General features: G+C 54.7%; 49 protein-coding genes and 1 riboswitch (2 of these 50 cut by a window edge). Of the genes, 10 read left to right on the plus strand and 39 right to left on the minus strand.

Translation table 11 applies throughout. From position 1 onward, the window contains the following. Together BMZ81_RS01220 and BMZ81_RS01225 are read right to left on the minus strand one after the other, a co-directional pair. On the minus strand, positions 1 to 1,277 hold the beginning of the coding sequence (locus tag BMZ81_RS01220) for a cation-translocating P-type ATPase (protein WP_091127779.1). The gene continues 1,306 nt to the left of window position 1, outside the view; 1,277 of the gene's 2,583 nt are visible here — the first part of the coding sequence; the start codon lies at positions 1,275 to 1,277; its stop codon lies off the left edge, out of view. Positions 1,278 to 1,487: 210 nt separating this feature from the next. Further along, positions 1,488 to 2,849, minus strand: coding sequence for an APC family permease (locus tag BMZ81_RS01225; RefSeq protein WP_091127780.1), 1,362 nt, complete (start codon positions 2,847 to 2,849; stop codon positions 1,488 to 1,490). A gap of 143 nt (positions 2,850 to 2,992) precedes the next feature. Here BMZ81_RS01225 and BMZ81_RS01230 point away from each other — a divergent pair, with 143 nt between their 5' ends. Together BMZ81_RS01230 and BMZ81_RS01235 are read left to right on the plus strand one after the other, a co-directional pair. Beyond that, positions 2,993 to 3,808 (plus strand): carbon-nitrogen hydrolase family protein, encoded by an 816-nt coding sequence (locus BMZ81_RS01230; RefSeq protein WP_091127781.1) that lies wholly within the window; start codon positions 2,993 to 2,995, stop codon positions 3,806 to 3,808. Next, on the plus strand, positions 3,805 to 4,113 hold the full coding sequence (locus BMZ81_RS01235; protein WP_091127782.1) for an MGMT family protein: 309 nt from the start codon (positions 3,805 to 3,807) through the stop codon (positions 4,111 to 4,113). The genes BMZ81_RS01230 and BMZ81_RS01235 overlap by 4 nt, the downstream gene beginning before the upstream one ends. 160 nt (positions 4,114 to 4,273) lie before the next feature. Here the strand turns inward: BMZ81_RS01235 and alr are convergent, their stop codons facing one another. From alr to BMZ81_RS01255, 4 genes are all read right to left on the minus strand, one after another. Beyond that, positions 4,274 to 5,401, minus strand: coding sequence for an alanine racemase (gene alr / locus BMZ81_RS01240; RefSeq protein WP_091127783.1), 1,128 nt, complete (start codon positions 5,399 to 5,401; stop codon positions 4,274 to 4,276). Between the two features lie 30 nt (positions 5,402 to 5,431). Next, positions 5,432 to 6,859 (minus strand): alanine/glycine:cation symporter family protein, encoded by a 1,428-nt coding sequence (locus BMZ81_RS01245; RefSeq protein ID WP_091127784.1) that lies wholly within the window; start codon positions 6,857 to 6,859, stop codon positions 5,432 to 5,434. Positions 6,860 to 7,038: 179 nt separating this feature from the next. Continuing rightward, positions 7,039 to 8,244 carry a M20 metallopeptidase family protein gene (locus BMZ81_RS01250; RefSeq protein ID WP_177187149.1) on the minus strand — a complete coding sequence of 402 codons (1,206 nt, stop codon included), beginning with the start codon at positions 8,242 to 8,244 and terminating at the stop codon, positions 7,039 to 7,041. A 144-nt stretch (positions 8,245 to 8,388) separates the two neighbouring features. Beyond that, entirely contained in the window at positions 8,389 to 9,645 is a 1,257-nt protein-coding gene (locus BMZ81_RS01255; protein ID WP_177187150.1) for a Glu/Leu/Phe/Val family dehydrogenase, read from the minus strand. Positions 9,646 to 9,887: 242 nt separating this feature from the next. On the opposite strand from BMZ81_RS01255, the gene BMZ81_RS01260 reads away from it, so the two are divergent. Next, positions 9,888 to 11,450, plus strand: coding sequence for a PucR family transcriptional regulator (locus BMZ81_RS01260; RefSeq protein ID WP_091127787.1), 1,563 nt, complete (start codon positions 9,888 to 9,890; stop codon positions 11,448 to 11,450). 100 nt (positions 11,451 to 11,550) lie between these two features. On the opposite strand, the gene BMZ81_RS01265 is transcribed toward BMZ81_RS01260, so the two are convergent. The 8 genes from BMZ81_RS01265 to BMZ81_RS01300 all read right to left on the minus strand — a co-directional run bounded on the left by BMZ81_RS01265 (position 11,551) and on the right by BMZ81_RS01300 (position 20,529). Further along, the gene (locus BMZ81_RS01265; protein WP_091127788.1) at positions 11,551 to 12,747 is read right to left on the minus strand and encodes a pyridoxal phosphate-dependent aminotransferase; all 1,197 of its coding nucleotides are present in this window, start codon (positions 12,745 to 12,747) and stop codon (positions 11,551 to 11,553) included. A gap of 452 nt (positions 12,748 to 13,199) precedes the next feature. Beyond that, positions 13,200 to 15,773, minus strand: coding sequence for an FtsK/SpoIIIE family DNA translocase (locus tag BMZ81_RS01270; RefSeq protein WP_091127789.1), 2,574 nt, complete (start codon positions 15,771 to 15,773; stop codon positions 13,200 to 13,202). Positions 15,774 to 15,875: 102 nt separating this feature from the next. Continuing rightward, positions 15,876 to 16,721, minus strand: a complete 846-nt coding sequence (locus BMZ81_RS01275) for an undecaprenyl-diphosphate phosphatase (RefSeq protein ID WP_242942531.1) — start codon at positions 16,719 to 16,721, stop codon at positions 15,876 to 15,878. A gap of 187 nt (positions 16,722 to 16,908) precedes the next feature. Further along, positions 16,909 to 17,589 carry a ribonuclease III gene (gene rnc, locus BMZ81_RS01280; RefSeq protein ID WP_091127791.1) on the minus strand — a complete coding sequence of 227 codons (681 nt, stop codon included), beginning with the start codon at positions 17,587 to 17,589 and terminating at the stop codon, positions 16,909 to 16,911. 52 nt (positions 17,590 to 17,641) lie between these two features. Further along, positions 17,642 to 17,890, minus strand: a complete 249-nt coding sequence (gene acpP, locus BMZ81_RS01285) for an acyl carrier protein (RefSeq protein WP_091127792.1) — start codon at positions 17,888 to 17,890, stop codon at positions 17,642 to 17,644. Between the two features lie 82 nt (positions 17,891 to 17,972). Next, complete coding sequence (gene plsX, locus BMZ81_RS01290) at positions 17,973 to 19,007, minus strand: phosphate acyltransferase PlsX (RefSeq protein WP_091127793.1); 1,035 nt, start codon at positions 19,005 to 19,007, stop codon at positions 17,973 to 17,975. Further along, a complete protein-coding gene (gene trmFO / locus BMZ81_RS01295) occupies positions 19,004 to 20,311 on the minus strand; it encodes a methylenetetrahydrofolate--tRNA-(uracil(54)-C(5))-methyltransferase (FADH(2)-oxidizing) TrmFO (protein ID WP_091127794.1) in 1,308 nt (435 codons plus the stop codon). Before trmFO ends, plsX begins: the two co-directional genes overlap by 4 nt. A 5-nt stretch (positions 20,312 to 20,316) precedes the next feature. After that, complete coding sequence (locus BMZ81_RS01300) at positions 20,317 to 20,529, minus strand: helix-turn-helix domain-containing protein (protein WP_091127795.1); 213 nt, start codon at positions 20,527 to 20,529, stop codon at positions 20,317 to 20,319. Positions 20,530 to 20,603: 74 nt separating this feature from the next. Here BMZ81_RS01300 and BMZ81_RS01305 point away from each other — a divergent pair, with 74 nt between their 5' ends. Continuing rightward, a complete protein-coding gene (locus BMZ81_RS01305) occupies positions 20,604 to 20,852 on the plus strand; it encodes a DUF6809 family protein (RefSeq protein ID WP_091127796.1) in 249 nt (82 codons plus the stop codon). Here the strand turns inward: BMZ81_RS01305 and topA are convergent. From topA to BMZ81_RS01360, 11 genes are all read right to left on the minus strand, one after another. Continuing rightward, positions 20,849 to 23,182 (minus strand): type I DNA topoisomerase, encoded by a 2,334-nt coding sequence (topA, locus tag BMZ81_RS01310; protein WP_091127797.1) that lies wholly within the window; start codon positions 23,180 to 23,182, stop codon positions 20,849 to 20,851. The genes BMZ81_RS01305 and topA overlap by 4 nt on opposite strands. 44 nt (positions 23,183 to 23,226) lie before the next feature. Continuing rightward, positions 23,227 to 24,405, minus strand: a complete 1,179-nt coding sequence (gene dprA / locus BMZ81_RS01315) for a DNA-processing protein DprA (protein WP_091127798.1) — start codon at positions 24,403 to 24,405, stop codon at positions 23,227 to 23,229. A gap of 17 nt (positions 24,406 to 24,422) precedes the next feature. Next, positions 24,423 to 25,184: a TrmH family RNA methyltransferase gene (locus BMZ81_RS01320; RefSeq protein ID WP_091127799.1), complete on the minus strand. Its 762-nt coding sequence runs from the start codon at positions 25,182 to 25,184 to the stop codon at positions 24,423 to 24,425. A gap of 91 nt (positions 25,185 to 25,275) precedes the next feature. After that, the gene (gene lysS / locus BMZ81_RS01325; protein ID WP_091127800.1) at positions 25,276 to 27,219 is read right to left on the minus strand and encodes a lysine--tRNA ligase; all 1,944 of its coding nucleotides are present in this window, start codon (positions 27,217 to 27,219) and stop codon (positions 25,276 to 25,278) included. Between the two features lie 12 nt (positions 27,220 to 27,231). Then, the gene (greA, locus tag BMZ81_RS01330; protein WP_091127801.1) at positions 27,232 to 27,705 is read right to left on the minus strand and encodes a transcription elongation factor GreA; all 474 of its coding nucleotides are present in this window, start codon (positions 27,703 to 27,705) and stop codon (positions 27,232 to 27,234) included. A gap of 257 nt (positions 27,706 to 27,962) precedes the next feature. Continuing rightward, positions 27,963 to 28,733 (minus strand): hypothetical protein, encoded by a 771-nt coding sequence (locus BMZ81_RS01335; protein WP_091127802.1) that lies wholly within the window; start codon positions 28,731 to 28,733, stop codon positions 27,963 to 27,965. A gap of 59 nt (positions 28,734 to 28,792) precedes the next feature. After that, on the minus strand, positions 28,793 to 30,025 hold the full coding sequence (locus tag BMZ81_RS01340; protein WP_242942532.1) for a murein hydrolase activator EnvC family protein: 1,233 nt from the start codon (positions 30,023 to 30,025) through the stop codon (positions 28,793 to 28,795). A gap of 55 nt (positions 30,026 to 30,080) precedes the next feature. Continuing rightward, the gene (gene ftsX / locus BMZ81_RS01345; protein ID WP_091127803.1) at positions 30,081 to 30,968 is read right to left on the minus strand and encodes a permease-like cell division protein FtsX; all 888 of its coding nucleotides are present in this window, start codon (positions 30,966 to 30,968) and stop codon (positions 30,081 to 30,083) included. Continuing rightward, positions 30,961 to 31,653, minus strand: coding sequence for a cell division ATP-binding protein FtsE (gene ftsE / locus BMZ81_RS01350; RefSeq protein ID WP_091127804.1), 693 nt, complete (start codon positions 31,651 to 31,653; stop codon positions 30,961 to 30,963). Before ftsE ends, ftsX begins: the two co-directional genes overlap by 8 nt. Positions 31,654 to 31,886: 233 nt before the next feature. Then, a complete protein-coding gene (locus tag BMZ81_RS01355; RefSeq protein WP_091127805.1) occupies positions 31,887 to 32,978 on the minus strand; it encodes a PucR family transcriptional regulator in 1,092 nt (363 codons plus the stop codon). A gap of 157 nt (positions 32,979 to 33,135) precedes the next feature. Continuing rightward, entirely contained in the window at positions 33,136 to 33,858 is a 723-nt protein-coding gene (locus BMZ81_RS01360; protein WP_091127806.1) for a pseudouridine synthase, read from the minus strand. Positions 33,859 to 33,917: 59 nt separating this feature from the next. On the opposite strand from BMZ81_RS01360, the gene BMZ81_RS01365 reads away from it, so the two are divergent. Further along, entirely contained in the window at positions 33,918 to 34,415 is a 498-nt protein-coding gene (locus BMZ81_RS01365) for a DUF4830 domain-containing protein (protein ID WP_091127808.1), read from the plus strand. A gap of 49 nt (positions 34,416 to 34,464) precedes the next feature. Here BMZ81_RS01365 and tuf read toward each other — a convergent pair whose 3' ends face one another. The 5 genes from tuf to BMZ81_RS01390 form a co-directional block, all read right to left on the minus strand. Next, entirely contained in the window at positions 34,465 to 35,670 is a 1,206-nt protein-coding gene (tuf, locus tag BMZ81_RS01370; RefSeq protein ID WP_091127809.1) for an elongation factor Tu, read from the minus strand. 102 nt (positions 35,671 to 35,772) lie between these two features. Next, the gene (gene fusA / locus BMZ81_RS01375) at positions 35,773 to 37,878 is read right to left on the minus strand and encodes an elongation factor G (RefSeq protein ID WP_091127811.1); all 2,106 of its coding nucleotides are present in this window, start codon (positions 37,876 to 37,878) and stop codon (positions 35,773 to 35,775) included. 15 nt (positions 37,879 to 37,893) lie between these two features. Continuing rightward, the gene (gene rpsG, locus BMZ81_RS01380) at positions 37,894 to 38,364 is read right to left on the minus strand and encodes a 30S ribosomal protein S7 (protein ID WP_177187151.1); all 471 of its coding nucleotides are present in this window, start codon (positions 38,362 to 38,364) and stop codon (positions 37,894 to 37,896) included. 141 nt (positions 38,365 to 38,505) lie between these two features. Then, entirely contained in the window at positions 38,506 to 38,922 is a 417-nt protein-coding gene (rpsL, locus tag BMZ81_RS01385; RefSeq protein WP_091127814.1) for a 30S ribosomal protein S12, read from the minus strand. A 147-nt stretch (positions 38,923 to 39,069) separates the two neighbouring features. Then, a complete protein-coding gene (locus BMZ81_RS01390; RefSeq protein ID WP_242942534.1) occupies positions 39,070 to 39,312 on the minus strand; it encodes a ribosomal L7Ae/L30e/S12e/Gadd45 family protein in 243 nt (80 codons plus the stop codon). Between the two features lie 243 nt (positions 39,313 to 39,555). Here BMZ81_RS01390 and BMZ81_RS01395 point away from each other — a divergent pair, with 243 nt between their 5' ends. Then, on the plus strand, positions 39,556 to 39,960 hold the full coding sequence (locus BMZ81_RS01395) for a DUF3298 domain-containing protein (protein ID WP_091127817.1): 405 nt from the start codon (positions 39,556 to 39,558) through the stop codon (positions 39,958 to 39,960). Between the two features lie 125 nt (positions 39,961 to 40,085). On the opposite strand, the gene rpoC is transcribed toward BMZ81_RS01395, so the two are convergent. The 8 genes from rpoC to BMZ81_RS01435 all read right to left on the minus strand — a co-directional run bounded on the left by rpoC (position 40,086) and on the right by BMZ81_RS01435 (position 51,440). Next, positions 40,086 to 43,874: a DNA-directed RNA polymerase subunit beta' gene (gene rpoC, locus BMZ81_RS01400; RefSeq protein WP_091127819.1), complete on the minus strand. Its 3,789-nt coding sequence runs from the start codon at positions 43,872 to 43,874 to the stop codon at positions 40,086 to 40,088. 62 nt (positions 43,875 to 43,936) lie between these two features. Beyond that, positions 43,937 to 47,638, minus strand: coding sequence for a DNA-directed RNA polymerase subunit beta (gene rpoB / locus BMZ81_RS01405; RefSeq protein WP_091127820.1), 3,702 nt, complete (start codon positions 47,636 to 47,638; stop codon positions 43,937 to 43,939). 368 nt (positions 47,639 to 48,006) lie between these two features. Continuing rightward, positions 48,007 to 48,192 carry a hypothetical protein gene (locus tag BMZ81_RS01410; RefSeq protein ID WP_091127822.1) on the minus strand — a complete coding sequence of 62 codons (186 nt, stop codon included), beginning with the start codon at positions 48,190 to 48,192 and terminating at the stop codon, positions 48,007 to 48,009. A 105-nt stretch (positions 48,193 to 48,297) separates the two neighbouring features. Continuing rightward, the gene (locus tag BMZ81_RS01415; RefSeq protein ID WP_091127823.1) at positions 48,298 to 48,543 is read right to left on the minus strand and encodes a permease of phosphate ABC transporter; all 246 of its coding nucleotides are present in this window, start codon (positions 48,541 to 48,543) and stop codon (positions 48,298 to 48,300) included. Positions 48,544 to 48,709: 166 nt separating this feature from the next. After that, positions 48,710 to 49,012 carry a thiamine-binding protein gene (locus BMZ81_RS01420; protein ID WP_091127825.1) on the minus strand — a complete coding sequence of 101 codons (303 nt, stop codon included), beginning with the start codon at positions 49,010 to 49,012 and terminating at the stop codon, positions 48,710 to 48,712. A 72-nt stretch (positions 49,013 to 49,084) separates the two neighbouring features. Continuing rightward, a riboswitch (TPP riboswitch) is annotated at positions 49,085 to 49,194 on the minus strand. Between the two features lie 58 nt (positions 49,195 to 49,252). Then, positions 49,253 to 49,594 carry a hypothetical protein gene (locus BMZ81_RS01425; protein WP_143072720.1) on the minus strand — a complete coding sequence of 114 codons (342 nt, stop codon included), beginning with the start codon at positions 49,592 to 49,594 and terminating at the stop codon, positions 49,253 to 49,255. Positions 49,595 to 49,854: 260 nt separating this feature from the next. Continuing rightward, a complete protein-coding gene (gene rlmD, locus BMZ81_RS01430; protein ID WP_091127828.1) occupies positions 49,855 to 51,210 on the minus strand; it encodes a 23S rRNA (uracil(1939)-C(5))-methyltransferase RlmD in 1,356 nt (451 codons plus the stop codon). Positions 51,211 to 51,230: 20 nt separating this feature from the next. Then, positions 51,231 to 51,440 (minus strand): helix-turn-helix domain-containing protein, encoded by a 210-nt coding sequence (locus BMZ81_RS01435; protein WP_091127829.1) that lies wholly within the window; start codon positions 51,438 to 51,440, stop codon positions 51,231 to 51,233. A gap of 82 nt (positions 51,441 to 51,522) precedes the next feature. Here BMZ81_RS01435 and BMZ81_RS01440 point away from each other — a divergent pair, with 82 nt between their 5' ends. Continuing rightward, positions 51,523 to 51,771: a hypothetical protein gene (locus BMZ81_RS01440; RefSeq protein ID WP_091127831.1), complete on the plus strand. Its 249-nt coding sequence runs from the start codon at positions 51,523 to 51,525 to the stop codon at positions 51,769 to 51,771. 1 nt (position 51,772) lies between these two features. On the opposite strand, the gene BMZ81_RS01445 is transcribed toward BMZ81_RS01440, so the two are convergent. Beyond that, complete coding sequence (locus tag BMZ81_RS01445) at positions 51,773 to 53,377, minus strand: MBL fold metallo-hydrolase RNA specificity domain-containing protein (protein WP_091127833.1); 1,605 nt, start codon at positions 53,375 to 53,377, stop codon at positions 51,773 to 51,775. A gap of 453 nt (positions 53,378 to 53,830) precedes the next feature. On the opposite strand from BMZ81_RS01445, the gene secA reads away from it, so the two are divergent. The 3 genes from secA to BMZ81_RS01460 form a co-directional block, all read left to right on the plus strand. After that, positions 53,831 to 56,578 (plus strand): preprotein translocase subunit SecA, encoded by a 2,748-nt coding sequence (gene secA / locus BMZ81_RS01450; protein WP_091127835.1) that lies wholly within the window; start codon positions 53,831 to 53,833, stop codon positions 56,576 to 56,578. Between the two features lie 77 nt (positions 56,579 to 56,655). Continuing rightward, complete coding sequence (gene pgeF / locus BMZ81_RS01455; protein ID WP_091127837.1) at positions 56,656 to 57,468, plus strand: peptidoglycan editing factor PgeF; 813 nt, start codon at positions 56,656 to 56,658, stop codon at positions 57,466 to 57,468. A gap of 11 nt (positions 57,469 to 57,479) precedes the next feature. Beyond that, positions 57,480 to 57,671: the 5' portion of an ABC transporter substrate-binding protein gene (locus BMZ81_RS01460; RefSeq protein WP_091127838.1), read on the plus strand. The gene runs 1,353 nt beyond the window's last position; only the first 192 of its 1,545 coding nucleotides appear in the window; the start codon lies at positions 57,480 to 57,482; its stop codon lies off the right edge, out of view.

The raw sequence follows: 57,671 nt of genomic DNA on the forward strand, positions 1-57,671 counted from the left end.
CTCATCAGCTTCCGGTCAGAGTCAAATGGGATTTCCGTCAGCCGGGGATATTTCTCCCGGGTAACCTCTTCGTCAAAGCCGTGGTCCTCTCCCAGGCGAACCAGCGCGGTTTCCGTGGGGTCGCCCACCTCGCCGCTTTCATTCACAGTGGCGTCGCTGCACAATAGGGCCGTCCGCAGCAGCGGTTCCTGAATGGGATCATGGAAATCCGCTTCCTCCGCCGAAAGAATCTTTCCCGCCACATACAGCTTCTTTACCGTCATTCTGTTCTGGGTCAGGGTGCCGGTCTTGTCGGAACAAATAACGGACACACTGCCAAGTCCTTCCACCGCCTGAAGCTTTCGAATAATGGCGTGTTCCTTCGCCATCTTCTGGGTGCCGAAGGACAACACAATCGTTACAATGGAGGAAAGGGCCTCTGGAATGGCTGCCACTGCAAGGGCTACGGCAAACAAGAACGCGTTCATCACATTCTCTCCGCGCCAGAACACGCTGACGGCAAACAAAGCCGCACAGATCACCAAGATGCCGATGGAAAGCTTCCTGCCGAACTGATCCAAGCTCACCTGCAGAGGCGTCTTTTTTTCCTCTGTACTCTTCAGCAGGGCGGCTATCTTCCCCATTTCAGTATCCATGCCAGTGGCTGTCACCAAAAACTTGGCCCGGCCATAGGTAACAAAGCTGCCGGAAAAGACCATATTCTTCCGATCACCCAGGGGCACCTCTCCATCGATCTCATCCTCGTCCTTTTCCACTGGCAGGCTCTCGCCCGTGAGCGCACTCTCCGCGCATTTCAAACTGGCACACTCCAGCAGGCGGCCATCAGCACAGACAGAATCGCCGGCCTCCAGCACCACCACATCTCCCACCGTAACCTCACGGCCTGGGATCTGTGCCACTTTTCCGTCCCGCAGGACCTTGGCCGTCGGCGCGGACATCTTTTTCAGGCTGTCAAGAGATGCCGTCGCCTTGACTGTCTGAACTGTTCCCAAAATGGCATTCATGGTGATGACCGCCAAAATAACGGCCATACTCTCCACATCCCCCAGTGTTGCAGAAACAGCAGCTGCCAAAATCAGGATAATGACCAAAAAATCCGCAAACTGCTCCAGGAAAATCCGGAGCGTACTCTTCTGTTTTCCGGCCTGCAGCTCATTGGGGCCGTTCTGTTCAAGGCGGCGCTTCGCCTCCTGCGAAGAAAGCCCCTCATCTGTGCAGTTCAGGTCACGAAACAGTTCCATACGGCTTTTTTTCCAGATCGGTTTCTCTTTGTTCATAGCCTTCCTCTTTTCCGGCAGGACGCAAAAAGACGAGACCTTTGCGTCAATGCCTCTGCATTGATACAAAAGTCTCGCCGTTTCAATCCAGAGCGGAGCCAAAGCCCGTATTGACGCCCATGGATACACATCCAAAATGTGCCAGCTACTCCCTTTTTGTATGGAGGGCACTATACGCTATTTTTCTCCAAATGTCAAGTGGGTATTCCGTTAAGATTTCATTTCTGCTGCCTTTCGGTAAAAGCAGCGTCCCACTGCCATAATGGCCGCATATACAATCAGGTAGTAAAACACAGTGGTACCATATCCGGCAAAGGCCGCATATACCATGAACACACAGCCGCAAACTGCCAAGGACGGCATGACAAACCGCTTGAAAACATTTAGTCTCTCCGCTCTGCGCATCATCTGAACAAAGAGCGGAATATACATGGCATACAGGGTAACCACCGGCAGTTCCGATGAGTCAAAGCAGAATCTGCCAAACCAGCCTGGCACTGATAAATTGGCTCCATAAAAATATACCAGCCAGAGAGAAGATGTGAGCAAGCCGGCAGCAGCAGAATTCCCGGGCATGCCCGACGCCGGATCCACTTGTGCAAAAAGTTCCGGCCGCGGTCCTTCTCCATTGGCAGCCAGTACATACAGCCCACGGCAGCAGGCCAGCATCAGCCCGTTCAGCGTCCCCAGGCAGGAGATAACGACCAATGCGAGCAGTCCCGTTCCCGCCGCCTGGCCAAACAGCCGCTGAAACGCCATTTTAACCGCAGTTTCCCCGCTGCTCATGAGCTCCTCGGTGGTGGCCACACCGTTTAATCCGATATAGTACAGAATATAGGTCACTACCACAACAAGAGAGCCGGTTACCAATGCCCGGGGAAGGTTTTTCCGGGTATCCTTCAGTTCTGCATGGATGCTGGTGGCCAGAACCCACCCCTCATAAGCAAAGGCCACCGCCACAGCGGCGGGCATCAGGCCTCCTCCAGCGGCGGCGCCGGGCTGCTTGGCGGCTGCGAAGTCCCGCGCCATTTGACCGTTCAGCAATCCCACCACACTTCCTGCCAGCGCCATCAGCAGCAGCGGGATCAGCTTTACCACCGTTGTGGAAACCTGTATCTTCCCGGCAAGCCTGGGCGACAAGGTGTTCACAACATAGGCCCCGCACAGGCAGGCGCCTGCCAGTACCATACAGGCGCCGCCGGACGTCTCCCACCCCAGTAGAATGCAAATATATCTGGCAGAGATCCAGGCAAGCGCAGAGACAAGGGAGGGAATATAAATAGCCGCCGCAAACCACCCCATATCATAGGCGTACCGCTTTCCCACGACAGCCCCGGCATATTCCATCAGGCCGCCCTGCCCATAGTAGGCAGTCATAGTAGCAAACACATAGGCGCAAATCACCATGATAAGCCCTACCATTCCCCATGCCAGAATGCCAAGGGGCATATTCCCCTCTGTGGCCTTCAGCACCTTCTCCGCCTTGAAAAAAACACCGGAGCCAATCACAATCCCCACCACCATGCATACAGCGGTGGGCAGGCCATATTTCTTCTCCAAATGTGTATTCAAAAGGATCCTTCCTTTCTTTTCTTTCAGGGTTCCCTGCTTTGCCATTGGTTATCATATGTTTTTGGATTGTGCGTCTGCCGCTGTCATGCTATAATTATTTCATTACAAATTTCGTTTGTTATGAACATAAGGAGGTTTTTTCCATGCGTATTGCACTGATTCAAATGCCGGTGGTGCCGGAGAAGGCGTTGAATGTGGAAACCGCCTGTCAAAAAATTCGTCAGGCCAAGGCTGCAGGCGCGGACTTTGCTGTGTTGCCGGAGATTTTCTGTTGTCCGTATGACAATACCTGTTTTCATGCCGGCAGCGAGCCGGATGGCGGCCCCGCCCAGACTGCACTGGCTGCCCTTGCAAAGGAGCTTGGGATTTATATCGTAGGCGGTTCCGTCCCGGAGTTCTGTGATGGAAAGCTGTACAATACCAGCTATGTCTTCGGCCGTGACGGTTCTCTGCTGGCTAAGCACCGGAAAATCCATCTCTTCGACATTGATGTGCCTGGCGGCCAACATTTTATGGAATCTGATACGTTTGCCCCGGGTAATTCCATCACCACTTTTGAAACAGAGTTCGGCACCATGGGCCTGTGCGTTTGCTTTGACATGCGCTTTGAAGAGCTGGCCCGCTGCATGGCCTTGCGCGGTGCCTGCACAATCTTTGTCCCGGCAGCCTTTAATATGACCACCGGCCCGGCTCATTGGGAACTTCTCTTCCGCCAGCGGGCTGTGGATAACCAGTGCTTCACCGTGGGCGTTGCTCCTGCCCGAAATGAATCCGCCTCCTACGTTTCCTATGGCAACTCCATTGCCGTGGATCCCTGGGGGACTGTTTTGTGCCGGGCCGGTGCAGAGGAAACCACCCTCTATGCGGATTTGGATCTGGCGCGGATAGACGCCGTCCGGGCCCAGTTGCCAATCTTCAAGGGCCGCCGCATGGACCTGTACGAAATCAGGGAAAAATGAGCAGCACTTTTTCACGGATTTATGAGGTGGTCCGTCAAATTCCGGCGGGCCGTGTCGCAACCTATGGGCAAATTGCCAGGCTGGCAGGAATGCCCCGCTGTGCCCGGATCGTGGGGTATGCGATGTCTTCCTGCTCGGATCCATCTGTTCCATGCCATCGGGTGGTAGACCGCTTCGGCGGCACAAAGGCGGCATTTGACACATATGCCCCCGGCACTCAGCAGGCGCTGCTGGAAACTGAAGGCATACTCTTTCGGCCCAACGGCAGCGCAGACCTTTCTCGTTGCCTCTGGGAGGCTGATTAACTGGGTCTTTCTCTTTCCTATGCAATTCGCGGCATAATTCCTGTACTGATATTGTCCGTGTGTTCATCCTGACACCTTCTAAAAACCATCCCCCACCTATTTTTTAACAGGTGGGGGATGGTTTTATCTGAACTTTTTGCTGGCTTATTCTTTACAATATTTAATTTTTAAATTGCATCGGCATCCTTTTACCTAAGCCACACAAAATTTCAATAGAGATCGTTCCTGCCAGTTCCCCCACCTCTTCCGCTGAGATACCTGCATTATCTTGGTGCCCCACTAAAACCACTTCGTCGCCTATTTCCGGATTTGGGATATCTGTGATATCAATTACAAACTGATCCATGCAGATATTCCCCACCATCGGGCAGCGCTGTCCGTGCAGCAAAACGCTTCCTCGGTTGGCAAGGTTTCGAAACACACCATCCACATATCCAAGCGGTACGACTCCTAAGACAGACGACCGCCTTGTTTCAAAACTACCCGTGTAACTGACCTTTGTTCCTTTCGGAACCGGCTTTACATGTGCCAGTTTGGCTTTGATTTCCATGGCAGGGTACAGTGGATAATCCGGCAGATCTGCCAGTTCAGGCCCTGCATACAAGCCGTAAATTGCGGTTCCTGGACGTACCATATCCAACTGCATATGAGGAAATAGGATCGTAGCTCCACTGTTGGCAATATGGCGGATTGGGATTTCGATTCCTTCGCTTTTCAGCTTGTCCAGTAACCTCATAAATTTTGCAAACTGCATGTCGCAATAGGTTGTGTCACTCGTCTGTGGTGCAGTTGCCAAATGAGAAAAAATACCTTGCACTTCCAAATTTCGCATTCGCACAATATCAGTAATGTTTTTTACGGTGTCGCCGGCATCTGCCACAAATCCCAGCCGCCCCATACCGGTATCAATTTTCAGGTGAATAACAGCCTTTTCCCCACGTTTCTCAGCACAGTCATTCAGTGCCCTTGCTTGATGCATCGTAAAAATAGATGGCATTAATTTATAGTCCAATACCAGTGGATAGTCTTCTTCAAAGGTATGCCCCAGCAGAAGGATTGGCTGTTGGAAACCCGCCTGGCGCAATTCAATGCCCTCCTGCACAAGTGCCACGGCAAATTGACTAACACCCTCTTGTTCTAAGATGCGGGTCACGGGAATTACCCCGTGACCATAAGCATCAGCCTTTACTACACCCATAAATTTTGTGGTGGGCTCAATTCGGCTCATTAAATATTGTACATTTTTACGTATCGCTTCCAAATGGATTTCTGCCCACGCTGCGCGCATAATAATTCCCTCTTTTCACCTTCAGATGGTTTACCTCTTTGCCGTCTGCTCTCCCAGCTTCTCCTCTTTATCCTTAAGGAAAAACTTTCCTGGTGTCTCAAAGAACTCTTTTGTAGTTTGTACAATCTCTTTGTGAAGCAGAATAATGGCAATTAGATTTGGGAAAAGGATTACAGCCAGTGACAGATCCAAAAAGTTCCATAAGTAAGTTGCGGTGCCAACGGATCCCAGGGGAATTAGAAGGATGCAGATAATACGATAGGCAATAGCCGCCTTGTTGCTGTTGAACAGGAATTCTGCCTGCTTTTCACCGTACCAGATTAAAACAATCAGCGTGGAGAACACGAAGAGAATCAGGGATAACGTAATCAGGTAACCCCCCATTTTGCCAAACGCAGAACTGAATGCAAAGGTTGCCAGCCCAGCGCCTTCCATAAATGCTGCTGCCGGATCTTCCCACGCCCCTGTGCTCAGCACAACGAAAGCCGTACAGGTGCAGATCACAATGGTATCCAAAAAGATCTCCGTAATTCCCCACAAGCCCTGGCGTGCCGGATGGTCGGTAGTTGCGCTAGCATGGGCAATCGGAGCCGTGCCAAGTCCAGCCTCATTTGAATACACACCGCGGGCAAATCCCCAGCGGACAGCCATGGCCACCGTGGATCCGGCAAAGCCGCCGATTGCAGCACTTGGTGTAAATGCACTTTTGAAAATTAATGCAAGCATAGCAGGAACCTGCGCAATATTGAGAATCACAATAATCAGTGCTGCCACAACATAAATTCCAGCCATAACAGGTACCATTTTCTCCGTAAACTTGCCCAGAGACTTAATTCCGCCGATCAAAACAAGAGCAGTTAAGATCATAATAACGATGCCGGTAGCAATCGGTGGAATTCCTAAGGAAGTTTGGGCCGACCCGGCCAGCGCATTGGCTTGTGTCATGGAGCTAATGGCAACTTCAATCATCAGGCCGATGGCAAAGATGACCGCCAGCCACTTCATATGTAGTCCTTCTGTCATATAGCGGGCCGGTCCGCCTTCCCACTCGCCAGTCTCAGACTTTCTGCGGTACTTTACTGCCAGCAAAATTTCAGAGTACTTAAGCGCCATGGCCAGCAGCGCAATTACCCACATCCAAAACACTGCTCCCGGGCCGCCCATCATAATCGCCATTGGCACACCAGTAATATTTCCCGCACCAACCGTACATGCCACAGCGGAAGTCAGCGCCTGAAAAGCTGTCAGCGTGCCCTCGCCTTTTTGAGCAGCGCTCTTTTTTCCAAATGCGCCGAAAAGTGTAGACTTCAGGATGTACCCAAAATGCCTGAACTGAAAGAACCCAAGTCTTACAGACATAAATACACTGGTTACTAAGAGTACTATAATAATTGGAACGCCCCATAACCAACCAGAAAACGCAACGAGTTTATCGCCGATTGCTATCAAATTTCCCATTTTCATTCCTCCATAAAATCACAGATTTTTCTCTGACCCTACCATCAGCATTACATGCTATTTAAAAAGCAGACCTTACAGGCCTATATGGGAAAATCTGGGGAGTTGTTCTGAAAATCAGCCATTATATATTGCTTTCGGATACATTGGGAAGCCTGATTATCCCTATTTATGAAGGTTCATTGCAGATATTCCGCCACAATTTCTGCCTGCATCTGCGCTGCAACGGCAAGGGAGGCTTCATCGATATTAAAGTGTGGATTATGGTGCTCAAATGTACTTTTAGCCGATTCACTAGCCGTTCCGACAAAGTAATAGACTCCTGGAATCCTGCGGGAAAATTCTGCAAAGTCATCACCCAGCATAACGCTGACACCATGCGTTAGGATGTTCTCTTTGCCAACCACCCGTTCAGCTGCGTTCATAGCCAGTTTCGTCGCCGCTTCATCGTTATCCAGCAATGTATTTCCGCATTTGAACTCTATATCGCAAGTGCAGCGATACGCTGCACAGACTGCTTCACAGCACTCTTGAAAGCGGCTCCTGACTGCTTCATCTTCGGTATGCAGGCAGCGGATAGATCCTTCCAGTTCCACTTCATCTGGTACAATGATTTCCTTTGTCCCACCATGAATCTTGCAGACAGAAATTACCGTCGGCTTTGTGGAATCAAACTCCAGCGTGTGCAGGGTCCGGATGGCATCTAAAACATGGCCTGCTGCATCGATCGGATTGATTGCAGTATGAGGAGCACCACCATGGCCGCCTCGGCCGCGAATCGTTAGTTTAAAATAGTAGCTGGATGCCATAATAGGACCCGGCACAAGGCCGATTTTCCCAGTTGGAATAGGAGACCACAGATGGAAGCCGCATACAATATCCGGTTTTGGATTTTCTAATGCTCCGGCCTCGATCATCAGTTCCGCACCGGCATCCTCTTCATTCGTCTGGAAGAGAAAGATAACCGTTCCCTTCAATTCTTCACGGTGTCGGGTCAAAAGCTTTGCTGTGATTAGATGCAGCGCGGTATGGCCGTCATGGCCACACGCATGCATTACCCCAGGCTTTTCCGATGCAAAGGGCAATTCAGTCTCCTCCTGTATGGGAAGTGCATCAATATCACAACGCAGCATAATTGTTTTTCCTACCTGACTCCCCTGCAATATGCCAATGACACCAGTATCCGTGCAGCGCCGCACTTCAAGCCCAAGTTCTTTTAAATAATCCTCAATAATTTTTGATGTACGCACCTCGTGCAGACCAAGTTCTGGATGTCGATGGAAATCCCTGCGAAGTGAGATCATTTCCGCTTCCATTTCGGCGATTTCCCGCCTTATATCCACAACTATCACCCTTTCCCCTTTCGCTCTGGCCTTGAGCCTCATAAGATAGAGAAGCCTCCCTGGTCTTTTTATATTCAGAATCATACTGCAGGAGTTTCAAGCGGGGCTTCCCATCCATTTCCTCCCGGTTCTCCAGCGGAGTACGCTGCAGGTTCAAAGCATTTTATGGTTCCAAATCATTTTGTTTCAGCCTAAGGTTTTATCCTCCCAAGCTCTGCCGCGGATGAGCATTGCCTTCTCAATCTTCTGCAGAGCGTTGATCCAGGCTGCGTCGCGATAGCTGACGCCCAGTTGTGTTGCCGTATCATAAGTCTCACGGAAAGACTTTACAATATGCTCCTCCAGTTTGGAGCGAACGGTTTCCTTATCCCAGTATTGATCTGTGAGGCCCTGGGTCCGTTCAAAGCTGCAGACAATCGCGCTGCCGCAGTTGGTAAGTACGTCGGGCATAATGGTTACGCCCTTGGCATAAAGAATCTGTTCTGCCGCAGGAGTCGTGGGGCCGTTGGCGCATTCCATAATGAGTTTTGCTCGAACTCTCTCTGCGTTGCCCTCGTGGAGAACACTCTGAACAGCTGCGGGAATCAAAATATCGCAGTCTGCCTCCAGAACCTCGCTGGTACTGATTTCTGTGCAGCCGGGGAATCCCTTTACGCTGCGGGTCTTGTCCACATGCGCTCCCAGGGCAACGACATCGATACCGTCCGGATTGGCAATGCCGCCGTAAATATCGCTGATTGCAACAATTTTATAGCCGTCTTTGTACAGCAGTTCCGTTGCCACGCGGCCAACGTTGCCATAACCCTGCACAGCAACGCGCGCCCCCTTCTCCATCCCCATGGCCTTGGTGATTTCCCGGGTGACAAAATAGCAGCCGGTGCCGGTGGCCTCGCGGGACAGTTCCGTGCCATTGGCCTCCACAGGTTTATCATTGATGGCAGCGGGAGAATGGAACCCCTGGATTTCCTCCAGTTCGTCCAGCATCCAGGCCTGCGTCCGGCCATGGGTTCCAATGTCCGCTCCGGGAACATCCACCCAAGCGCCCTTCATGGGCAGCTTACGGATAAATCCACGGATCAGCGCCTCATACTCCCGCCGACTCATTTTGCTGGGATCGGCCTTAATGCCGCCTTTACCGCCGCCGGCCGGAATTCCGCCAACAGCATGTTTGATGGTCATCCAGAATCCCAGAGCTTTTGCGGTGTCCATGTCCATATCAGGGACGACGCGAACACCATTTTTAATCTGCCCCAATGCATCGCAGTAATGAACGCGATACGCAGTAAAAATTTCCAGTCTCCCGTCATCCATTCTGACAGGAATCGTAAACTCAAACTGACGCTGGGGCTGTTCCAGCAGACGAACCACTTCGGAATTGATGTGTCCCAATGCTGCGGCCTCATGCAAGGTCTTCAAGGAGGTTTCAAACGGATTTCCACTCATAATATATAACTTCCCTTCTCCTTAATTTGGTTGAAAAATGACGTCTTTTGTTAATCAGTTTATCAAGTTTTAAATGTCTTCTTTGCCCTCAATCAATAAGTTAGCGTTTTGAGGCAAAAAAAACATCATACAAGGTGTAAAAAAACTCGAAGGTTATTTTTATACAAATTCTTCGTCATTTTTCAATTGACTTTTATCCAAAAGCCATAATAGAATTATGCAGGATAGGAGAAGTACGGCATATGTATACAGTAAAGAATTTTTTAGACCAAAAAATTGTTCCCTGGCATCGAATCTTATCTGGCCGTAATGTAATTGAATCCAGCTTCATCGAACATGCTTCTGCTCTGGAACTGCCAATTGAAAATTTTGCACGTAAAAACGAACTGGTACTTTCCGCTCTTATAGGCTGTGAAAACGAAGCCACTTTTCTGACGCTCATTCGCGATGTTTATGAAGCGGGTGCAAGCGGCATTTTAATTGCACGCCCGGAGGATACGGTAACCCTGCCTCAAAAAGTCCTGGACTATCTGGACGGCCATCCCTTTCCCGTTATTCTGATTCCCTGGCAGATTCGATTCGCCGATATTATTACCGCTGTCTCCAAGCAGATTCAAAAAGATTCCGATGTACAGATCATGCAGTATGAAACCATTCAGAAGCGCCTGTTGGAAACGTACCTTTCCAATCAGGATATGAACTGCGCTGCACAACTGCTGGCTGATAGCTTTATGAGTCAAATTCTCATTTTTGATACCAGCGGCAGGTGCAAAGGCTTCAGTAAAAATTTTGCTGCAGAAGAAGTTTCCGAATTGGATCAGCTTTTTTTTGAAAAGGAATACATTATCGACATCAAAGCCCATGAGCGCTTATACGGCAGCCTGTATCTAAAACCGCTTACCTCAAAAAAGCTGTATGACGAGTCCCTGTTTTTTCACTACTTGATCTGGCCTCTGGTCCTCTGGTTTGACAAGGAGTGGGTCATCCAGGCAGCCAATCAAAGCATCAAGGATGACTTTATTTGGAGACTTACGAAAGGTCCTCTTGAGTCTTTTGAAACGATGTGCGAAGAGGGGCAGCGTCTTGGCTTTTATTTGCGTGGTTCCTACACTTGTATCGTTGGGGATATTTATCTGTACAGCAGTTCCGACGTCCGGGCAAATGAGCATTGGATTGCTCCAAATATCAATTTGCTAAAAGAAGAAATTTTGCGGACAGCACATACCATTCACCGGCGTGTTATGGTTACCTGGCAGAAAAATTTGCTGATTATCTATCTGCAAAGTACAAATGGCTATTTCCAGCAGGGAATCGACTTGTTTCTTGACAAGCTGGAGAAAAAGGCAGGGGAAGTATTTCCCCAGATCCGGTTTACCTGGGGAATCAGCGGTCCAGGCAGTGACCCCACCGATTTTCGCAAGTGCTTTCAGGACGCCAAGTTTGCCCAGGAACTATGCGTCAATACATCTGCCAAAAACACGCGTTTTACCTTCAAAAACACCGTTGTTTATAATATTATTTCATTTTTGGCAACGGACTCTGCCATTCACGAAAACGTCAAAAATATCATTGCTCCGCTTTTGGAGTACGATACTGCAACCGGGTCCTCCCTTTTGGAAACGCTGCAGTGTTATCTGGATTGCAAAAATCTCTCCGAAGCTGCCCGGCTTCTGCATCTGCACCGGCAGTCGCTTCTGTACCGCATCAACAAAATTGAAGAACTCACCGGCCTCTCTCTGAAAAATGCAGATAACTTCTTCCTGCTTGAAATTTGTGTTCGTTTGTATGCAAACCGCCATAAATGAAATTTTGGAAATATCCACCAAAAAAGAAGGGAACGGTATCATACCGTTCCCTTCTTTTTTCTTTTCTGTCCTCAGCCTCGGATACCCGTTCTCTTGTGCATTACTGTTTCCTGGCGTGATAGGCTTGGATGCCCAAGGCCAACAGATCCATTGCCCGCTCCAGATCCTCTTGCTTCAAAACATAGGCAATCCGAATCTCGCTGCGGCCCTTGCCGGGCGTGCCGTAAAACTGCTCTCCAGGGGCGAACATCACCGTATCACCGTGATCTTCAAAATCCGTCAGCAGCCATTTCTGGAAGGCATCTGCATCATCCACCGGCAGTTTAACCATGAGATAAAAGGCTCCCTCGGGGCATTTGCAAACCACGCCCGGAATCTCTCTGAGTTTGCGCATCACGGTGTCACGCCGGCGGTGATACTCCTCTTTTTGGGCCGCAAAGTAAGCCGGGCCAGCCTCATACAGTGCAGCAGCACCCAACTGATCCAGGGTGGAACTGCAAAGGCGCCCCTGGCAAACCTTCAGCGCCTGGCCGATTAACTCCTTATTTCTCGAGATCAACGCACCGATCCTGGCGCCGCATGCGGAAAAGCGCTTGGAAATGGAATCAATGATCACCACATTCTCCACAACATCCGGGAACTCTGCCAGGCTGACAATTCTCTGGTCGCTGTATACAAACTCCCGGTATACCTCATCCGCAATAATGAAGAGGTTGTGATCCCGCGCCACATCCGCAATCATACGGGTAGCCTCCGGGCTTAAAATAGTGCCCGTGGGATTCCCTGGATTGGTAATCAGGATGGCACGGGTTTTGGGAGTAATTTCCGCTTCAATGCGTGCCCGGTCCCCATAAAAAAAACCCTCCTCGGCAGAAGTGGGAATTGGATGGACCACACCGCCGGCCAATCTGGTAAATGTATTGTAATTGGGATAGAACGGCTCCGGAATCAGAACTTCGTCTCCCTCATCCAAAATGCACTGCAATACAATCTGCAGCGCCTCGCTGCCGCCGTTCGTGGCCAGGATATCCCCGCTCTCCAGTTCAATTCCAAGGCCATGGTAATACTGCCGCACAGACTCCAGATACTCCGGAATGCCGGGAGAGGGTGCATAGGCCAGAACCGAACTCTGGAAATTCTGAATGGCATCAAAAAATTCGCGCGGCGTCTCGATATCCGGCTGTCCAATGTTCAGGTGATAAATTTTACGTCCCTTCGCCTCCGCCTCCACTGCATAGGGATGGAACTTGCGGATAGGTGAGAGATTACATTGCTCTATTTTTTGAGAAAATTTCATGGCAGTTGCCTCCTTGGGCTGCATAATCATCATATTTTACGAAGATACACCGCAGCGGCTTCGGCCGAGGAACCGCCAACGGCACAGAGACAGCGACAACAAATTCTGTTTGATGTGGAATTCCCTGCATGATACCGCATTTTCCATCACCGGATGGGGATAAAAAAACGCCCCTGACTCACGTCAGGGGCGAAAAAACCTTCCACGGTACCACCCTGATCTGTCCCATCCAGGGACATCTCATGCCATCCGATAACGTGGATGAACCGTTCCGCTCATCGCGGACTGCTCAAAAGTGGCTGCTTTGTGGCATTGGTCAAGGGCTTACACCAACTCCCTCTCGCTGTAAGACCGGTTTCACAAAACTGGCTTTGTCATCGCTTTTGCGTATCTTTCATTATACGTGTTTCTTCAGATTTGTCAAGACGTGGTTTTTTCCAAGTTACGTCTTGTTACGTTTCATCCACAGGAAACGGCACTTCGTCATCCTCCTGGTTATCTTCCGGGGCACCGCCTCCCATCTGCATCTCCTGCCACTGGGCGCGGGTAATCAACAGCTGCCTGGGTTTGGATCCTTCGAATGGCCCAACAATTCCCCGATCCTCCATTTGATCCACGAGGCGGGCTGCCCGGGAGTAGCCTAGCTTCAGCCGCCGCTGCAGCATGGAGACGGAGGCCTGTCCGGTTTCCAATACGACCTCCACTGCAGCGGGCAGCAGTTCATCCCCTTCATCACTGGAGGGATCCGCCGCAGCGCTCCCCTTGGTGCCGCTGCCTTTCTCTTTCTCCTGCATGGACTCCTCAATCTTGGCAATGACCTCGTCAGAGTATTGGGCTTCGCCGGACTGCTTGACAAAGTCCACGACCTGTTCAATTTCCTCCGGTGAAATAAAGCAGCCCTGGACCCGCATCGGCTTTCCAATGCCAAGCGGAGCATACAGCATATCTCCCTTACCGACCAGTTTTTCCGCGCCGGTAGTATCCAGAATAATGCGGGATTCCAGAGAGGACGCCACCGCAAATGCAATCCGGCTTGGAATATTGGCCTTCATAAGGCCAGTAATCACATCGGCAGAGGGCCGCTGGGTGGCGATGACCAAATGCACACCGGCGGCACGCCCCATCTGCGCTACGCGGCAGATGGACTCTTCCACCTCTTTTGCCGCTACCAGCATCAAATCAGCCAACTCGTCGATAACCACCACGATGGAAGGTAATGTCTCCCGCTCCTCATCAGCGCGGGCCAGCCTGTTATACTCCTCCAGCTTCTTCACACCGCACTCAGAAAAGGTCTTATACCGCTTCATCATCTCGAACACAGCCCACTGGAGTGCTCCTGCGGCCTTCTTCGGATCCGTAACCACCGGAATCAGCAAATGGGGGATTCCGTTATAGGGTGCCAATTCCACCATTTTGGGATCCACCATGATAAACCGGACCTCATCCGGTGTAGACTTGTACAGCAAACTGATGATGAGAGAGTTGGTACACACAGATTTGCCGGATCCGGTGGTACCGGCAATCAGCACATGGGGCAGCTTTTCAATATTGCCCACAATACAGCTGCCTCCGATGTCCTTGCCCAAGGCAAAGGCCACTTTTGATTTGTGCTCCACGAAATCCCGAGACTCAATCACATCCCGGATCAGCACGGATGTCACCTGCTTGTTCGGCACCTCAATGCCCACCACGGAGATCTTGTCCGGGATGGGTGCAATCCGGACACCGCTGGCGCCCAGGGCCAACGCAATGTCATCTGCCAGATTTGTGATCTTGGATAGTTTTACGCCCTGATCCAGGATAAACTCATAGCGGGTAACGGACGGCCCATGCACCACTTCTCCAGGCGTGGCATCCACGCCGAAACTGGTAAGGGTCTCGGCCAGGCGGCGGGAATTATTGCGCAGTTCTGCGCCTGTCTCCGTGTAATTCTCCCCCTGATTCTGCCGCAGCAGCGTAATGGGCGGAAATTGGTAGCTTTCTCCACTCGCTGCCATTTTCTGCGCAATCTCCTCTGTGACAGCGGCTGTCTGAGCCGCCACCTCATTGGCAACGGTTTTTGGGGACGGTGCCTCCATTACCGGAGCAGCGGGATCCGTCTCCACAGAGAGCGGCTGAATCGCCGGTATCGCAGGCTTCTTGACTGCAGGTGCCGCCTCCTCGGTAAGCGGCCTTGGCTTCTCCGCCGGCACTTCTTCCGGCATTCCTGTAAGGACCTCACCCGGGGTCTTCTGCTGGGCAGACTTGTGCCGGAAAAAGCTGGTAAAGCGCCCAGGCTCCTTTACAGCCGGAATCTGTGCTGGCTGTTCATCATCCAGGGGAATGTCAATCATCGGTTTCGGCTTAGATGCATCTGCAGCGCGCTTCGGCATCTCCAGCGGCACCATCCGAATCGCCGGTTCTGTTCTTTCCGGCTCCTCTTCATAGACGGGACGGTTCTTATGCTTTTCAATCAGGGCGCCCACCGTCAGTCGGAGGGCTACCATTACCAGAATCACTAAAAGAGCGGTGAAGAGAATAATAGACACTATTTTGGACAAAACAGCCACCGAACCGCCAGCTAGGAACCCCGATACCGCTCCGCCGGCCTTCATCGCCACGCCGTCCTTCCACAGAGCCTTCAGTACACCAAAGCCAGGATTATACTCTTTGGTGACCAGCACCATATGCAACAATGCACCAAACAGCACCGGAATCAGCAGCGCGCAGGTTGTCCGCAGCTGCACTGGCCTGCCGTGGTGAAACAGCAGAATCACGGCCGCCAGCAGCAAGGCCGGCCCCGCCAGCCAATAGCCGTAGCCAAACAGGCCTTTCAGCAGTATGGCAAGCCAGTCGAGTAAAATCGCACTGACACCGCAGTAACTGACAATGACGCAAAGGGACAGTACCAGAAGCACCACGCCGCCAACCTCCCTGCGGATAGGCCGCTTCTGCGGAGCCGCGATCTTTTTTCCGCGGGAGGAACCATTTCTGGTTGTTCCCTTTTTAGTGGTTGTTCCCGTTTTCTTCTGTGTGGTAGATGCCACGATCCATGTACCTCCTTCGAGGGATAAGGGCACTTATCTGCCCTGGAATATCATCCTTTGAGACAAACGCTGTATATTTTCATGTTTCGATTGGTGCTGCTTTTATTTCTGAATCCATGTTAAGATCAGCGTCACAAGGCCTGCCGCCCAGCAATAATATGCAAACCAGCCAAATCGGCCCTTGTCCGCGATCATGCGCAGCAACCGGATGCATAAATATCCAGAAACTGCGGCGGCCACCACGCCCACCAAATAGACCGGCAGCTGCGCCAAATCAATACCGTCGCTCTTTGCCGCATCAGCAATGCTGAGGATATTGGCTCCCAGCACAGCGGGAATGGACATCAGGAAGGAAAAGCGGACGGCAAACTTCCGTTCAAAGCCGCAGAACATGCCGGAGCAGATGGTCATGCCAGATCTGGAAATTCCGGGACAGGTTGCAATGGCCTGGCCGACGCCAACCAGCAGCGCATCCAGTGCAGTGGCGGTCTTTTCTGTTTTGCGCCCTCGTTTCACCCGATCAGAGAGAAACAGTAAGACGCCTGTCACCAACAGCGCGAAGCCGATGAACACCGTGTTATAATACAGGGACTCCACAGCATCCTTGATTGGCAGAATTACAAACAGCGGCAGTGTGGCCACAATGATTAAAAAAATCAACCTCCGAGAGGGTGTCGGAGCGATACGGCGGTGGCTGCGCAAATCCGCGAAAATGGAGAAAAAGGCCTGAATCATTTCCACGATATCATCCCAATAGGCCACAAACACTGCCAAAAGCGTACCTAGATGCAGCAACACGTCAAAAAACACATGCTCTGCACCAGCAGCTTGGATCCCCAGCAAATTTTGGGCAATGGAGAGATGCCCCGAGCTGGAGATGGGCAGGAATTCTGAAATACCCTGGATGAGTCCCAGGAAAAAAGAAGATAACAGTGACAATCCGCTCACGCTCCTAAATATCTCATGTGAGAATAAGTATACCACGACCGCTGGGCGAATTCCAGAGGTATTTGGCCCAGATAAAAAGAGAGCTGACGAGCAGCTCTCTTTTTTATAAATGAGTCGGTTCCTCGGGTTCGCCCCGTTTCTTCCGCTGCCGGTCCTGCAAATGGAAAAAGCGGTGGAATTCCACCGCTTACTTCTCCATGATCTCCAGTGCCGCCTTTGCCGCGGCCTGCTCGGCTTCTTTCTTGCTGTGGCCGGATCCGGTGCCCACGGCGCTGCCATTCAGCTGCACTTCCGCCACAAAGGTCTTGTCGTGATCCGGACCCTGCTCACCGATCATCTGGTAGGTCAGCACCTGGTCCGCATGGCGCTGGATCAACTCCTGAAGGGCAGTCTTATAATCCCGGCGGCGCTCCTCAACCACCTCTTCCCGCTCGGCATCCAAAAGACACCGGTGAATCAGAGCAGTGGCCGCGTCTATGCCGCCGTCCAGATAAACTGCGGCAAATACCGCCTCTGTAGCATCCGCCAGAATCGAGGTCCGCTCCCGGCCTCCCCCGGCTTCCTCACCGCGGCCGAGCCGCAGGTAGCGGCCCAGATCCAGCTTTCGCGCCACCTCATACAAACTCTGCTCGCACACCAGCGCAGCCCGGATGCGGGTCAGATCCCCCTCCGGCAGATCCGGATGCTGGCGGAACAAAAATTCCGCCGTGACGAAGCCCAGAACGGAATCTCCCAAAAACTCCAGCCGCTCATTGCTGTTTAGGTGGGCAGCCCGGTGCTCATTGGCATAGGAGCTGTGGCTCAGCGCCTCCCGCAGCAGGGCAGGGTCCCGAAAGGTATAATTCAGTTTTTGCTCCAGTTCCTGCATGGTGTTCCTCTCCAAAAGGAAGCCCCGCTTCCAGCGGGGCAATCCCTGTATGTTATCCGTTCAGTTTCCCCGCAACGTAATTCACGGCATCGCCAACGGTCTTCAGTGCCTTCAGGTCCTCTTCCTGGGTCACGCCCAGTTCGAACTCCTCTTCGATGGCCATCACCAGTTCCACCACGTCCACGGAATCGGCGCCCAGATCCTCCTCAAAGGAAGTATCCATGCTGACCTCCGCCGGCTCCATGGCAAACTGTTCGGCCACTAAATTTTTCATTGTCTGGAAAATATCCTCAATTGACATGCTGATCACTCCTCAAGGAATTATATGACAGTTCTTACTGGGGACATCATACGGCAAGTGGCGCGCCGGTGTCAATAGCAAATCAAACTTTTTCCACAGCGGGTTTGACGCGCATATAATCAATGTTGGCCTCGATGTCTGCAATAAAGCCGCTTTCGGCATATTCCCCGGCCCGGAGAATGGCATTTTCAATGGCTCTGGCGTCAGATCCGCCGTGGGCCTTAATGACCGGCCGGGAAATTCCCAGAAAGGGCGTTCCCCCGATTTCACTGGGATCAGCCCGCCGCTTCAGGCGATCCAGATCGCCCTTCATCAGCCCGGCCGCCAGCTTGGACCTGGTGCTGGAGAGGAAGGCCTCCTTCAGTTCCTTCATCAAAAACTTCGCGGTGCCCTCCAGGCTCTTGAGCATGATGTTGCCGGTGTAGCCGTCGGACACCACCACGTCGGCCCCTCCCATAATGGCGTCGTTGGCCTCAATGTTGCCGATGAAGTGAATCCGTCCCTCTTTTCCGGCCGCGTCCAGCAACTGGTAGGTCTCATGGCGCAGCGTGTCGCCCTTTTCCTCTTCGGCTCCGATGTTCAAAAGGCCCACCCGGGGTTTTGCAACACCCATGACCTTCCTGGCGTAAAAGCTGCCCAGAAAGGCAAACTGCAGCAGGTATTCCGGCGTGCATTCGGCGTTGGCGCCGCAGTCGCACAGAATGAGGTGTCCGCCGTATACCGGGACGGCAGGTCCCATGGCGGCCCGGCGGATCCCCCGGATCCGCTTGACCAGCAAGGTGGCGCCCGCCAGCAGCGCACCGGTGGAGCCGGCGGAGACAAACGCATCTCCCACACCATCTTTCAGCAGGTTCAGTCCCACGGTCAGGGAGGAGTTGGGCTTCATCTTAAAGGCGGTGGCCGGGTCGTCGGAAATCTCCACCACCTCGGCGGCGTCCTTGACCTCTACGCCTGCGGGCAGCGTCTTCTCCCCGCAGGCCTCCACAGCCCGCAGAATCTCCGCCGTCCGGCCCACCAGCAGAATCTCAACCCCCTGGTTTTTGTGAGCCGCCAGCGCGCCCCGGACAATTTCCAAGGGGGCATTGTCACCGCCCATGGCATCTACAATCACCTTCATGGCAAAACCTCCTCCTTCAGCGTCTCAATCACCGCCAGCGACCGGGCGGACAGCTCGGCATTCTTGTTGCGCTTGCCCTTTACCCGGTGAGCCAGCGGCGGTATAATACCGAAGTTGATGTTCATGGGCTGGAACACGGTGATGGACTGGTTGCTGACATACAGCCCCAGCGCGCCGATAGCGGTCTCCTGCGGAAAGTCAACCGGCGCCCTGCCCAGCAGCCTTCGGGCCGTCTCCACGCCCACCAGAAAGCCGCTGGCGGCGGACTCCACATATCCCTCCACACCGGTCATCTGTCCGGCAAAGGAGATGCGGGGCTCGCTTTTCAGCCGGTAATACCGATCCAAAAGCCGGGGAGAATTCAAAAACGTATTCCGGTGCATAACGCCGTAACGCAGAAACTCCGCGTCGTGAAGGGCCGGAATCATGGAGAACACCCGCCGCTGCTCCGGAAAGCGCAGGTGGGTTTGAAAGCCCACCAGGTTGTACACCGTGCCGTCGGCATTGTCCCGCCGAAGCTGCACCACGGCATAGGGCCAGCGGCCGGTGCGGGGGTCGTCCAGTCCCCTGGCCTTCAGCGGGCCGTACAGCAGTGTGTCGTGGCCCCGGCGGGCCATGACCTCCACCGGCATGCAGCCCTCAAAGACCTTTCCGTCCTCAAAGCCGTGGACCGGGGCCTCCTCCGCAGTGGTCAGCGCCTGCCAGAAGGCGTCATACTCCTCCTGGTTCATGGGGCAGTTGACATAATCTGCCGTCCCCTTGTCGTACCGGGAGCCCATCCAGGCGTAATTCATATCCACACTCTCAGCAGACACCAGCGGCGCCGCCGCATCGTAAAAGTGGAGGCCGCTGTCCGCCCCCAGCAGCTGCAAAAGCCGCTCCGCCAAGGCATCGGAGGTCAGGGGGCCGGAGGCTACCACCACCTCGCCGTCGGGCAGCTCCGTCACCTCTTTTTCCACCACCGTGATGCGGGGATGGCTGCGGACCTTCTCCGTCACCATCCGGGCAAAGCCGTGACGGTCCACCGCCAGTGCGCCGCCGGCCTCCACGCGGGTGGCGTCGGCGCACTGGAGAATCAGCGAGCCCAGCCTCCGCAGCTCCTCCTTCAAAAGCCCCACTGCGTTTTCCAGCTGGTCTGAGCGCAGGGAGTTGGAGCAGCACAGCTCCGCAAAATACGCCGTCTCATGGGCGGGGGTCTTCTTCTCCGGCTTCATCTCGCACAAAGTCACATCCACTCCGCGCTCTGCCAGCTGCCAGGCGCACTCGCTGCCCGCCAGACCCGCGCCGATGACTGTTACATGCATGGTCGTCACTTCCTCTCCTCACTGCGGCCCAGCAAATAGTCTGTGGTCACATCAAAATAATCCGCCAGCTTCATCAGGTTGGGAATCTCCGGATACGAAGTCCCCGACTCATAGTTCTGATATGCCCGCAGCTTGATTCCAATCAATTCTGCCATCTGTGTCTGCGTCCTTCCCTTTTCATGCCGCAGTTCTCGCATACGCTGCGCAAAAATACTCATAGCGCCCCCCTTGACAAGCAGTTTAACCGCATATATATTATACGTAGTTAAATTACATATTGGAGTTGATTTTTATGACAGAAACCATGCAGGCCCTGTATGACTACGTGCTGGAAAACCGCTTCTCCGCCTTTTTGACGGGGCAGGAATACCGCACCGTCTGCCATCTGGCGGACAAGCATCTGAATGCGCTGGAGCAGGAGCTTTCCAAGCCTCAGAAGGAGCGGCTGGAAAAGCTCTGCGACGTCTGGTGCGAGCAGCAAATTCTGGAACAGGAAGCCCTGTTTCAGGCCGTCTGGCAGGCAATCCGGGAGCTGGCTTAAGCCTGCTCCTTCCCGGCCGTCTTCTTTGCGGCGGGCTTTTCAGCGGCATCCTCCGTCTTTTTGGTTGTGCCCTTTTTGGCGGGGGCCTTCTTCCCGGTTGTCTCCGTCTTCCCGGCGGCAGTCTTCCGGGCGGGCTTTTTCTCCTGCTCCGCCGTCTCCTCGCCGGGGGCCTCGCCGTCCTTTTTCTCCTCAGCGGGCTTTTTCTTGGGATAGCCCCGCTTGTCCTCCGGCAGGAAGTTGGCGCAGTCCGGGTTGATGCAGAAGGGCTTTTTAAAGCCCCGGCCGGACTTTTTGAACAGGGTGTGGCCGCAGACCGGGCAGTCGTCCTTCACCGGCACATCCCAGGTCATAAAGTCGCACTTCGTGGCCTCGTCCTTGTCGCTGTTGTGCTCGCAGCCATAGTAGGTATACCCGTTTCGGGACGTTTTCTTCAAAATGCGCCCGCCGCACTTGGGGCAGCAGCCCGGCATCTCCACCACCAGGGGCTTGGTGAACTTGCAGTCCGGATACCCGGGGCAGGCCAGAAAACGGCCGAACCGGCCGGACTTGACCACCATGTTCCGTCCGCACAGGTCGCACTTTTCGTCGGACACCTCGTCCGGCACCTTGATGCGGGTGCCCTCCAGGTCCTTTTCCGCCTGCTTGAGATTTCTGTCAAAGTCGCCGTAGAAATCCCGCAGAACGCCCTTCCAGGGGGTGCTGCCCTCCTCCACGGAGTCCAGCTTCTGCTCCATATTGGCGGTGAACTTCAAATCGGCAATGTCGGTGAATTTGTCCTTCATCAGCTCCGTCACCACCCGGCCCAGGTTCGTGATGTGGAGGTACTTGCCCTCCTTCACCACGTACTCCCGGTCCAAAATCGTGGACACGGTGGGGGCATAGGTGGAGGGACGGCCAATGCCCTGCTCCTCCATGGCGCGGATGAGGGTGGCATCGGTATAGTGGGCGGGGGGCTGGGTGAAGTGCTGGTCCCGGGAGAAATCCTTCAGCGTCAGGGTCTCCCCCTCCCGCAGGTTCGGCAGCGGGGAGTGCTTTTCCTCTTTCTCCTCGTCCTTGCCCTCCTCGTACACAGCGGTATAGCCGGAAAATTTCAGACTGGAGGAGCTGGTGCGGAAGCTGTGGCTTGCGGCCTCGATTTCCACGGCCACGCTGTCATACACGGCGTTGGCCATCTGGCAGGCCACATACCGGCTCCAAATCAGGCGGTAAAGCCGGTACTGCTCGCCGGTCAAATCCTTTTTCAGCATCTCCGGCGTCCAGGATACGTTGCTGGGCCGGATGGCCTCGTGGGCGTCCTGAGCCCCGGCCTTGGCCTTGTAACGGTGGGTCTGGGCGGGGTAGTAGGCCTCGCCGTAGCGGCCCAAAATAAACTCCTTGGTGGCGGCCAGCGCCTCCTCGGAAATCCGCAGGGAGTCGGTACGCATATAGGTGATAAGGCCCACGGTACCCTCCCCCTCAATGTCCACGCCCTCGTAGAGCTGCTGGGCAATGGCCATGGTGCGGCGGGGCGTCATGGAGAGCTTCCGGGACGCCTCCTGCTGCATGGTGGAGGTGGTAAAGGGCGGCGAGGGGCTGCGCTGCTTGTCAGTCCGCTTCACGGACTTTACCAGGAAGGGAGCGTTTTCCGTCTCCTGCACCACGGCCTCCACTTCCTCAGCGGATTTCAGCTCGGCTTTCCTGCCGTTTTTACCGTGGTAACGTGCCGCAAAAGGGAGCTTTTTCATATCGTCGCCAATCAAATTGGCGTCCAGCGTCCAATACTCCTCGGGCTGGAAGCTCTCAATCTCCCGGTCCCGGTCGTCCACCATGCGGGTGGCCACGGACTGGACGCGGCCCGCAGATAGTCCCCGCCGGATTTTTTTCCACAGCAGGGGCGAGAGCTCATAGCCTACAATCCGGTCCAGGATACGGCGGGCCTGCTGGGCATCTACCAGGTTCTGGTCAATCTCCCGGGGCTCCTGGATGCTCTCCTGTACCACATTCTTTGTGATCTCGTTGAAGGTCACCCGCTTGCTCTTTTCATCCGGCAGATCCAGCAGCTGCTTTAAATGCCAGGAAATGGCCTCACCCTCGCGGTCCGGGTCAGTGGCCAGATACACAGTGTCCGCTGCCTTTGCCTCTTTTTTCAAATCGCCGATGATCTCTTCCTTGCCCTTGATGGGCTTATAGACCGGCTCGAAGTCATGCTCCAGATCCACACCCAGAACGCTTTTGGGGAGATCCCGCAGGTGCCCCATGCATGCCTTCACCGTGAAATCCTTGCCCAGGTATTTGCCGATGGTTTTGGCCTTCGCGGGGGACTCCACGATGACCAGGCTGTGTTTTGCCATAGTTACCTCCAAGCGCCCGCCAGGGCGCAATTATTCCTTACACTTTATTCCACAGGCGTCACCGTACGGGTATATCGCTTCCCGCTGTGCTGCTCCACCAGATGTTCCAGTTCCAGTACAGTGAGCGCGGACAATACCCGCCGGGTTGGAATGCCGCTTTTTTCAATTAAATCATCCACCAGCTGGGGATCCCCAGTCAGTATCTGCAGGAGCCGAATTTGATCGTCCGTCAGACCCTGCTCATTTTTTGACAAGCTGAAAGAGGGCGGCACAGGCTTTGCCTCCGTCTTCTGCCGGGCTTGGTAGCCCAAGGTCACCGGGCGGCTGCGCACCCCTTCCGCGTGCAGCTTGTCCGGGAAACGGGCCTCATATTCCCGCAGAATATCCCAGGCCTCTGCCGCCACGCCCGCGCCATCCCGGATCAGGCGGTTGCAGCCAACGCTGGTGGAAGCGTCAATGGGACCGGGCACTGCAAATACATCCCTCCCCTGCTCCAACGCGGTCTCCGCCGTAATCAGCGCGCCGCTGCGTTCCGGTGCCTCCACTACCAGAACGGCGTTGGAAAGACCAGAGAGGATGCGGTTTCGAACAGGAAAATGCCGGCCTTCCGGCGGCGTGCCGGGCGGATATTCCGAGAGAATGGCGCCGGCCGCAGCCACGTCCTCGTACAGATAGCGGTTTTCGGGCGGATAAAGCACATCCAGGCCATTGCCGACCACGGCAACTGTCGGCCCGCCGGCCCGGAGCGCGCCCCGGGTGGCCGCCGCGTCAACGCCGCGGGCCAGTCCACTGACGACAACCGCACCGCAAGATGTCAAACCGTATCCCAGCTGTTCCGCGGATTTCACACCATAGGGCGTACAGTCCCGGGTGCCGACCACCGCAACTGCCGCCTCCTCGTCCATGACGGGAAGCCGCCCCCGCATGTACAGCAGGCAGGGCGGGTCGTAGATATTTTTGAGGCGACCGGGATACTCCGCGTCCTGAATGGTCAAAATCCGCAAATTCAACTGCTGACAGTCCGCCAGAATGCGATCCACACCGGAGAGATCATGGTTTTCCAGCCGGGCCGCCTGCTCCCGGGAAAGTCCTTCCGTCAAGAGGATTTCTCCCGCATCTGCATAGAAGACGTCCTCCGGCGTACCGAAATGGTGAAGCAGCGCCAGACGGGACTGATTGGTCAGCCCCGGCAGCTCCGTCAGCCACAGCCAGTACTTCAGCATTTTCCTCTCCCCTTTCCTCAGTCATCGCGGGCAGCCTCCCACAGCAAAACAGTGGCGGCAATCGCCGCATTGAGAGACTCGCAATGCGCACTCATCGGGATCAGCACGGTTTTGTTGCAGCATTCCAGCAACTCCCCGGAAAGTCCTTTTCCCTCGCTGCCGATAGCCAGCGCGCAGCGGTGGTAATTCACTGTGCGGGCATCCTCCGTGTTGCTCCGCAGGGCGGCGCCGTACAGCGGCAGGTTACTTTCCCGCAACAAGATCCGCAGATCCTTCATGCCGCAGCTCCATGCCGGGCAGCGGAATACCGCCCCCATAGAGGCCCGGACGGTCTTCGGGTTATATGGATCTGCGCAGGCATTTACCAAAAACACCCCGTCGGCCCGGAACGCATCCGCCGTGCGGAGGATGGTGCCCACATTGCCGGGATCCTGTACCCCGTCCAGCACGACGTATCGTCGGCCCGGCAGCCGGTCCGGCAAAGGGCGGTCCGGAAGACCGCACACAGAGAGAATTCCCTGGGGCGTCTGCGCCGGGGAGATGGACTTCATTACATCAGATGGAACCTGAACACAGCGAACCCCTGCCGGAAGAGACGGAAGGGGCACTTCTGCCGTGCACACCACCGTGTGAAGCTCCGCTTTCCAAAGCAGGGCCTCCTCCAGTAACTTTGGGCTGTCACACAGGAATTCCCTGCTGCGGCGGCGATAAGAAACGGAGGCAGCCAGCTTTCGGAGATGGGTGCACAGCGGGTTTGCCCGGCTGGTAATCGTCTCCATGGCTGGTGCCTCCTTTTCTGACCGTATCATTTCGCCCATAGGGCGGGAAATTTCTTCATATCAGGACTGTTCCTGTCAGCACAGTCCGTACTTAATACAGCTTCGCTCCCGCCGGAATCCGGTCATCCACCATCAGCAGGTGAAGTGCCTCACTGCCATTCTCCTCATGGACGGCAGAAATCAGCATGCCGCAGGAATCGATCCCCATCATTTTGCGCGGGGGCAGATTCACGATGGCGATTGCCGTCTTGCCAATCAGTTCTTCCGGCTCGTAGTACTCATGGATACCACTCAAGATCGTGCGGTCTGTACCCGTTCCGTCATCCAAAACAAACTGGAGGAGTTTCTTGCTCTTGGGCACGGCGCTACATTCCTTGATCTTGACTGCACGGAAATCAGACTTGCTGAAGGTCTCAAAATCCACCATTTCCTCAAACAGCGGCTCGATCTTTACGTTGGAAAAATCGATAGATTCCACAGCCATTTCCACAGTAGGAGTTGCTGCCTTTTCCGCTTTCTGGGAAGCCGGGGCATCCAGAGGCTTCATCGTGGGGAAGAGAATGACTTCCCGAATGGTGTCGGAGTTTGTCAGCAGCATCACACAGCGGTCGATGCCAATACCAAGGCCGCCGGTGGGGGGCAGACCATACTCCAAAGCGGTAATATAGTCCTCGTCCATCATACTGGCCTCGCTGTCACCCTTATCCCGCAGCTCCACCTGCTTCTGGAAGCGCTGCTTCTGGTCGATGGGGTCGTTCAGCTCTGAGAAGGCATTGCCCATCTCGCTCCGGCAGATAAACAGCTCAAATCTCTCCGTAAGACGGGGATCCTTAGGGGACCGCTTGGCCAGCGGGCTCACATCCACCGGGTGCATCGTGATAAAGGTCGGCTGAATCAGCTTTTCCTCCACCCGCTGGTCAAAGCACTCATACAGGGCATTACCCCAGGTTTTATCAGCAGTCTCCGGCAATTCTACGCCGATGGCCTTGGCAGCGGCCACAGCCGCTCCATCGGAATCGATGGCCATAAAGTCGATTCCCACATATTGCTTTACGGCTTCCGCCATGGTCATACGGGGCCAGCCCGGAGTCAGGTTAATATTCTCTCCCTGCCACTGGACCTGATAAGTGCCCAGAATCTCCTGTGCGGCGGAAGACAGCAGTTCTTCAAACAGATCCATCATATCGTTGAAGTCCGCATACGCCTGATAGAGTTCCACCGTGGTAAACTCTGGATTATGCTTTGGATCCATTCCCTCGTTGCGGAAAATGCGGCCGATTTCATACACGCGGTCCAGCCCGCCCACAAGCAGCCGCTTCAGGGGCAGCTCCGTGGCGATACGCATATACATATCGATGTCCAAGGTGTTGTGGTGCGTGATGAAAGGCCGGGCGGTGGCACCGCCGGAGATGGTGTTCAGAACCGGAGTCTCCACCTCCATATAGCCGCGGCCGTCCAGAAAGTCCCGGACGTGCTTGATAAACCTGGAGCGGATGACAAAATTCCGCTTCACCTCCGGATTTACCGTCAGGTCCACATACCGCTGGCGGTAACGCAGTTCCCGGTCCTGCAGACCGTGGAACTTCTCGGGCAGGGGCAGCAGTGCTTTGCTCAGCAGCGTGATATTCTTTGCCCGAACGCTCATCTCGCCTCGCTGGGTACGAAAAACCTCTCCGTCCACACCCACAATATCACCAATATCGTATTTTTTAAACTGTTTGTAAACCGCCTCGTCCATTTCGTCCTGGCGGGCATAGAGTTGAATCCGACCGTCCCGGTCCTGCAGATCACAGAAGCTGACCTTGCCCATGCCCCGCTTACTCATCAGGCGACCGGCCACCTTCACGGCCCGGCCTTCCATGGCCTCGAAATTATCTTTGATCTGCTGGGAGGTCGCATCCCAGGCAAAGCGGGTCTGCTGGAAAGGATCTGCCCCAGCAGCCTGCAAAGCCGCCAGCTTCTCCCGGCGAACTTTTGTCTGCTGACTGAGATCTTCCTCCGCCTGAGGCTGCTGGTTTATCTTCTGTTCAGCCATCTCTCTTCTCCCTTACCGCTCGATTTTCTGTACTGTGTAGGTAATGGTGCCCCGTGGAGCTTCTACCGTCACAGCGTCTCCCTCTTTAGCACCCAGCAGCGCCTTGCCGAAGGGGGATTCCTCAGAGATCACGCCATGCATCGGATCCGCCTCCTGGGAACCCACGATTTTATAGGGAGGCATACTTTTGCCGCTGGCATCCGCCACCGTGACCTTACAGCCGATGGTAACAACGTTGGTTGGAGCGTTGCTCTCGTCCACAATCACCACATGCTGCAGGATCTCTTCCAGTTCTGCAATGCGGGAATACAGCTTGCCCTGCTCATTTTTTGCCTCGTCATATTCGCTGTTCTCAGAGAGGTCGCCGAATCCCCGGGCCACCTTGATCTGTTCAGCCACTTCGTCGCTGCGGGTAGTTTTGAGATAGTTCAGCTCCTCCTGCAGTTCCTGGGCGCGGGCTGCGCTCATTTTGTACTCTTTTTCCATATTGGTTGATCCTTTCTGCTATCTTTTGACAGGGAAGGTCCCTCTTTCCCCAGCACATACTTATTCTATTTTATCATTAGTGTAGTATTATAGAGGCTGGTTTTCCGAATGTCAAGGGCGAAGCGGAAAAGCGCCTGATGCAGTCCGTTCTGCCGCTGTCCATCAAATATCGCCGCGGATCCAGGCTTTCTCATCCTTCCAATCGGCCTTTGAAGTCTGCTCTTTTAAGTTCAGACTTTGGTAAAACGGCTGCGTGCCTATTTCTCTGGGTTCTCCGGTGCCTTGAAATCGGTTCCCCTCCCAAGGGCAATTTGTCCCGGCCGGAGTGCGCCGGCTTCCTGCAGTGCCGCCAGCAGTTGGGCGCGATCGGCTCCTCCGGGCAGCTGCTCCTCCAGTGCCGGAGGCAGCACCAATGGCGGCAGTGGGTCTTTGGCCCCTTCAAAAAGGCACAGAACCACTTGGTTTTTTCGTTCCAAATCCTCCCTTTCGTCAAACAGCAGCAAGACCTCAGCTGCTTCCAACTGCTCCTTGCCAGGCCCTAACAGCAGGGAAACTCCGTACTCCCGACGCAGTTGCCGGCACAGTTCCTCTCCGCCATAGGGCAGATCCAGCAATACATAGCGGTTTCGCAAGGACAGCTCTGTCACTGTCCGCACCAGTTCTCCGGTCAGCTGCCGGGATACCACCGCCAATTTGGTACTGCCTGCCGGAAGGTTTCGTTTTTCCATGGCAGTGCAGGCCCAGTCGGCAGCCAGCTGACGCCGCAGCGCCAAGGTTGATACCGGACGTACCCCACACTTCTCCAACTGCGGAAGATATGCAAAATCCGGTGGAAGCACAGCCCTAACCACACCCGACCGCTGCAGCCGCTTGGCTGCAGCGGTCACCCGGCGGCGCAGCACCGCCTCCGGCGTTTTTGGGCCCTTTGGAATCTCCACGGCGGCAAACCGCATGTGCAGGATGCCCCGCTCCCGCACTTTCATGCCTTTTTTGTTCTCCGGTGTCGTCCACAAAATCAATCCGATCATAAAACAGCCCTCCCGCTCCATGCTTATGGAGCGGGAGGCATTTTTATGTCGCACAAGAATCAGGCCGTGCCGGAAAGTGTGTACCCAGTCAGGTAGCCCATACGCGGCTCTGCACCATCGTTCAGGGGATTGACCCGCACACCGTTCTCCGTGATTTCGAAGTGCAGGTGCGGGCCGGTGGAGTTGCCCGTGGAACCGGTAATCCCGATAACATCTCCTTGATTTACATACTGTCCGACTGTCACTTTGCGGCTGGACATATGTCCATATAGTGTGGTGTTGCCGCTGCCGTGAGAAATGACCACATAATTACCATAGGAGTTGGAGTACTGAGACACAATCACAGTCCCCGCCTTAGATGCATAAATAGGACTGGTATACCCAACCCGTCCAATGTCGGTTCCCTTATGGTTCGTGGATCCAATTCCGCCTGGAGATGCCCGGCCGCCAACTGTGGAGGTGATATAGCGGCTGTCTACCGGCCAGATATAGCCGCCGGGATTGGATTGGCTGGATTGGCCGTTGGCTGCCTGCTGGGCCGCCAATTCCCGGTTCAGACGCTGGATTTCAGCCTGAATTGCCGCCTCTTCCTCCTCCAAGCCGTCAATGGCTGCTTCCGTTTCATTTTCATTGCTCACCAACTGCTGGATGACTTGGTTGGCCTGCGTTCTCTGACTGTTCAGCTCTGTTTTTTTTGCAACCAGATCCGCTTTGGCCGCTTCCGTTTCCGCTTTGCTGTCCTCCAGTTGCGTCTTTTTTTCCTCAATTTCGAGCTGCAGGGCCTGCAGCTCGTCAATCACCTTTTGATCGGAATCCATGATCTCATTGATAATATCCAATCGAGACAGCAGGTCCGTAAAACTGCTGGCGCGAAACAATACGGACCAGTAGCTGACCTCGCCCCGCTTTTCCATCGCCCGAACACGACTGCAAAACAACTCATACTGCGCTGCTTCACGCTCCTGGGCGTCCACCAGTTCCCCTTCTGTCTGTGTGATGAGTGCCTCGTAATTTTTGATCTGACTCTCAACATTTTGAATTTGGGCAGAAGTATTCGCAATTTGTTGATCCAGCAGTTTTTTCCGGGCCATCGCTTGACTCTTGTCGTTTGCCAGCGCGTCCAGCCTGGCCTGCAGTTCTTTTTTCTGGCTGCCCAAATCGCTGGCATCATCCTTCAAAGCGGCAATATCCGCCCAAGTAACGGCCATGACTGGCGTCAACTCTACTGACAGCATAATCATTACGCAGGCCATTGCCATCAGGATACGTCCTATCCGCCGCATCTGCCTCATGTGCCTCTCCTCCTAAAAGCAAGATATCATTCAGCCATCCGCTATCCACGCTTTCTCAAACCTGCAGGAATTTCCGGATGGCAGACAGGCTGCCGCCCACGCCCACCAGAATGCCCGCGCCGGCAAAGACCGCCGCCACAGGGGCCCATAGTTTGCTGAAGGGGATTACTTTAATCAGCTGCAGAGCATCATTGGCATCCACGCCGCGCGACACCGCCTCATACAGCGCCCATTGAAGCAAAAAGGAAATGACCGCACCCAAAAAGCCGATCATAAATCCCTCGTACACAAACGGCCAGCGGATAAATCCGTTGGTCGCGCCCACCATCCGCATAATGGCAATTTCCTCCCGCCGGTCGAAGGTGGTCAGCTTAATCGTGTTGGAAATAATAAATACCGATACCAAAAACAAAATTGCAATCAGGGCAACGCATACCACGGTTGCTACATTCCGTACCGTAATAAAGCCGTTGGCAATTTCTTCATATGCGCTGATATCCACGATTCCGGTCACTTCCTTGACCTGCTGCAGCGTTTGCTTTTGCTGCTCCAAATCCACCAGCTTGATCGCGTATCGGTCCTCTAAAATCTCCGGATCCAGATCCTGCAGGATCTCCTCGTCTGGGTACTGGGCCTCAAAATCAGCCATTGCCTGCGTTTTGCTGATATAGGTCGCCGAGGCAACATTTGGAATCTCCTCCAGCGATCTCTGCAGTGCCTTTGCCTGAGCCTCACTGTAGGTTTCATCCACATAGGCCAGAATTTCATTCTCCTGCTCCAAATCCTGCAGCAAACCATTGGCATTCACCGCCACCAGTGTAAAGGTTCCCATAATCAAAAGACACGCCACGGTAATTCCAATGGCCGCAAAGGACATGAATCCGTGGCTGAACATGTTGGAAAGACCTTCATGAAAAAAATACCGGAAATCATGCTTACCCATGGATTCGCCCCCCCACATAGCCACCGACGCTGTCGTTAATCACGTGGCCGGCATCAATGGTTACCACTCGTTTTCCGAAGCGGTCCACCAAATCCTTTTCATGTGTCACCACCACCACGGTGGTTCCCAGCTGATTAATCTTCACCAGCAGACTCATCAGTTCCAGAGAGCGATCCGGGTCCAAATTGCCAGTGGGCTCATCGGCAATAATGGTGGTGGGATTATTCACCAATGCCCGGGCAATGGCCACCCGCTGCTGTTCTCCGCCGGAGAGTTCTGTTGGAAAGCTGTTGGCCTTGTTCTCCAAATCCACCAACTGCAGCACATAGGGAATTCTCTTGCGTATTTCCTTTGGGTTTGCCCCAACAGCCCGCATGACAAAGGCCAGATTGTCATAAACGGTTTTCTTTTCAATCAGACGGAAATCCTGGAAAATAACGCCCAGAGTCCGCCTCATCATAGGAATTTGTCTTTCCGAGATGTTGCTGACAGAAAAGCCGTTGATCATAATCCGGCCTCCGCAGGGCTCCACCTCCCCGGTTAAAAGCTTAATAATGGTCGACTTACCGGATCCGGACGGCCCCACCAAAAAGACAAATTCTCCATCCTCAATGGTCAGAGAAATTCCCTGGATGGCCTTTGTGCCGTTTTCATACTCCATTTCCACATCTTTTAGGCGGATCATGCAGGCACCTCGCTCTATTTCAAAATTACGGAAAGACGGCCCGGCCGCCGGAAATTCCCGCAGTGAATTCCCTGTTCGGCAGCCAGGTCGACATAATCTTTCATTAAAGCACATTATATACAGTTTTCCACAGCAATGCAACCACTGTTTACAATTGTTTACAACTTCCAAGGCAGTGTCACACACAAAAAAACAGGGCGCCCTTTTTAAAAGGCGCCCTGTCAATCGCAGGCTTAAGAATCAATCCCTCTGGAAGTCAAATACTTCTTAACCATCAATGCCACCTTAAAGGTAATGGCATCGTCAAATTCACGCAGATCCAGTCCGGTGAGTTTTTTAATCTTTTCCAAACGGTACACCAAGGTATTTCGGTGGACAAACAGCTTCCGCGCCGTTTCAGAGACATTCAAATTGTTCTCAAAGAACTTGTGGATGGTAAAGAGCGTCTCCTTATCCAGCGCATCAATGGGGTTCTTTTTGAAAACCTCCTGAAGGAACATCTCACACAGGGTCGTGGGCAACTGATAAATCAAGCGGCCGATACCCAGGTTTTCGTAATTGATCACATATTTTTCTGTATCGAAGACCTTGCCGACTTCAATGGCAATCTGGGCTTCCTTATAGCTTTTAGCCAAATCACGCAGGTGCAGCGCTACTGTGCCGATACCAACCACAACCGTGCTGTCGCCGCTGGAGCGGAGCGCTTCCTCAATGGATACTGCAATCTTGTTAAGCTCCTTCACGCCAGCCCCTTCAGACATCTGGCGGATCAGAACCACGTCTCCCTCTCCCACGCTGAGGACAAAATCGTTCTGCCGATCCGGGAAGAGGGTTTGAATCACATCCGTTGGAACAGACTCTCCTTTTTTAATGGAGCGGACCACAAACACGCCCCGGGGGACATCTGCAGCCACCCGCAGTTCCTTGGCCCGCATGTAAATGTCTCCCAGCATGATATTGTCCGAGATAATATCTTTAATAAACGATCCCCGGTCATGCTTTTCTTCGTAATAGGACTTTGCAGAATTCAAGGCCACTGTGGCCATCGCGCAGACTGTTTTGCTGATTTCATTGTCGCCAAAGGCAAACGCCGCATAATCAAACTGATTGCCCCACCCGTTGAGTGCCTTGAATGTTTTTCCATCTGAAGAAACCATGACACCGGCGGCATTGTTGATCACCGACACGTGTTCCGCCCAGCGTTGGCCGATCATGGACAGTTCGCTACAGGCAATGACGATACCCTCCCCGTCAATCACACCAACCGTGCGGTCTGTGTTCTCCTTCAGCTGCAGCACCACATTTTGAAAAATTCTTCCAGACATGGTCGTCCTCCTCACCTAAATTACGCGGGACTCCTTGTGCAATTTGTCAATGGCTATATTATATCGACATTTTTGTCAAAATGCAAGATGTTTTTTCTTTTTTCAACAAAAAATTCGCTTGCTTTTTGGTGAAGATTTGAGTTTTTTCTTCTTGCCGTCAACCTTTTCTCAGCAGCTCTACCTCTTCCTCAGTTAGAAAGCGAAACTCCCCGGGAGAAAGCTCCGGATCCAATGTCAAATTGCCCATCCGAACCCGCTTTAAATACAACACAGGCTTTCCGCATTGGGCCAGCATCCGTTTCACCTGATGGAACTTTCCCTCCCGCAGGGTAACATATGCCTCACTCTCTCCATTTGCTGCAGACAGGATCTCCAGTCCCGCAGGCAGGCATTGCAGCCCATCCTCCAGGATCATGCCGCTTAGAAAGGCGCGGCAGTCCTCCTCCGCCAGACATCCTGCCACACGCGTGTAATACACTTTATCCACATGGCGGCGCGGGGTGAGCAAATCGTGTGCCAATCCTCCCTCATTCGTCAAAAGCAGCAGTCCTTCGGTGTCCTTGTCCAGCCGCCCCACCGGAAAGAGATTCTGCCGCTGTAATTCTTCCGGCAGCAAATCCAGCACCGTTTCCCCTCTGCCATCCTCTGTGGCCGAAAGAACGCCCGCCGGTTTATTGAGCATCAGCCATGTGTAACGACGGTAGGTTAGCGTCTCTCCGTTGACGATGAGTTCTACTCCCTCCGGATCGTATTTTTCCTCTGGTGAGCGCGCCGGGCTCCCGTTTACCAGAACCAGCCCTTGCCGGATCAATGCTTTAACCTCTTTCCTGGAGAACTTCCCTGTAGAGGCAATTATTTTGTCCAATCTCTGCTTTTCCACATGCTGCTCCCAATTCTTTTTGTTTCTTATTGTTTATCCTATCATAAAGCCAGCTGGAAATGAATAGGAAAATTGCAGGAGGGATCAATATGTTAATTTGGACAACGCGGATTTCCAAAAAAAAAACCGTTCTGGCTGTATGTGCCCTGGCCGTTCTCGTCACTGCCTGTATTCTTTTTTCCGGCCAAACCCAAAGGGAGCTCGGCAGCACACTGCCGCAGCTGACTAACAACGAAGAGCGGGTGGCGTACCTCCAGTCAATGGGGTGGGAAATTGCGCCGGAGCCGGTGGAAACCTTGCAGTTCCTTCTGCCAGAGAAATTAGAGGAGCCTTACCTCAGCTACAATGAACTGCAGGATTCTCAGGGCTTTGATCTGTCAGCCTCTTGTGGGAAGCAAGTTGCCAGGTATACATATGCCGTATCCAATTATCCAGGGAGGGCCGCTGGCGTTCAGGCAAATCTCTATATATGTGAAGGTTTTCCGATTGCTGGTGATATTCTCTGCGCTGGTGAAAACGGCTTCCAGACAACATTAGTCTATCCTGAGCAAACGTAAAAAAGGACTGCTGCAAACGCAGCAGTCCTTTTATGGAATCAGGGGAAATTTACTTCTCCTCAATCTCGATGACAGCGCCGGAACCCACGGTACGGCCACCCTCACGGATAGCGAAACGCAGGCCCTTCTCAATGGCGATCGGGGTGATCAGTTCCACGTTCATCTCGACGTTATCGCCGGGCATGCACATCTCAACACCCTCAGGCAGAGTGATGACACCGGTCACGTCGGTGGTACGGAAATAGAACTGGGGACGATAGTTGTTGAAGAAGGGAGTGTGGCGGCCGCCCTCTTCCTTGGACAGGACGTACACCTGGCCCTTGAACTTGGTGTGGGGATGAATGGTGCCGGGCTTTGCCAAAACCTGGCCACGCTCAATGCCATTCCGATCAACACCACGCAGCAGAGCGCCGATGTTATCGCCGGCCTCAGCGAAGTCCAGCAGCTTGTGGAACATCTCGATACCAGTAACAACGGTCTTCTTCTTCTCGTCAGACAGGCCGACAATCTCGACTTCCTCGGAGAGCTTCAGCTGGCCACGCTCCACACGGCCGGTAGCAACGGTACCACGGCCAGAGATGGTGAAGACATCCTCAACGGGCATCAGGAAGGGCAGAGAATCGTCGCGGGGAGGAGTGGGGATATAGCTGTCAACCGCATCCATCAGCTCCTTGATGCAAGCATACTCGGGAGCGTTGGGATCGGTGGACTCGGAAACCAGAGCGTTCAGAGCGGAACCCTTGATGACGGGGATGTCATCGCCGGGGAACTCATAGTTGGACAGGGTCTCGCGAACCTCCATCTCAACCAGCTCCAGCAGTTCCTCGTCGTCAACCTGATCGCACTTGTTCAGGAACACGACCATGGCGGGCACGCCCACCTGACGGGCCAGCAGGATGTGCTCCTTGGTCTGGGCCATGGGGCCGTCGGTAGCAGCGATGACCAAGATAGCGCCGTCCATCTGAGCAGCGCCGGTGATCATGTTCTTGATATAGTCAGCGTGGCCCGGGCAGTCGACGTGAGCATAGTGACGAGCCTCAGTCTCATATTCCACGTGAGCGGTGTTGATGGTGATGCCGCGCTCCTTCTCCTCGGGAGCCTTATCGATGCTGGCATAGTCCTCGAACTGAGCCTTGCCCTGCATAGCCAGCCACTTGGTGATGGCAGCGGTCAGAGTGGTCTTGCCGTGGTCGACGTGACCAATGGTGCCAATGTTAACATGGGGCTTGGTTCTTTCAAATTTCTGCTTAGCCATTTGAAAATCCTCCAATCAATTCAAAAAATCGTTTTTGTTTCAAAGTCAATCAGTAGAGCTTATTTTACCGTATATTGCAGGGAAAATCAATCCCTTTTTCAATCATTCCTGACCCTTGGTGCGGGCATCCACAATCTTGTCGCGGAGGCTCTTGGGCAGTTCGCAATAGCTGTGGGGCTCCATGGTATACTGGCCGCGGCCCTGGGTGGCAGAACGCAGATCTGTGGCATAGCCAAACATATTGGCCAGAGGCACCAATGCGTCAACCTGCTGTGCGCCGGGACGAGCCTCCTGGCCCAAAATCTGGCCACGGCGAGAGGTCAGATCGCCAATCACGGTACCCAGATAATCATCGGGAGCGATGACAGAAACCTTCATGATGGGCTCCAGCAGCACCGGATCCGCCTTGCGCATAGCCTCCTTAAAGGCCATGGAACCGGCGATCTTAAATGCCATTTCGGAGGAGTCGACTTCATGATAGGAGCCGTCGAACAAGGTGACCTTTACATCCACAACCGGGAAGCCTGCAACCACGCCGGCCTGCAAAGCGCCGCGGATACCAGCGTCGACGGCAGGAATAAACTCTTTGGGAATCGCGCCACCCACAACACCGTTGACAAACTCATATCCCTTACCGGACTCGTTAGGTTCCACGTGGATTTTGACATGGCCGTACTGACCGGAACCGCCGCTCTGGCGCTTGTACTTGGTGTCCTGATCCACAGCTTTCTTGATGGTTTCCTTATAGGCGACCTGAGGTGCACCCACGTTGGCCTCCACCTTGAATTCCCGCAACAGGCGGTCGACAATGATCTCCAGATGCAGCTCGCCCATGCCGGCGATGATGGTCTGGCCCGTTTCCTCATCTGTATAGGTCTTGAAGGTGGGATCTTCCTCGGCCAGCTTGATAAGGCCCATGGTCATCTTCTCCTGGCCAGCCTTGGTCTTCGGCTCGATGGCCACGCGGATGACGGGCTCGGGGAACTCCATGGACTCCAAGATAACGGGGTGCTTCTCATCACACAGGGTATCGCCTGTGGTGGTGTTCTTCAGACCAACAGCAGCTTCGATATCGCCGGAGTAAACCTCCTCGATATCCTCCCGGTGATTGGCATGCATCTGCAGAATACGGCCAACGCGCTCCTTGACATTCTTGGTGCTGTTCAGCACAGTGGAGCCAGTGGCCAGATGGCCGGAGTACACGCGGAAGAAGCTCAGACGGCCCACATAAGGGTCGGTCATGATCTTAAACGCCAATGCAGAGAACGGAGCATCGTCATCAGACGGACGCTCTTCCTCTTCGTCGGTCTTCGGATTTACGCCCTTAATGGGGGGGATGTCCAAGGGAGAGGGCATATAATCCACAATGGCATCCAGCATCTTCTGTACACCCTTGTTTTTGTAAGAGGTGCCGCAGGTAACAGGAACCATTTCGTTGGCGATGGTAGCCTTGCGGATAGCCGCCCGGATCTTTTCCTGGGAAACGGTCTCGCCGCTCAGATAGGCCTCCATGATCTCATCATCAAACATGGAGACGGCGTCCAGCAGCTTTTCATGGTACTCGTTAGCCAAGTCCACCATATCCTCTGGAATGGGCTCCACACGCATGTCCTTGCCCAGATCGTCATAGTACACATCTGCGTCCATCTCGATCAGGTCAATGATGCCCTTGAAGTTCTCCTCACTGCCAATCGGCAGCTGAATGGGGACGGCATTGCACTTGAGGCGATCCTCAATCATGTGCAGCACGTTGTAAAAATCGGCACCCATGATATCCATCTTGTTGACGTAAATCATGCGGGGGACCTTGTAGTTATCAGCCTGACGCCATACGGTTTCAGACTGGGGCTCCACGCCGCCCTTCGCGCAGAGGACGGTCACACTGCCATCCAAAACACGCAGGGAACGCTGGACCTCTACCGTGAAGTCCACATGGCCCGGGGTATCAATAATATTAATCCGGGTGGGCTTGAACTGGTTCTTGGAACCAGACCAGAAGCAGGTGGTAGCAGCAGACGTAATGGTAATGCCGCGCTCCTGTTCCTGCGCCATCCAGTCCATGGTAGCGGTACCGTCATGGGTTTCACCGATCTTATAGTTCACGCCGGTGTAAAACAGGATACGTTCCGTAGTGGTCGTTTTTCCTGCATCGATGTGAGCCATAATGCCGATATTACGGGTGTTTTCGAGAGATGTTTTTCTCGGCATACTGTTTCTCCTAACTTACCAGCGGAAATGCGCGAACGCCTTGTTGGCCTCGGCAGCCTTGTGCACTTCCTCGCGCTTCTTCACAGCGCTGCCGGTATTATTGGCAGCGTCCATAATCTCACCTGACAGACGCTCAGCCATGGTGCGCTCACTGCGGGAACGGGCATAAGCCGTCAGCCACCGCAGGCCCAGTGTCGTGCGGCGGGCAGGGCGGACTTCCATGGGCACCTGATAGGTGGCGCCGCCAACACGGCGGGCCTTCACTTCCAGGCTGGGCATAATATTTTCCATGGCCTGGTTAAATACTTCAATGGGGTCCTTCTCCGTCTTTTCCTTAATCTGGTCAAAGGCGGCATAGACCACCTTCTGCGCGACACCCTTCTTGCCATCCTGCATGACGCTGTTGACAAGCCGCGTCACCAGAACGGAACCATAGACGGGATCGGGCAGAATTTCTCTCTTGGGAACATTACCTCTTCTGGGCACTATGCTTCCCTCCTTCATAATAATTCTATGATCTCATAGGTACTCAAAAGGCATATTTGCCTTCCGTGAATGCCTGCCGAAGGGGCAATGCTTCCGCATCTATATGAACCTATTCGGCAAAGCTTTCAGAATGGGGTGTCCTTACTTGGACTTGGGACGCTTGGCACCGTACTTGGAGCGGCTCTGCATACGGCCATTGACACCCTGGGTATCCAGTGTGCCACGGATGATGTGGTAACGGACGCCGGGGAGGTCCTTGACACGGCCGCCGCGGATCATGACCACAGAGTGCTCCTGCAGGGAGTGGCCCACACCGGGGATATAAGCGGTGACCTCGTAGCCGTTGGTCAGGCGCACACGGGCGATCTTACGCAGAGCGGAGTTGGGCTTCTTGGGGGTCGCGGTTCTCACGGCGGTGCAGACGCCTCTCTTCTGAGGAGAAGGCAGGTCGGTGTTCTTGTTCTTCAGAGTGTTCAGACCATACTGCAGGGCGGGAGACGTGGACTTGTAAGTTGCCTGTTCTCTTCCCTTACGGACCAGCTGGTTAAAAGTAGGCATTGATGTTCTCCTTTCTTTACATACTTTTGGCAGCCGCTTTTGCGGACAGCCTTTATTTTTTACGGAAAGCAGGAATGCTATTCCGAAAAAACCATTTTTTGTCTCAGTACACGGCGCAGGAACCGACAGTGGGCAGTTTTCCCGCTGTCATGTCTTCAAAATGGCAACCACTGAAGCCCCCACCGTGATATGGCAGGCCTGGCCCAGCTGCGCCATCGTGTATGCCGTCTTCACAGGAATTCCAGCGGATTTGCAGCTATCGGCCACCGGATCTGTAATCGCAGGATCCGCATCACACGCAAGATAAACTTGCTCTGCACGGCCATCCCGAATGGCTTTGCGGGACTGCTTCACACCGATTACCTTCTCTTTGGAAGCCAGTTCCGTCATCACGGGAAATCCTCCTGCATCTGCATGGCAAAATTCGCGGAATATACCCACGCAATTGAAAATTATAGCATGGGTGTCGTCAATCGTCAAGTGTTTCAGGGAAATGGATTTTTATTTATTGATTTTGTAAGTTTTCGCGTCCTTTTGACGCACTTTTTGTCAATTTCACAGGGCTATCTTCAAACTTTTCCGCCTGTTTCCCCGTCTATATAATATCCAAGTAAAATTTCGGAGGAATTGTTCATGAAACGTTTGTCACTCGCGGCCAGTCTACTTTTTCTTCTCCTGGCTCTGGCCGCCTGCGGCTCCGCTGGAGAGACGCCCGATGCGGAGTCTCCGAAAGGCAACGCCACCGCCGAGGATTCCAATGCAGAATCTCCTGTCACGCTGGAATCCCTCTGTGGGGAGGAGGATTTATCTTATATCATTGACACCATTACCATGCAGATGGAAAACCGCATGGAGAAAACTCCCGATGTAGTCTTCTTCCCAATCAGCGAAAATGCCCCCCTGACGGACTATGCCGCCATTGATGAAACCACTGCGTTTGAAGTGGATGAGGACGGCAATATCATCATTTTCTTTCCCGCCGGTGCTGTGGCAGAGGAACGCCACGGTGAGCAGTCTTTTAAAATTCCGAAGCCCTGACAACCTTCAAAATGCCAGCCCCGGCTTCGGCCGGGGCTGGCATTTTTTAGAGTACGGATATGAGAACTTTCCGCCGGCAGCAGACCGTTCTCACACGGCGAAAGCCGCAGTTATCCATGGTGTCTTCAGGCCTCGAATACGGGTACTTCTTCGCTTTCCTCAACGGGCGCGGTTTCCGGCACCAGTTCCTCGGCAAACGTGTGGTATGCCTCCAAACCCGTGCCAGCAGGAATCAGCTTGCCGATGATAACATTCTCCTTCAGGCCCACCAAGTGGTCGGCCTTGCCCTTAATGGCAGCCTCCGTCAAAACCTTGGTGGTTTCCTGGAAGGATGCGGCGGAGAGGAAGGAATCCTTGGCAAGAGATGCCTTGGTAATGCCCATCAGCAACTGCGTACCCACAGCGTGGCGCAGAGGCTCTCCATTCTCCTGGCGCTCGCCCGCAGCATTGCGGCGGTCAATCTCCTCGTTGGCGTCATCCAGCTCCAGAACATCCACCATGGAGCCGTCCAGCAGTTTGGTGTCGCCGGCGTCCTCCAGGCGTACCTTGCGCATCATCTGGCGAACAATGACTTCAATGTGCTTATCGTTGATGTCAACGCCCTGTTGACGGTACACCCGCAGAACCTCTTGAATCAGGTAGTTATACACCGCGTCAGCGCCGCGGATACGAAGCACGTCGTGTGGATTCAGGGCGCCGTAGGTCAGTTGGGCACCGGCTGCAATTGTCTCGCCGTCCTTCACCTGCAGGCCTGTGTGAGGCACCGCATAGGTACGGGTATCTCCGTCGGAGGCAGTGACAATGATGTTCATCAGACTCTTGCCAGTCTCCTCGAACTTTACCTTACCGGAGATCTCGGACAAGGTCGCCATACGCTTAGGCTTCCGCGCCTCAAACAGTTCTTCAACACGGGGAAGGCCCTGCGTGATATCGCCGCCGGCCAAGCCGCCGGTGTGGAAGGTACGCATAGTCAGCTGGGTGCCGGGCTCGCCGATAGACTGGGCCGCGATAATACCAACTGCCTCACCGGGGCCAACTGGCTGCTGGGTGGCCAGGTTCATGCCGTAGCATCTGGCGCAGACACCGCTGTGGGCTTTACAGGTCAGGACGGTCCGGATCATAACCGTCGGCCGCTCATTTTCGTTTTCAGGATTGAACTCGCAGCGATCGCCTTCCCGCACATTTTCCTGAACCCAATGGCGGGTTTCCAAAAGCTTGGCATCGCTGGCATCCATCATCTTTGCAGTGGATACCAAAATTTCCCCGGTCTCGGCATCCACGACATTTCCCACCAGATAGCGGCCCCGGACACGGTCGGAGAATTTCTCGATGACCTGGCCGTTTTCACTGATCTCCGAAACTTTGATGCCGTGGGTCACATGGCAGTCCTCTTCCCGAATGATGACGTCCTGAGAGACATCCACCATGCGGCGGGTCAGGTAACCGGAGTCGGCGGTACGGAGGGCTGTATCAGCCAAGCCCTTTCGCGCGCCTCTGGAGGAAATGAAGTACTCCAATGCAGTCAGGCCCTCACGGTAGTTTGCCTTGATGGGAATCTCGATGGTGCGGCCGGCCGTGTTGGCGATCAGGCCGCGCATACCAGCCAACTGGCGAATCTGCTTCATGGAACCACGCGCACCGGAGTCTGCCATCATGAAGATGGGGTTGTAGCGGTCCAGGTTTTTCTGCAGGGCATCAGAGACGTCGTTGGTCGTCTTCTCCCAGACTTGCACCACCTGCTTATAGCGCTCATGGTTGGTCATGAAGCCCATCTTATACTGGTTTTCGATGTCCAGCACCTGCTGTTCAGAGGCCGCGACCATCTCGTACTTTTTGGGCGGAATGGTCATATCCGCAATAGAAACCGTAATGGCCGCCTTGGTGGAATACTTGTAGCCGGTGGCTTTGATCGCGTCCAGCACTTCCGCAGCCACGGTAAAGCCGTGCTTGTTGATGGTGCGGTCCACGATTTGCCCCAGCTGCTTCTTGCCGCAGGTGAACATTACCTCGTAATCACAGATACGGGCTGGATCCCTGCGGTCCACAAAGCCCAGATCCTGGGGAATATTCTGATTGAAGATAATGCGGCCCGGCGTGACTTCCACCACACGGGTGTATTCCACGCCGTCCACCGTCAGCGTCCGGCGGACGCCGATGGGGCAATGGGGGCCGACCACGTGGTCATTGTAGGCCATCAGCGCCTCATCCTCGCTGCCGTAGAAATGCAGCGGTTTATAGGTGGCGGGGCGCTTGCCTGCGGCCTTGGCAATCTCATTGGCCGCCAAAAATTCATCCGCATCCACAACGGACTGGGCAGTAAGGTCAGTCTCTCCGGCATCTTCGCACCAGATGGTCTCAGCGCCGGTTTCCGCCTTGCCCAAGCGATCCATCGTCAGGTAGTAGGAACCCAGCACCATGTCCTGTGTGGGCACGGTAACAGGGCCGCCGTCCTGGGGGCGCAGCAAGTTGTTGGCAGAGAGCATCAGAATCCGGGCCTCGGCCTGAGCCTCAGCAGACAAAGGCACATGAATGGCCATCTGGTCGCCGTCGAAGTCAGCGTTGAAGGCCGTGCAGTTCAGGGGGTGCAGTTTCAGTGCACGCCCATCCACCAATACCGGCTCAAAGGCTTGAATGCCCAAGCGATGCAGGGTCGGGGCACGGTTCAGCATCACGGGATGGTCTTTGATAATCACGTCCAGCGCGTCCCAGACCTCCGTGACGCCCTTATCCACCATCTTCTTGGCAGACTTGATGTTGTTGGCAGTACCATCCTCCACCAGTTTCTTCATAATGAAGGGCCGGAACAGCTCCACAGCCATCTCCTTCGGCACGCCGCACTGGTAGATCTTCAACTCAGGGCCAACCACGATAACGCTGCGGCCAGAATAGTCAACGCGCTTGCCCAGCAGGTTCTGGCGGAAACGGCCCTGCTTGCCCTTCAGCAGATCGCTGAGAGACTTCAGCGCCCGGTTGTTGGCGCCGGTAACGGCACGGCCGCGGCGGCCGTTGTCAATCAGGGCATCCACCGCCTCCTGGAGCATCCGCTTCTCGTTCCGGACAATGATATCCGGAGCATTCAGCTGGATGAGCCGCTTGAGGCGGTTGTTCCGGTTGATCACCCGGCGGTACAGGTCATTCAGGTCACTGGTGGCAAACCGGCCGCCGTCCAATTGAACCATTGGCCGCAGCTCAGGCGGAATGACAGGCAGCACGTCAATGATCATCCACTCAGGCCGGTTGCCGGAGAGGCGGAACGCATCTACCACCTCCAGGCGTTTGACAATGCGGGCTTTCTTCTGGCCGGAGGCGTCCTTCAGTTCTGTGTGGAGCTGGTTGGAAAGGCCGTTCAGATCCACGTCCATCAGCAGCTTCTTGACAGCCTCGGCGCCCATCCCTGCCTGGAAATCATCTTCATACTTTTCCCGGTAATCCCGGTATTCCTTTTCAGAGAGGATCTGATTTTTGGTCAGCGGAGTTTCTCCGGGATCTGTGACAATATAGTTGGCAAAGTACAGCACCTTCTCCAGGATGCGGGGGCTGATATCCAGCAGCAGGCCCATCCGGGAGGGAATGCCCTTGAAATACCAGATGTGGGAAACGGGGGTAGCCAGTTCAATATGGCCCATCCGCTCCCGGCGCACCTTGGCCCGGGTGACTTCCACACCGCAGCGGTCGCAGATTTTGCCCTTATAGCGTATTTTCTTGTACTTGCCGCAGTGGCATTCCCAGTCCTTGGTGGGTCCGAAGATTTTCTCGCAGAACAAGCCGTCCCGCTCAGGCTTCAACGTGCGGTAGTTGATGGTCTCCGGCTTTTTCACCTCGCCGTAGGACCACTCGCGGATCTGCTCCGGAGAAGCCATTCCGATCTTAATCGCGTCAAAGGCAATGTTATTGCCGGTGTTGTTGTCGATCATCTTGCGATTTCCTCCTTACATGATTCAGAATGAGTGTTTTGACGAACGGAGCGGATTCTGAATCATTCGTCGTCGAAACCAGCGTCCATATCCGCGCCGGCATCTTCCGGGGCGTCCTCAAATTCGAAGCCGGACTCCTGGAAGTCAGCCTCCTCAGCGAAGGCGCGGTGACGGTCATCGTCGGCATCCATCCGGGCCAGATTAAAGGTATCCATGGCGTCCTCATCGTCCTTGAGCTCGATAACACCGCCGTCCTTATCCAGCACCTGAATGTCCAGGCACAGGGACTGCAGCTCCTTCACCAAAACCTTGAAGGACTCAGGCACGCCGGGCTGGGGCACATTGTGGCCCTTGACAATGGCCTCATAGGTGCGGACACGGCCCGTCACGTCGTCGGACTTGACAGTCAGGATTTCCTGCAGGGTATAAGCCGCGCCGTAGGCCTCCAGGGCCCACACTTCCATCTCACCGAACCGCTGGCCGCCAAACTGGGCCTTGCCGCCCAGCGGCTGCTGGGTGACCAGGGAATAGGGGCCGGTGGACCGGGCGTGAATCTTATCGTCAACCAAGTGGTGCAGCTTCAGGAAGTACACATAGCCGACGGTAACTTTATTGTCAAAGGGTTCGCCGGTGCGGCCGTCGTACAGCACGCTCTTGCCCTCGGGATCCAGGCCTGCCTCTTCCAGCATGGCTTTGATGTCCTCTTCCCGGGCACCGTCGAAAATGGGCGTTGCCACCTTATAGCCCAAAGCGTGGGCAGCATAGCCCAGATGGACCTCCAGCACCTGGCCGATGTTCATACGGGAAGGCACGCCCAGGGGGTTCAGCACGATGTCCAGCGGTGTGCCGTCAGGCAGGAACGGCATATCCTCCTGTGGCAGGACCCGGGATACAACGCCCTTGTTGCCGTGGCGGCCGGCCATCTTGTCGCCCACCTGGATTTTACGGCGCTGGGCAATATAGACCCGAACCACCATGTTCACGCCAGGCCCCAGCTCGTCGCCGTTTTCCCGGGTAAAGACCTTGGTATCCAGCACAATGCCGCTCTCGCCGTGAGGTACCTTCAAAGAGGTGTCGCGGACCTCCCGTGCCTTCTCACCGAAGATGGCGCGCAGCAGACGCTCCTCGGCGGTGAGGTCGGTCTCGCCCTTGGGCGTCACCTTACCCACCAGAATGTCGCCGGACTTCACTTCTGCGCCTACGCGGATAATGCCATTTTCGTCCAGATCCTTCAAGGCGTCCTCGCCCACGTTGGGGATATCCCGGGTGATCTCCTCAGGTCCCAGCTTAGTGTCCCGGGCGTCAATCTCAAACTCCTCAATATGAATGGAGGTATACAGATCTTCCCGGACCAGGCGCTCGTTCAGCAGGACAGCGTCCTCATAGTTATAGCCTTCCCAGGTCATAAAGCCAACCAGAATGTTCCGGCCCAGTGCAATCTCACCTTGATCCGTGGCCGGGCCGTCTGCCAGAACGGTGGGATCCTCCCACTCGCCCTTCTCATTCAGGCGCTTGCCGTGTACGCGCTCACCAACCTCCACAATGGGTCGCTGGTTGATGCAGGTGGTATGGTTGGAGCGGAGGAATTTGGTCAGCTTATAGTCTTTCGTCTCGCCGCTGTCATACTTGACGGTGACATGACGGGCATCCATTGCGGAAACCACGCCGTCACCCTCGGCCAGCACAGCAATTTCGGAGTCAATGCAGATTTTATGCTCCATGCCGGTGCCCACGATGGGGGCCTCCGGACGCAGCAGGGGCACGGCCTGCCGCTGCATGTTTGCGCCCATCAGGGCGCGGTTTGCATCGTCGTTTGGCAGGAAGGGAATCATGGCCGTTGCGATAGAGACCATCATCCGGGGAGAGACGTCGATATAGTCCACCATCTCCCGATCCACTTCCACAATCTCATCCCGGTGACGGGCTGTGATACGGGCGTTGATCAGGCAGCCATCCTCGTCCAGGGGCTCCGCAGCCTGGCCGACGATGTAGTTGTCCTCTTCATCGGCAGTCATATAGGTGATATCCAGGGCAACCTTTCCGGTGACCTTGTCCACCGCGCGGTAAGGTGCCTCAATAAAGCCGTACTCGTTGATGCGGGCATAGGTGGCCAGGTAAGAGATCAGGCCGATGTTCGGGCCTTCCGGCGTTTCAATGGGGCACATACGACCGTAGTGGCTGTAGTGAACGTCCCGGACCTCCATGTTGGCACGCTCGCGGGAGAGGCCGCCGGGGCCCAGTGCAGAAAGACGCCGCTTGTGGGTCAGCTCTGCCAGGGGGTTGGTCTGATCCATGAACTGGCTCAGGGGGCTGGAGCCGAAAAACTCCTTGATGGCGGCGGTGACCGGCCGGATATTAATCAGGCTCTGGGGCGTCACGATATCCAGATCCTGAATGGTCATGCGCTCCCGAATCACCCGTTCCATCCGGCTGAAGCCGATACGGAACTGGTTTTGCAGCAACTCACCCACACAGCGCAGGCGGCGGTTGCCCAGGTGATCAATGTCATCCTTAACGGAGACACCGCGGGCCAGACCATTCATATAATTGATAGAGGTGAGGATATCGTCAATGATGATGTGCTTGGGAACCAGATCGTCCTTGTGGAGGCGGATTTGATCCTTCAGCTCCTCTCCGCTGTACTGGCCCAGAAGCTCCTGCAGTACTTCATAGCGAACCCGCTCCTTGATGCCGCACTCCGCCAGCGGATCAAAGTCCACATAGTGGCTCAGATCGCACATCTTGTTAGAAATGACGCGCAGGGGCTCACCATCTGCATTGATGGTAACCTCCGCCACACCCACAGTGTCCAGCAGACGGGCGTCCTCCTTGCTGAGAAGGTGCCCCTCGTCAAAGAGAATCTCGCCCGTGGCAGGATCCGCCACAGGATAGGCCAGCTGATAGCCGGTGACCCGCTGCCACAAAGACAGCTTCTTGTTGAATTTATAACGGCCCACGATGGACAGATCGTAGCGCCGGGGATCGAAGAACAGGTTGTGCATCAGGGTCTCGCTGGCCTCCACCGTGGGGGGCTCGCCGGGACGCAGCTTCCGATAAATCTCCAGCATAGCGTCCTCGTAATTTTTGCAGGGATCCTTTTCGAGCGTGGTCACAATCCGGGAATCGTCGCCGAACTGCTCCAGAATCTCCGCATCTGTCTTAAGGCCCAGCGCGCGAATCAGGCAGGTGATGGGAATCTTCCGGTTCTTGTCGATCCGGACCCAGAATACCTCATTGGCGTCGGTCTCATACTCCAGCCAAGCGCCGCGGTAGGGAATCACGGTGGCCGTCAGGATGGGCAGGTCGGTCTTCAGATCCAGCTCCTTGCCGTAGTACACACCGGGGGAGCGGACAATCTGCGAGACCACCACACGCTCCGCGCCATTGATAACGAAGGTACCGGAATGGGTCATCAAGGGGAAATCTCCCATGAAGATCTCCTGCTCCTTGATCTCCTCAGTCTCCTTGTTCCGCAGGCGAACCTTCACCTTCAGGGGGGCAGCATAGGTGGCGTCCCGGGCCTTGCACTCCTCCACATCGTACTTGGGGGCCTCATCCATCTTATAGTCGATGAACGTCAGCTCCAAGTTGCCCTGATAGTCGGTAATTGCCGCCACATCGGCAAACACCTCCCGCAGGCCGGTGTTCAGAAACCACTGGTAAGACTTTTTCTGGATCTCCAGGAGATTCGGCATCGGCATGACTTCCTCATGCCGGGCAAAGTTCTTACGAAGGGTCTTTCCGTAGTACTTGTCTTTGGCCATCTTCTCATTCACCTTTCTTCTGCGCAGGCCGCGCCCTGTCCGGCGGGTTGGCGCAAATTGTTTTTCAGAAAGCAGCGGGGCACAGAATTCTTACACAAGCATTTCGATACACGCGGCATTGTTGTTAAAATTTCTATTTTCCGCTATTGCATTATCATGGGGAATATGCTATTCTAAGCACAGTTCATAGAGACTGGCGGGTTAGCCGCCATTATCAGATAAGCGATTAATTTTACCATATTTTTTTTATGATGTCAAGGCTTCATTCTGTACAGTCGGGTGAAAATACCGGCTGTTTTTTTATATTTTTCTGTCAAATAGCGCAAAAAAAGGCCATCCTAGTTCGGATGGCCTTCTGCAGGCAGTCTTTAATCGTATAGTTCCTCGTCAGCGTAGTCGTCGTATTCAGAGCTGAATTTCTTGGTCAGCCGCTTCTTCATTCCGCAGCAGCCCACAGACAGGTCGTGCCAGCCGCCGATCAGCAAACAGACAAATGCGGCGAATGCCAGACTGGCGCCGATGATCTTCATGACCATGCGTGCAGTTTTGCTCATATCATATCCTCCTACTTCCGGGCAGTCTCATGATTGTATTATCATACACCGTTTTTCCAACTTTTACAACCGTTTTTCCAGAGAATTCTTTTCAGACGTTCCCGATTATCCATAGATGTCTTCAATTGCAATCCGATCCCCAATCAAAAACGGCAGGAACTTTGCCATTAGCGGAATATACGCAGCCACGAAAACGAGCGATGCCGCCCATGCCGCCGGCCGCTTCCTGCGGGCGGGCAGGACAATGCCAATCAGGATTCCCAACGCACAGATACAGAACTTTAAAAGGGCCATATCCTTCCAGGTACAGATATCTAAAAACCGATCTGCCGCGGCGAAAAGCTTACTCATTGTACATGCCTCCTCGTCAGGCAAACGCCATGCGCCATCGTGCCATCTGCGTCTCCTGCTACTTCTTTTTCATTTTACCACATGCTGTTTCAAAAAGAAAGCCCCTGAACTGTAAAGAATCCAGACCGGGCTGCCGGCATCTTCCCGGCAGCCCGGTTTTTCGCGCTTATTGGCGGTGGTGCTTTGTGACCTTTTGATCGATGGTCAGAATCTCCCCGTCCGGCTCATATTCCACCTTGATATAAGCGGACACCTTCGGCGCGCCAGCCCGGATGGCAACGTGCTGGCACTCCTTCACAATATCCATCAGCTGATCGTAGTCCTCTCCTTCAATCGCCGTCTCATAAGGGCCCACATAATAGTGCAGTCCCGTGCTTTTGATATAGGCGATTACTTCGTCCACGATACGGACCAGCTCTTGATCGTTTTCTGCTGCCGGCAGTGTCTGAATGGCAACACTTGCTCTCATTCTCTCAATCCCCCTGTTTCATTGATCCGATATGCCTGAAAGACCCCCGCCGGACATTCCAGCGGGGGTAGACACGCATCCTTCCATGCTCCCTACGCTGGCATTACCCAGATCAGGTTTCCAGGGTCACGAAAAAACATCCGTCTCTCAGCCTGTTCCTTCAGGCTCCCCCGCTTTCGGTGATTTCGTTATACGGCGCTTTCTGCCAGTTGTCAAGCGTCATACGGCAGTGATGTGTGCTCAGCCCAGCAAAAGCTCTTTATGGGCAAGAACTTCCTCCAGATCCGCCATATTGTTCACCAGATTGTCAACGCCTCCGGCGTCCGGCTTTGCTGCGGCGGCCGCCTCCAGCTCAGCAATCATTTTGGCGGTTACCTCTGCATCTGGTTGGGCTTTGTCAACCGTCTCCAGGTATTTCTCGCACGCTTTCAAAAGCTTTTCATTCGGCGTTCCGGAGGGAAAACCGCAGAAAAAATAGGCGTCCATCTTAAACTTTTCGTTGGCAAGGATTTCCCGGATTTTGGATATCAGCTGTTCCTTCATCGGCGTCGCATCATGCTCGGTGACTGAGGTGCTCATCATAAAATTCTCCTCCCGTATATGGCTGGACACTTTGCAGCTTTTTTATATCAACTATGTGTTACCATCTGACATATTTTCTGTCAAGTCAAATCTATCAGATCCACATGATTTTTATCCGGCGTTTTACAGATCTTTATCGCCAAAGGCCCTGCAATCCGCTCTTTTTCTTTTGCATATTCGGTTTCTCAAAAGGGCTTTCGGCAGGGTTCTTCCATGCCGCTCAGTATGTGAAGCGGTGCTGTCCAGATGCACAGCAGCACTCACATAGGATCTGTTTTTACAAGCAGCAGACACGTCTCCACGTGGCGGGTGCCGGGGAACATATCCACCGCGCAGGCCCGGACCGCCCGATATCCAAACTCGCCAAAGCTCTTTACATCGCGGCCCAGGGTAGCCGGGTCGCAGGAGACGTACACCACCCGCGCAGGGCCCATTTTTGCGGCGGACGCGATCACCTCCGGAGCCAGCCCCTTGCGGGGGGGATCCACGGTGATAACGTCCGGCCGCAGGCCGTCCTCTTCCAGCTTGGCGGCAATCTCCGCCGCGTCCCCGCAGAAGAATTCCGCATTTCGGATGCCGTTCCGGCGGGCATTCTCCTCCGCGTCGGCAATGGCGGGCGGGACAATCTCCGCGCCGATAACCCGCTTGGCCTTTGCCGCCATGCAGAGGGTAATGGTGCCGGTGCCGCAGTACAGATCCAGCACCGTCTCCTCCCCTGTCAGTCCCGCAAACTCCAGCGCCTTACGGTACAGCACCTCCGCCTGGTCCCGGTTCACCTGATAGAAGGACGGAACCGACAGCTTGAAAGAAAGGCCGCAGAGATCGTCCATCAAAAAGTCCTGGCCCCAGATCGTGCGGTACTTCTCTCCCAGAACCACATTGCCCCGCCGGGTGTTGGTATTCAGCACCACACCCAGAGTCTTTGGCGCCGCAGCCCGCACCAGAGCGGCAAGCTCCGGCTCCCGGGGCACCTGGCGGCCGTTGGCCACCACGCAGCAAAGGCTCTCCCCTGCCCGGTTCACCCGGACATAGATGTGGCGGATGAGTCCCTTGCCGGTCGTTTCGTCATAAGCGGGGATTTGATACCGCTTCATCCAGTTTCCCACTGCCTGCGCCGTCCGGTCCGAGGCCTCCGGCTGGATCAGGCACCGCTCAACCGGCACCACCTGGTGGCTTCTGGCCCGGAAGAAACCGATGGCGCTGTCCGCCCCCACGGGATACTGGCTTTTGTTCCGGTAGTGGGTTGGATTTTTCGCCCCCAGGATTTCCTCCACCGCGAGATCCACGCCGCCGATGCGGGCCAGGGCGTCCTGTACCCGCTGGCGCTTGGCGCGCAGCTCCTCTTCATAAGTCAGGTGCTGAAAGTCACACCCGCCGCACCGGCCGTACCATGGGCACTCCGGCTTGGCCCGCTCCGGCGAGGGGCTGTGGATCTTCACAATCTCCCCTGCCGCCGCAGTTTTCATAACCTTGGTAATCCTCAGATCAACGGTCTCTCCCCGGACGGCCTGGGGCACAAACACCACAGCTCCGGAAAGCCGCACGATGCCGAGTCCCTCGCTGGAGTATCCCTCCACCGTGCCGGTATATGTTTTTCCCTGCTGTAATCTCTCCATAGTCCCGTCCTTTTCGTGGTTCAGCGCTGGTCACTGCGGCCAACCAGGTAGTCCAACGTTACATCGAAATAATCTGCCAGAGCAACCAGCCCCTCATAGTCCGGGCGGCGGTCGCCCCCTTCATAGTTTTGATAAGAACGAATCTTAATGTCCAAAAAATCCGCCATCTCCCGCTGGGTAAGATTCTTCTGTTTCCGCAATTCCCGCAATCTCTCTGCAAATTTTATCATAAGCGTGCAATCCCCTTGACATGTTCATTCTGAGCGTATATAATAAACGCGCACAGAACGAGCGTAATTGGAGGAACTCAAAATGACTGACCTCATGCAGCTCCTGTATCAGTATACCCTGGAAACCGGCTTCACCTGCCGCCTGAATACCCGGGAATACCGGGATCTGGGCGGGCTGATTGATCGGCTGGCCGCCCAGCTTCAGCAGAAGCTGGGCAGCGACACTTGGGATACACTTAGAAAATACCAGGATGCCCTTGCAGAACAACGGGACGCGGAGCTGGAAGCCCTGTTCCTGGCAGCACTGGATACCGCCAAAGCCCTGCGGTGAATTACGCCTCCCACTTTTCCAGGAGCTTTCGCAGCTGGTCGGCAAAGCTGGCAAGGCTCTTGTTGTCCCGGCCCTTGGAGCGCTTGATCGCCTCCACGAGCATCTGGCCAACTGCCACAAGCCGCTCGTAGGCCGGCGTGGACCTGGGCTGGCCGTCGAAGGATTTGATCTTCCGATCCGGCAAATATCCTGGGGCCAGCTGCTTGTTGGACAGCAGGTCATAGACCTCCGTATACTGGGGGGCGTGGGCCTCAAAGCCCATGCCCGCAATCGTCTGGGCAAAGAACGGCGCCACCTCCCGGTCACCGTGAACCACGAAGACATGCTGGGGCTTGGGCTCCTTGAAATCCGCAATCCAGCTGAGGAGATGATCCCGGTCCGCATGGGAGCTAAGGCCCTGGAAATTCACAATTTTGGCATTAACTGCGATTTCCTCGCCAAAGAGCTTCACGCTCTTGGCCCCCTCCAGCAGGTGGCGGCCCAGCGTCCCCTCTCCCTGGTAGCCCACAAACACCACGGTGCACTCCGGGCGCCAGAGGTTGTGCTTCAGATGATGCCGGATGCGGCCCGCGTCACACATGCCGGAGGCGGAGATAATCACCTTGGGCGTCCGGTCCTCGTTCAGGGCCTTGGACTCCTCGCTGGTCTCCGTCATGCGGAGGTTGGTGAAGTTGAACATGTGGGTGCCGTCCTTCACCAGCTTCATGGCATCGTCGTCCAGATAGCCATGGAGATCCCCTGTGAAGATGGTGGTGGCCCGCTTGGCCAGGGGCGAGTCGATATACACCGCAAAATCCGGGTTGCTCTTCACCAGCTTGGCATCCTTAATTTCCCGGATGAAGTACAAGAGCTCCTGCGTGCGTCCCACGGCGAAGGAGGGAATGATGACGTTGCCGCCCTTGGCCATGGTTTCGTCGATAATCCGCGCCAGATCATCGGTATAGCTCCAGACCTCCGTGTGGTTCCGGTCACCGTAGGTGGACTCCATCACCACATAGTCGGCCCCATGGAAGTGAACCGGATCCCTGATAATGGGCTGCTTGATATTACCCAGATCTCCGGAGAACACAATCCGCTTTTTCACACCGTTTTCCGTCAGATCCATGGCGATGCAGCTGGAGCCGAGCAGATGGCCGGCATCCACAAATTCCACCTCCACGCCGTCGCACAGATCGACAATCTGGCCATACTCGCAGGTGGTCATGAACTCCCGCACCCGCTGGGCATCCTCAATGGTGTACAGCGGCTCCACATGGGGTGCGCCGGAACGCTCGCCCTTGCGGTTCTTCCACTCGGCATCCTGCTCCTGGATATGGGCAGAATCCAGCAGCATGATGTCCAGCAGCTCGGCCGTCAGCCGGGTGGTAAGAATCCGGCCCTGGAACCCCTGTTTAATCAGCATGGGGATACGGCCGGAGTGGTCGATATGGGCGTGGGTCACCAGCAAATAATCAATGGTATTTGCCGCAAACGGAAACTCGGCATTGGAAACCTCGTCCCGCCCCTGCTGCAGACCGCAGTCCACCAGAATGCGCTTGCCGTTTACCTCCAGGCAGTGGCAGCTGCCGGTCACACATTGATCCGCGCCGAAAAAGCTGAGCTTCATGGATGATCCTCCTTACGAAGTAAAATCGTGCCGCAACATGCGGCATCCGTACATCAACGGTATTTTTTGCATATACTTGTTGAATAGTTTAGCACAAAACCGCAAGCAGGGCAAGCCCTCCGCCGTCCTGCCGGCAACGTGGGCGGTGTGGCCGGGGCCAGGCTGCTGTGCTTTTCAGGAGGTCAGGAAGAAGTTTTGCATTTCATAGGCACTTCCCACAAGGCGGTGGAAGGTTTCTCTTAAAATTGTGAACTTTTTGTGGAAAATCCGTTTTTTCTTTGCATTCCATGGGCAAGTGTGTTATGCTACTCTTGCTTTTTTGTGGGCTGCCACTTATTTAATCTTATTAAACTATAAAAACCGCAGAGTCGAAGCGTTTTCCCCATCCGGGAACGCCTGTTTCCCGCGTTCTTCGCGGAACGCCCGGGAATTTGGAAAGGAAGTTACAAGTTTATGGGTCTGATGAAAAAACTGTTTGGTGACTACAGCTCCCGGGAGCTGAAGTCCATCTATCCCATTGTGGATAAAATCGAGGCCATGGAGGATGCATACAAGGCATTGACTGATGCCCAGCTCCAGGCCAAAACGGCAGAATTCAAGAACCGCCTTGCAAACGGTGAGACGTTGGATGATATTTTGCCTGAGGCCTTCGCCACCGTGCGGGAGGCGGCTGGCCGCGTTCTGGGCATGCGCCACTACCGGGTTCAGCTGGTTGGCGGCGTGGTGCTGCATCAGGGGCGGATTGCCGAGATGAAAACCGGTGAGGGCAAAACCCTGGTGGCAACGCTCCCGGCCTATCTCAACGCCCTGACGGGCCGCGGTGTCCATATCGTCACCGTCAATGACTATCTGGCCAAGCGTGACTCCGAGTGGATGGGCAAGGTGCACCGCTTCCTGGGGCTGAAGGTGGGACTCATCGTCCACGGCCTGACCACCAAGGAGCGGCAGGAGGCCTATGCCGCCGACATCACTTACGGCACCAACAACGAGATGGGCTTCGACTATCTGCGGGATAATATGTGCATCTACTCCTCCGAGCTGGTGCAGCGGGGCCACGCCTTTGCCATCGTGGATGAGGTGGACTCCATTCTGATTGACGAGGCCCGGACCCCCCTCATTATCTCCGGCCAGGGAGACAAATCCACCCAGCTGTATGACATGGCGGAGATGTTCGTCTCCCGCCTGAAAAAGCAGGTGGTGGTCCAGGTGGACAATAAGGAAGAAGACGAGGATATTGATGCGGACTACATCGTGGACGAGAAGGCCAAAACCGCCATGCTGACTGCCCGGGGCATCAACAAGGCGGAGGAATTTTTCCATGTAGAGAACCTGTCTGATCCCACCAACGCCACTCTTTCCCATCACATCAACCAGGCCATCAAGGCCCACGGCGTCATGAAGCGGGACATCGACTATGTGGTAAAGGACGGCGAGGTCATTATTGTCGATGAGTACACCGGCCGTTTGATGTTCGGCCGCCGGTACTCCAACGGTCTGCATCAGGCCATCGAGGCCAAGGAGCATGTGACGGTCGCCAGCGAGAACAAGACCCTTGCCACCATCACCTTCCAGAATTACTTCCGGCTGTACGACAAGCTGTCTGGCATGACGGGTACTGCCATGACCGAGCAGGAGGAGTTTGCCACCATTTACAACCTGGACATCATTGAAATTCCCACCAACCGGCCTAACCAGAGGGATGACCACCACGACGTGGTATACAAGACGGAGGCCGGCAAATATCGGGCGGTGATCCAGCAGATCAAAGCGTGCCACGAAAAAGGCCAGCCGGTGTTGGTGGGTACCGTGTCCATTGAAAAGAACGAAATGCTCTCCGCCCTCCTGGCCAGGGAAGGAATTCATCACAACCTGCTCAACGCCAAAAACCATGAGAAGGAAGCAGAAATTGTAGCGCAGGCCGGCAAGCTGGGTGCTGTTACCGTAGCCACCAATATGGCTGGCCGCGGCACCGATATCATGCTGGGGGGCAACGCCGAATATCTGGCCCGGGCGGATTTGATGAAGGCCGGCTATTCGGAGGACGTCATTACCGACGCCACAGGTTATGCGGATACCGACAATCAGGAGATCCTGGCTGCCCGAAAGCTGTTTGCTGAGAAAATGGCCCAGCACAAGGCGGTTATCGCCGAGGAGGCCGAGCAGGTCCGCACTGCCGGGGGCCTGTTCATCATCGGCACCGAGCGCCATGAGTCCCGCCGGATTGACAATCAGCTCCGTGGCCGTGCAGGCCGGCAGGGAGACCCCGGTGAGACCCGGTTCTATATCTCTTTGGAAGACGACCTGATGCGCCTGTTCGGCGGCGATCGCATCCAGAACATGATGGAAAAATTTGATCTGGATGAGGATACCCCCATCGAGAACAAGATGCTCACCAAGGCCATTGAAAATGCCCAGACCACCGTGGAATCCCGAAACTTCCAGTCCCGGAAGTCTGTGCTGGAATACGACGATGTCATGAACAAGCAGCGCGAAATTATTTATCAGCAGCGCCGCGAGGTTCTGGACGGCAAGGACATCAAGGAAACGATCCTGAATATGATGCGTACCTCTATCACCAACCATGTAGCAATGTCCTTTGGTGAGCGGCAGGCCTTGGATCTGGCCGGTTGTCGGGAAATGATGCGCGGCTTGGAGGGAATGTATTTCGCCAAGGATCTGTTCCAGTTCACCGAAGATGATGTGGTGGAAAAAAACGAACAGGACTTTGTGGATATGTTCTGTGCGGAGGCCGAGAAGACTTACGAGGCCAAGGAGCTTGAGATCACGCCCCAAGTCATGCGGGAGCTGGAACGGGTCATCATGCTCCGGGTAGTAGACGAGTACTGGATGGATCACATTGACGCCATGGACGACCTGAAGCAGGGCATCCGCCTGCGGGCCTACGGCAACACCGATCCCGTCATAGCCTATAAGCAAGAGTCCCTGACCATGTTTGAGGAGATGGTCGCCGCCATCCAGAACGAAACCGTCCGCCGGATGTTCTCCGTCCGTCTGAAGAAGGATGAAGAAGTGAAACGGGAGCGGGTGGCCAAGGGTATGGTGGAAAATGTGGGCGGAGATGGCACCGCGCCAAAGAAGCAGCCCGTCAAGGTCAACAAAATCGGCCGCAACGATCTGTGCCCCTGCGGCAGCGGTCTAAAGTGGAAGAAATGCACCTGCAAGGAATACCACGATAACTAAATCGCCCAGGGCCCCTGTTCTCCTGCCGGAGGGCAGGGGTCTTCCCATCAATTGCTCAGGATAAATCGGAGGTTTTTATGCCCTTTAAAATTCATGAAGAAAGCGGCCTTGTGTGGCTCACTTCTTCTATGCTGAGTGGTGTGCATCACGGTTTTTCCACCCGGCAGGGCGGTGTCAGCAGCCCGCCCTTTGACTCCCTGAATCTGGGTATTGGCCGCGGAGATGATCTTGCTGCCGTGCAGGAAAACTACCGGCGCTTCTGCACTGCCGTGGGCACGTCCCCGAAAGAGGCCGTGCTTTCGCAGCAGACCCACAGTTCCAATATCCGCACTGTGACACAGGCGGATGCAGGGAAGGGGCTGTTGTGCCAGCGGGATTACCGTGACGTAGACGCCCTGATTACCCGTGTACCCGGTCTTGCCCTCACGGTGTTTTCCGCAGATTGCGGCATTCTTTTGCTATACGACCCCATTCAAAACGCGGCTGGGGCCGTTCATGCCGGGTGGCGCGGCTGTGCCGCCGGCATCGCAGAAAAAACAGTCCGGGCCATGGGCGAACAGTTCGGCAGCGCTCCTTGCGATCTGCTGGCCGCCATCGGTCCCTGTATCCAGCTGTGCTGTTTTGAGACAGATGCGGATGTCCCTGAAGCCATGAGGCGTACTCTTGGTGCGGATGCTGAGCCATATCTTCAATGGCGAGCGCCCAAATGGCATGTGGATCTTGCAGGTCTGAACCGCCAGTGGCTTTTGCGGGCCGGCCTGCTTCCCAGCCACATTGAAAACTCCGGTCTCTGCACTGCTTGCCGTCCGGATCTGTTTTGGTCCCACCGAAAAATGGGAGAAGCCCGCGGTGCTCAGGTCGCCATGATTTCTTTGAACTCTCCCGTTTGAGAGGAGCAACTATGAAACAACGCCTTTGTAAACTTGTCGTGCTTCTCCTGCTTCCTCTCCTTTTAAGTGGCTGCTGGGATGCGGCGCCGGAGCCGGAAAACAGCGGCTCCCTTCTGCCGGAGGGAGCGGAGGACACCTCTTCCGCGGAGACAAAGTTGAGTCTTCCATCCGCTTTCTCCTTGCCTTATCTGTCAGAGCAAACC

The sequence above is a fragment of the Oscillibacter sp. PC13 genome (assembly GCF_900115635.1).
Taxonomy (GTDB): Bacteria; Bacillota; Clostridia; order Oscillospirales; family Oscillospiraceae; genus Oscillibacter.

Excerpts from the sequence above, each read along its gene's own strand:
- BMZ81_RS01355 (WP_091127805.1), bottom strand. The coding sequence starts at position 32,978 with ATGTCTGGAAGAATTTTTCAAAATGTGGTGCTGCAGCTGAAGGAGAAC.
- pgeF (WP_091127837.1), top strand. The coding sequence starts at position 56,656 with ATGCCCTTTAAAATTCATGAAGAAAGCGGCCTTGTGTGGCTCACTTCT.
- BMZ81_RS01255 (WP_177187150.1), bottom strand. The coding sequence starts at position 9,645 with ATGAGTGGAAATCCGTTTGAAACCTCCTTGAAGACCTTGCATGAGGCC.
- rlmD (WP_091127828.1), bottom strand. The coding sequence starts at position 51,210 with ATGGAGAGATTACAGCAGGGAAAAACATATACCGGCACGGTGGAGGGA.
- secA (WP_091127835.1), top strand. The coding sequence starts at position 53,831 with ATGGGTCTGATGAAAAAACTGTTTGGTGACTACAGCTCCCGGGAGCTG.
- BMZ81_RS01300 (WP_091127795.1), bottom strand. The coding sequence starts at position 20,529 with ATGAGTATTTTTGCGCAGCGTATGCGAGAACTGCGGCATGAAAAGGGA.
- BMZ81_RS01230 (WP_091127781.1), top strand. The coding sequence starts at position 2,993 with ATGCGTATTGCACTGATTCAAATGCCGGTGGTGCCGGAGAAGGCGTTG.
- topA (WP_091127797.1), bottom strand. The coding sequence starts at position 23,182 with ATGGCAAAACACAGCCTGGTCATCGTGGAGTCCCCCGCGAAGGCCAAA.
- BMZ81_RS01365 (WP_091127808.1), top strand. The coding sequence starts at position 33,918 with ATGAATAGGAAAATTGCAGGAGGGATCAATATGTTAATTTGGACAACG.
- rpoB (WP_091127820.1), bottom strand. The coding sequence starts at position 47,638 with ATGGCCAAAGACAAGTACTACGGAAAGACCCTTCGTAAGAACTTTGCC.
- BMZ81_RS01320 (WP_091127799.1), bottom strand. The coding sequence starts at position 25,184 with ATGGAGACGATTACCAGCCGGGCAAACCCGCTGTGCACCCATCTCCGA.
- BMZ81_RS01235 (WP_091127782.1), top strand. The coding sequence starts at position 3,805 with ATGAGCAGCACTTTTTCACGGATTTATGAGGTGGTCCGTCAAATTCCG.
- lysS (WP_091127800.1), bottom strand. The coding sequence starts at position 27,219 with ATGGCTGAACAGAAGATAAACCAGCAGCCTCAGGCGGAGGAAGATCTC.
- rpsL (WP_091127814.1), bottom strand. The coding sequence starts at position 38,922 with ATGCCTACTTTTAACCAGCTGGTCCGTAAGGGAAGAGAACAGGCAACT.
- BMZ81_RS01445 (WP_091127833.1), bottom strand. The coding sequence starts at position 53,377 with ATGAAGCTCAGCTTTTTCGGCGCGGATCAATGTGTGACCGGCAGCTGC.
- BMZ81_RS01265 (WP_091127788.1), bottom strand. The coding sequence starts at position 12,747 with ATGAAATTTTCTCAAAAAATAGAGCAATGTAATCTCTCACCTATCCGC.
- ftsX (WP_091127803.1), bottom strand. The coding sequence starts at position 30,968 with ATGGGTAAGCATGATTTCCGGTATTTTTTTCATGAAGGTCTTTCCAAC.
- BMZ81_RS01425 (WP_143072720.1), bottom strand. The coding sequence starts at position 49,594 with ATGATGAGCACCTCAGTCACCGAGCATGATGCGACGCCGATGAAGGAA.
- greA (WP_091127801.1), bottom strand. The coding sequence starts at position 27,705 with ATGGAAAAAGAGTACAAAATGAGCGCAGCCCGCGCCCAGGAACTGCAG.
- tuf (WP_091127809.1), bottom strand. The coding sequence starts at position 35,670 with ATGGCTAAGCAGAAATTTGAAAGAACCAAGCCCCATGTTAACATTGGC.
- rnc (WP_091127791.1), bottom strand. The coding sequence starts at position 17,589 with ATGCAGGAACTGGAGCAAAAACTGAATTATACCTTTCGGGACCCTGCC.
- BMZ81_RS01340 (WP_242942532.1), bottom strand. The coding sequence starts at position 30,025 with ATGAGGCAGATGCGGCGGATAGGACGTATCCTGATGGCAATGGCCTGC.
- BMZ81_RS01415 (WP_091127823.1), bottom strand. The coding sequence starts at position 48,543 with ATGAGTAAGCTTTTCGCCGCGGCAGATCGGTTTTTAGATATCTGTACC.
- ftsE (WP_091127804.1), bottom strand. The coding sequence starts at position 31,653 with ATGATCCGCCTAAAAGATGTGGAAATGGAGTATGAAAACGGCACAAAG.
- BMZ81_RS01395 (WP_091127817.1), top strand. The coding sequence starts at position 39,556 with ATGAAACGTTTGTCACTCGCGGCCAGTCTACTTTTTCTTCTCCTGGCT.
- BMZ81_RS01390 (WP_242942534.1), bottom strand. The coding sequence starts at position 39,312 with ATGACGGAACTGGCTTCCAAAGAGAAGGTAATCGGTGTGAAGCAGTCC.
- BMZ81_RS01420 (WP_091127825.1), bottom strand. The coding sequence starts at position 49,012 with ATGAGAGCAAGTGTTGCCATTCAGACACTGCCGGCAGCAGAAAACGAT.
- BMZ81_RS01335 (WP_091127802.1), bottom strand. The coding sequence starts at position 28,733 with ATGATCGGATTGATTTTGTGGACGACACCGGAGAACAAAAAAGGCATG.
- BMZ81_RS01260 (WP_091127787.1), top strand. The coding sequence starts at position 9,888 with ATGTATACAGTAAAGAATTTTTTAGACCAAAAAATTGTTCCCTGGCAT.
- rpoC (WP_091127819.1), bottom strand. The coding sequence starts at position 43,874 with ATGATCGACAACAACACCGGCAATAACATTGCCTTTGACGCGATTAAG.
- dprA (WP_091127798.1), bottom strand. The coding sequence starts at position 24,405 with ATGCTGAAGTACTGGCTGTGGCTGACGGAGCTGCCGGGGCTGACCAAT.
- BMZ81_RS01250 (WP_177187149.1), bottom strand. The coding sequence starts at position 8,244 with ATGAGGCTCAAGGCCAGAGCGAAAGGGGAAAGGGTGATAGTTGTGGAT.
- trmFO (WP_091127794.1), bottom strand. The coding sequence starts at position 20,311 with ATGCATGTAACAGTCATCGGCGCGGGTCTGGCGGGCAGCGAGTGCGCC.
- BMZ81_RS01410 (WP_091127822.1), bottom strand. The coding sequence starts at position 48,192 with ATGAGCAAAACTGCACGCATGGTCATGAAGATCATCGGCGCCAGTCTG.
- BMZ81_RS01440 (WP_091127831.1), top strand. The coding sequence starts at position 51,523 with ATGACTGACCTCATGCAGCTCCTGTATCAGTATACCCTGGAAACCGGC.
- plsX (WP_091127793.1), bottom strand. The coding sequence starts at position 19,007 with ATGAAGGTGATTGTAGATGCCATGGGCGGTGACAATGCCCCCTTGGAA.
- BMZ81_RS01305 (WP_091127796.1), top strand. The coding sequence starts at position 20,604 with ATGACAGAAACCATGCAGGCCCTGTATGACTACGTGCTGGAAAACCGC.
- fusA (WP_091127811.1), bottom strand. The coding sequence starts at position 37,878 with ATGCCGAGAAAAACATCTCTCGAAAACACCCGTAATATCGGCATTATG.
- BMZ81_RS01245 (WP_091127784.1), bottom strand. The coding sequence starts at position 6,859 with ATGGGAAATTTGATAGCAATCGGCGATAAACTCGTTGCGTTTTCTGGT.
- acpP (WP_091127792.1), bottom strand. The coding sequence starts at position 17,890 with ATGTCAATTGAGGATATTTTCCAGACAATGAAAAATTTAGTGGCCGAA.
- BMZ81_RS01435 (WP_091127829.1), bottom strand. The coding sequence starts at position 51,440 with ATGATAAAATTTGCAGAGAGATTGCGGGAATTGCGGAAACAGAAGAAT.
- alr (WP_091127783.1), bottom strand. The coding sequence starts at position 5,401 with ATGCGCGCAGCGTGGGCAGAAATCCATTTGGAAGCGATACGTAAAAAT.